The 57,671-nt window shown below is 42.6% G+C and carries 46 protein-coding genes and 3 pseudogenes (1 of these 49 cut by a window edge); 20 read left to right on the forward strand and 29 right to left on the reverse strand.

Features of this window, described 5'->3' with window-relative positions; translation table 11 throughout:
* The 4 genes from ACED60_RS16760 to ACED60_RS16775 all read left to right on the forward strand — a co-directional run.
* A partial coding sequence (locus ACED60_RS16760) for a hypothetical protein (RefSeq protein ID WP_371728028.1) occupies nt 1-562 on the forward strand: 562 nt, incomplete at its 5' end.
* Nucleotides 563-796: 234 nt separating this feature from the next.
* Nucleotides 797-1,111 carry a hypothetical protein gene (locus tag ACED60_RS16765; RefSeq protein WP_371728029.1) on the forward strand — a complete coding sequence of 105 codons (315 nt, stop codon included), beginning with the start codon at nt 797-799 and terminating at the stop codon, nt 1,109-1,111.
* A gap of 35 nt (nt 1,112-1,146) precedes the next feature.
* Nucleotides 1,147-1,995, forward strand: a complete 849-nt coding sequence (locus ACED60_RS16770) for a sulfurtransferase (RefSeq protein ID WP_032499412.1) — start codon at nt 1,147-1,149, stop codon at nt 1,993-1,995.
* Nucleotides 1,996-2,430: 435 nt separating this feature from the next.
* Nucleotides 2,431-4,734: a putative bifunctional diguanylate cyclase/phosphodiesterase gene (locus ACED60_RS16775; protein ID WP_371728030.1), complete on the forward strand. Its 2,304-nt coding sequence runs from the start codon at nt 2,431-2,433 to the stop codon at nt 4,732-4,734.
* A gap of 138 nt (nt 4,735-4,872) precedes the next feature.
* On the opposite strand, the gene ACED60_RS16780 is transcribed toward ACED60_RS16775, so the two are convergent.
* Genes ACED60_RS16780 through ACED60_RS16840 form a run of 13 tightly spaced genes read right to left on the reverse strand, consistent with a single transcriptional unit; the run spans nt 4,873 to nt 16,049 of the window.
* Nucleotides 4,873-5,439, reverse strand: coding sequence for an OmpA family protein (locus ACED60_RS16780; RefSeq protein WP_012600426.1), 567 nt, complete (start codon nt 5,437-5,439; stop codon nt 4,873-4,875).
* A gap of 1 nt (nt 5,440) precedes the next feature.
* Entirely contained in the window at nt 5,441-6,757 is a 1,317-nt protein-coding gene (locus ACED60_RS16785; protein ID WP_371728031.1) for a vWA domain-containing protein, read from the reverse strand.
* A 1-nt stretch (nt 6,758) separates the two neighbouring features.
* Nucleotides 6,759-7,343, reverse strand: coding sequence for a tight adherence pilus pseudopilin TadF (gene tadF / locus ACED60_RS16790; RefSeq protein WP_371728032.1), 585 nt, complete (start codon nt 7,341-7,343; stop codon nt 6,759-6,761).
* A complete protein-coding gene (locus ACED60_RS16795) occupies nt 7,333-7,869 on the reverse strand; it encodes a TadE/TadG family type IV pilus assembly protein (protein WP_009845557.1) in 537 nt (178 codons plus the stop codon). Before ACED60_RS16795 ends, tadF begins: the two co-directional genes overlap by 11 nt.
* Nucleotides 7,866-8,996, reverse strand: coding sequence for a lipopolysaccharide assembly protein LapB (locus ACED60_RS16800; protein ID WP_009845558.1), 1,131 nt, complete (start codon nt 8,994-8,996; stop codon nt 7,866-7,868). The genes ACED60_RS16795 and ACED60_RS16800 overlap by 4 nt, the downstream gene beginning before the upstream one ends.
* On the reverse strand, nt 8,993-9,859 hold the full coding sequence (locus tag ACED60_RS16805; protein WP_371728033.1) for a type II secretion system F family protein: 867 nt from the start codon (nt 9,857-9,859) through the stop codon (nt 8,993-8,995). Before ACED60_RS16805 ends, ACED60_RS16800 begins: the two co-directional genes overlap by 4 nt.
* Nucleotides 9,859-10,773 (reverse strand): type II secretion system F family protein, encoded by a 915-nt coding sequence (locus ACED60_RS16810; protein ID WP_009845560.1) that lies wholly within the window; start codon nt 10,771-10,773, stop codon nt 9,859-9,861. The genes ACED60_RS16805 and ACED60_RS16810 overlap by 1 nt, the downstream gene beginning before the upstream one ends.
* Nucleotides 10,770-12,035, reverse strand: coding sequence for a CpaF family protein (locus ACED60_RS16815; protein WP_009845561.1), 1,266 nt, complete (start codon nt 12,033-12,035; stop codon nt 10,770-10,772). Before ACED60_RS16815 ends, ACED60_RS16810 begins: the two co-directional genes overlap by 4 nt.
* On the reverse strand, nt 12,032-13,225 hold the full coding sequence (locus ACED60_RS16820) for an AAA family ATPase (RefSeq protein ID WP_009845562.1): 1,194 nt from the start codon (nt 13,223-13,225) through the stop codon (nt 12,032-12,034). Before ACED60_RS16820 ends, ACED60_RS16815 begins: the two co-directional genes overlap by 4 nt.
* Nucleotides 13,226-13,227: 2 nt before the next feature.
* Nucleotides 13,228-13,689: a hypothetical protein gene (locus ACED60_RS16825; protein WP_009845563.1), complete on the reverse strand. Its 462-nt coding sequence runs from the start codon at nt 13,687-13,689 to the stop codon at nt 13,228-13,230.
* Nucleotides 13,689-15,014, reverse strand: a complete 1,326-nt coding sequence (locus ACED60_RS16830) for a type II and III secretion system protein family protein (RefSeq protein WP_371728034.1) — start codon at nt 15,012-15,014, stop codon at nt 13,689-13,691. The genes ACED60_RS16825 and ACED60_RS16830 overlap by 1 nt, the downstream gene beginning before the upstream one ends.
* Before the next feature lies 1 nt (nt 15,015).
* Complete coding sequence (locus ACED60_RS16835) at nt 15,016-15,792, reverse strand: pilus assembly protein CpaB (RefSeq protein ID WP_009845565.1); 777 nt, start codon at nt 15,790-15,792, stop codon at nt 15,016-15,018.
* Between the two features lie 50 nt (nt 15,793-15,842).
* Nucleotides 15,843-16,049 (reverse strand): Flp family type IVb pilin, encoded by a 207-nt coding sequence (locus ACED60_RS16840; protein WP_009845566.1) that lies wholly within the window; start codon nt 16,047-16,049, stop codon nt 15,843-15,845.
* A gap of 210 nt (nt 16,050-16,259) precedes the next feature.
* Here ACED60_RS16840 and ACED60_RS16845 point away from each other — a divergent pair, with 210 nt between their 5' ends.
* A complete protein-coding gene (locus ACED60_RS16845) occupies nt 16,260-16,718 on the forward strand; it encodes a prepilin peptidase (RefSeq protein ID WP_371728035.1) in 459 nt (152 codons plus the stop codon).
* Here ACED60_RS16845 and ACED60_RS16850 read toward each other — a convergent pair whose 3' ends face one another.
* The 3 genes from ACED60_RS16850 to ACED60_RS16860 form a co-directional block, all read right to left on the reverse strand.
* The gene (locus tag ACED60_RS16850) at nt 16,719-17,603 is read right to left on the reverse strand and encodes a LysR family transcriptional regulator (RefSeq protein WP_135383741.1); all 885 of its coding nucleotides are present in this window, start codon (nt 17,601-17,603) and stop codon (nt 16,719-16,721) included.
* A 548-nt stretch (nt 17,604-18,151) separates the two neighbouring features.
* Nucleotides 18,152-21,169: a M6 family metalloprotease domain-containing protein gene (locus tag ACED60_RS16855; protein ID WP_371728036.1), complete on the reverse strand. Its 3,018-nt coding sequence runs from the start codon at nt 21,167-21,169 to the stop codon at nt 18,152-18,154.
* Nucleotides 21,170-21,438: 269 nt separating this feature from the next.
* On the reverse strand, nt 21,439-22,431 hold the full coding sequence (locus ACED60_RS16860) for a sugar-binding transcriptional regulator (RefSeq protein ID WP_139685237.1): 993 nt from the start codon (nt 22,429-22,431) through the stop codon (nt 21,439-21,441).
* Between the two features lie 459 nt (nt 22,432-22,890).
* On the opposite strand from ACED60_RS16860, the gene tal reads away from it, so the two are divergent.
* Entirely contained in the window at nt 22,891-23,841 is a 951-nt protein-coding gene (tal, locus tag ACED60_RS16865) for a transaldolase (protein WP_371728037.1), read from the forward strand.
* A gap of 90 nt (nt 23,842-23,931) precedes the next feature.
* Complete coding sequence (gene tkt, locus ACED60_RS16870) at nt 23,932-25,923, forward strand: transketolase (protein WP_371728038.1); 1,992 nt, start codon at nt 23,932-23,934, stop codon at nt 25,921-25,923.
* Nucleotides 25,924-26,108: 185 nt separating this feature from the next.
* On the opposite strand, the gene ACED60_RS16875 is transcribed toward tkt, so the two are convergent.
* Both ACED60_RS16875 and helD read right to left on the reverse strand, forming a co-directional pair.
* Nucleotides 26,109-26,459, reverse strand: a complete 351-nt coding sequence (locus ACED60_RS16875) for a VOC family protein (protein ID WP_108108359.1) — start codon at nt 26,457-26,459, stop codon at nt 26,109-26,111.
* 152 nt (nt 26,460-26,611) lie between these two features.
* On the reverse strand, nt 26,612-28,687 hold the full coding sequence (gene helD / locus ACED60_RS16880; RefSeq protein WP_371728039.1) for a DNA helicase IV: 2,076 nt from the start codon (nt 28,685-28,687) through the stop codon (nt 26,612-26,614).
* 177 nt (nt 28,688-28,864) lie between these two features.
* On the opposite strand from helD, the gene yccS reads away from it, so the two are divergent.
* The 4 genes from yccS to ACED60_RS16900 all read left to right on the forward strand — a co-directional run bounded on the left by yccS (nt 28,865) and on the right by ACED60_RS16900 (nt 34,399).
* The gene (gene yccS / locus ACED60_RS16885) at nt 28,865-31,051 is read left to right on the forward strand and encodes a YccS family putative transporter (RefSeq protein WP_009845575.1); all 2,187 of its coding nucleotides are present in this window, start codon (nt 28,865-28,867) and stop codon (nt 31,049-31,051) included.
* A gap of 635 nt (nt 31,052-31,686) precedes the next feature.
* Complete coding sequence (locus ACED60_RS16890) at nt 31,687-32,007, forward strand: hypothetical protein (RefSeq protein WP_009845577.1); 321 nt, start codon at nt 31,687-31,689, stop codon at nt 32,005-32,007.
* Between the two features lie 167 nt (nt 32,008-32,174).
* Nucleotides 32,175-33,434, forward strand: a complete 1,260-nt coding sequence (locus ACED60_RS16895; protein WP_371701624.1) for a hydroxymethylglutaryl-CoA reductase — start codon at nt 32,175-32,177, stop codon at nt 33,432-33,434.
* Nucleotides 33,435-33,487: 53 nt separating this feature from the next.
* Nucleotides 33,488-34,399, forward strand: coding sequence for a LysR family transcriptional regulator (locus ACED60_RS16900; protein ID WP_371728040.1), 912 nt, complete (start codon nt 33,488-33,490; stop codon nt 34,397-34,399).
* Nucleotides 34,400-34,464: 65 nt separating this feature from the next.
* Here the strand turns inward: ACED60_RS16900 and ACED60_RS16905 are convergent, their stop codons facing one another.
* The 3 genes from ACED60_RS16905 to ACED60_RS16915 all read right to left on the reverse strand — a co-directional run bounded on the left by ACED60_RS16905 (nt 34,465) and on the right by ACED60_RS16915 (nt 38,003).
* Nucleotides 34,465-35,379, reverse strand: a complete 915-nt coding sequence (locus ACED60_RS16905; protein ID WP_017101722.1) for a YjjW family glycine radical enzyme activase — start codon at nt 35,377-35,379, stop codon at nt 34,465-34,467.
* Nucleotides 35,380-35,428: 49 nt separating this feature from the next.
* Nucleotides 35,429-36,994, reverse strand: coding sequence for a YjjI family glycine radical enzyme (locus ACED60_RS16910; protein ID WP_371728041.1), 1,566 nt, complete (start codon nt 36,992-36,994; stop codon nt 35,429-35,431).
* Nucleotides 36,995-37,403: 409 nt separating this feature from the next.
* The gene (locus ACED60_RS16915; RefSeq protein WP_009845582.1) at nt 37,404-38,003 is read right to left on the reverse strand and encodes a class I SAM-dependent methyltransferase; all 600 of its coding nucleotides are present in this window, start codon (nt 38,001-38,003) and stop codon (nt 37,404-37,406) included.
* Between the two features lie 161 nt (nt 38,004-38,164).
* Between ACED60_RS16915 and ACED60_RS16920 the strand changes: the two genes are divergently transcribed.
* Nucleotides 38,165-39,043 (forward strand): LysR family transcriptional regulator, encoded by an 879-nt coding sequence (locus ACED60_RS16920; RefSeq protein WP_009845583.1) that lies wholly within the window; start codon nt 38,165-38,167, stop codon nt 39,041-39,043.
* A 61-nt stretch (nt 39,044-39,104) separates the two neighbouring features.
* Here the strand turns inward: ACED60_RS16920 and ACED60_RS16925 are convergent, their stop codons facing one another.
* Complete coding sequence (locus ACED60_RS16925) at nt 39,105-39,455, reverse strand: hypothetical protein (RefSeq protein ID WP_009845584.1); 351 nt, start codon at nt 39,453-39,455, stop codon at nt 39,105-39,107.
* 367 nt (nt 39,456-39,822) lie between these two features.
* Here ACED60_RS16925 and ACED60_RS16930 point away from each other — a divergent pair, with 367 nt between their 5' ends.
* Nucleotides 39,823-40,719, forward strand: a complete 897-nt coding sequence (locus tag ACED60_RS16930) for a cation diffusion facilitator family transporter (RefSeq protein WP_065105429.1) — start codon at nt 39,823-39,825, stop codon at nt 40,717-40,719.
* Between the two features lie 25 nt (nt 40,720-40,744).
* Here the strand turns inward: ACED60_RS16930 and yddG are convergent, their stop codons facing one another.
* On the reverse strand, nt 40,745-41,671 hold the full coding sequence (gene yddG / locus ACED60_RS16935; RefSeq protein WP_102541649.1) for an aromatic amino acid DMT transporter YddG: 927 nt from the start codon (nt 41,669-41,671) through the stop codon (nt 40,745-40,747).
* A 179-nt stretch (nt 41,672-41,850) separates the two neighbouring features.
* Nucleotides 41,851-42,525 carry a pyrimidine 5'-nucleotidase gene (yjjG, locus tag ACED60_RS16940; RefSeq protein ID WP_017103719.1) on the reverse strand — a complete coding sequence of 225 codons (675 nt, stop codon included), beginning with the start codon at nt 42,523-42,525 and terminating at the stop codon, nt 41,851-41,853.
* Between the two features lie 213 nt (nt 42,526-42,738).
* On the opposite strand from yjjG, the gene ACED60_RS16945 reads away from it, so the two are divergent.
* From ACED60_RS16945 to ACED60_RS16955, 3 genes are all read left to right on the forward strand, one after another.
* The gene (locus ACED60_RS16945; protein ID WP_371695299.1) at nt 42,739-42,924 is read left to right on the forward strand and encodes a hypothetical protein; all 186 of its coding nucleotides are present in this window, start codon (nt 42,739-42,741) and stop codon (nt 42,922-42,924) included.
* A gap of 238 nt (nt 42,925-43,162) precedes the next feature.
* Nucleotides 43,163-44,311: an L-threonine dehydrogenase gene (gene yiaY / locus ACED60_RS16950; RefSeq protein WP_012600397.1), complete on the forward strand. Its 1,149-nt coding sequence runs from the start codon at nt 43,163-43,165 to the stop codon at nt 44,309-44,311.
* A 237-nt stretch (nt 44,312-44,548) separates the two neighbouring features.
* Nucleotides 44,549-45,472: a hypothetical protein gene (locus ACED60_RS16955; RefSeq protein ID WP_371728042.1), complete on the forward strand. Its 924-nt coding sequence runs from the start codon at nt 44,549-44,551 to the stop codon at nt 45,470-45,472.
* Nucleotides 45,473-45,595: 123 nt separating this feature from the next.
* On the opposite strand, the gene ACED60_RS16960 is transcribed toward ACED60_RS16955, so the two are convergent.
* Nucleotides 45,596-46,030, reverse strand: coding sequence for a YccF domain-containing protein (locus tag ACED60_RS16960; protein WP_017075771.1), 435 nt, complete (start codon nt 46,028-46,030; stop codon nt 45,596-45,598).
* A gap of 247 nt (nt 46,031-46,277) precedes the next feature.
* Here ACED60_RS16960 and ACED60_RS16965 point away from each other — a divergent pair, with 247 nt between their 5' ends.
* A complete protein-coding gene (locus ACED60_RS16965) occupies nt 46,278-46,403 on the forward strand; it encodes a hypothetical protein (RefSeq protein ID WP_017060906.1) in 126 nt (41 codons plus the stop codon).
* Between the two features lie 124 nt (nt 46,404-46,527).
* On the opposite strand, the gene ACED60_RS16970 is transcribed toward ACED60_RS16965, so the two are convergent.
* Nucleotides 46,528-47,604, reverse strand: coding sequence for a low specificity L-threonine aldolase (locus tag ACED60_RS16970; protein ID WP_371728043.1), 1,077 nt, complete (start codon nt 47,602-47,604; stop codon nt 46,528-46,530).
* A gap of 303 nt (nt 47,605-47,907) precedes the next feature.
* Here ACED60_RS16970 and ACED60_RS16975 point away from each other — a divergent pair, with 303 nt between their 5' ends.
* The 3 genes and pseudogenes from ACED60_RS16975 (at nt 47,908) to ACED60_RS16985 (ending at nt 52,202) form a co-directional block, all read left to right on the forward strand.
* Nucleotides 47,908-48,522 (forward strand): NAD(P)H-dependent oxidoreductase, encoded by a 615-nt coding sequence (locus ACED60_RS16975; RefSeq protein WP_371728044.1) that lies wholly within the window; start codon nt 47,908-47,910, stop codon nt 48,520-48,522.
* A gap of 3 nt (nt 48,523-48,525) precedes the next feature.
* A pseudogene (locus tag ACED60_RS16980) lies at nt 48,526-50,452 on the forward strand (monovalent cation:proton antiporter-2 (CPA2) family protein).
* 526 nt (nt 50,453-50,978) lie between these two features.
* Nucleotides 50,979-52,202, forward strand: coding sequence for a DUF819 domain-containing protein (locus tag ACED60_RS16985; RefSeq protein ID WP_371728045.1), 1,224 nt, complete (start codon nt 50,979-50,981; stop codon nt 52,200-52,202).
* 179 nt (nt 52,203-52,381) lie between these two features.
* On the opposite strand, the pseudogene ACED60_RS16990 reads toward ACED60_RS16985, so the two are convergent.
* The 3 genes and pseudogenes from ACED60_RS16990 to rtxA all read right to left on the reverse strand — a co-directional run.
* A pseudogene (locus tag ACED60_RS16990) lies at nt 52,382-52,516 on the reverse strand (L-threonine 3-dehydrogenase); the annotation flags it as partial.
* Between the two features lie 192 nt (nt 52,517-52,708).
* Nucleotides 52,709-53,147, reverse strand: a pseudogene (locus ACED60_RS16995) (transposase); the annotation flags it as partial.
* Nucleotides 53,148-53,375: 228 nt separating this feature from the next.
* On the reverse strand, nt 53,376-57,671 hold the final stretch of the coding sequence (gene rtxA, locus ACED60_RS17000) for an MARTX multifunctional-autoprocessing repeats-in-toxin holotoxin RtxA (protein WP_371710172.1). Its footprint extends 8,316 nt past the window's final position; 4,296 of the gene's 12,612 nt are visible here — the last part of the coding sequence; its start codon lies beyond the right edge, outside the window; the stop codon is at nt 53,376-53,378.

The raw sequence follows: 57,671 nt of genomic DNA on the forward strand, positions 1-57,671 counted from the left end.
AACACCAGTGACGTCAACACCAGTGACGTCAACACCAGTGACGTCAACACCAGTGACGTCAACACCAGTGGCGTCAACACCAGTGACGTCAACGCCAGCGACGTCAACACCAGTGACGTCAACACCAGTGGCGTCAGCGCCAGTTACATCACCATCAGTGGTCTCATCACCAGTCACCGTCGCTATAAATCCGGCACCGACACCAGTTAATGCGGTTATCTCCAACGGCCTGCAAGCGTACAAAATGGATGAGCTCGTAATACCTGATGGTTTCGATTATAACTCTGTAGATCAATTCGACCTCAATATTGATATCAGCCACATCTCAACCGATCGTTCGTTCGTATCCGTATATAGTCGATTTACCACAAGGACAGACTCAACTTACAAGCCTGATTATTCAAGTAAGGTCATTGGAGGCCCTTTAGACAACGGTACATTTACATCCAACTTTTCGGCGCCGCTAAGCGAAGATATTCTGTTGATTGAGATCTGGTTTTATGATGGTCAAGCGCCGCTGCAACAAGTCGTTGCAAGTGACGGATCACAAATCACTTGGTAAACGTAAAGGAATGAAAAGTGCTGAGTTCACTTAGACAATGGCTAAATTCAGTTGGAGTTAGGCAGCAGTCTCGAAGTTGAAAGTTGAAAGTTGAAAGTCGAATAACAATGCATAAAGGTGAGCAATGAGGCTCACCTTTTTATTTGGGCGCAATTTCAATTTTCAGTACTGGTTATGTTCACTTTATCGAAAGCCTGTCTTATCTTTTAAAGATGACTTTCAAAGGCTTACTTTATGAAACAGTTGAAAATAGGATTCGTTATATTATCGATTGGTATTGGGCTACTTTTATTTCTCACCTATTTCCCGATGACATCTTCTACCGGAGAACGCATTGAAGCCAGAGTCATCTCCAATACGCTCACTCAATCCCTTGACGGACATAGACGCTACCTCACGGTTGAAACTCAAGACAACGAAATATTTCGCGTTTCCATTCCACCAACAACAGACTGCCCTATTGATTCTATTGTTGTGCTTGATACATTAAACAATCAAATAACCAGACAAAGCAGCTATCAGTTCATCCACTGCCGGGCTGCGCCTTAGTCGCCGATATAACAACAAGAATGGATATAAGAAGAATGAATCAGCCACTCATTTCACCAGAACAACTTCAACAACGTTTGCTAGAAGAAGACAACATTGTAATCCTCGACGCCAGTATCGAATTTCAGATCCCAAGTGAGTCAGAAAAGATCAAAGGACAAATGATACCTAGTGCGATTCGTTTCGACTACGACAAAAACTTTTGTAACAAGCACACTCTACTCCCTCACATGTTCCCGACCGAAAAACACTTCAATACACGCGCACAAGAAATTGGTATCAATCAAGACAGTACGATAGTGGTTTACGATAACTCAGGAACTTTTGCCTCGCCTCGCGCATGGTGGATGTTTATGGCAATGGGACATAACAACGTATACATCTTAGATGGCGGTTTACCTGCTTGGATAAAAGCCGGTTACGCGACAGAGACTGACTATCGCACCGAAGTCAAAGCGGGCAATTTTGAAGGCCAAATTCAAGACAACCACTTTGTAAATGCTCAGCAAATCCAAAACTACTCCGATGACAAAAGTGCAAACATTCTGGATGCACGTTCTCAAGCTCGCTTCGATTCAGAAGTTCCAGAACCACGTGAAGGCTTACGTAGTGGCCACATCCCAAACTCAGTTTGCTTGCCGTTCGCACAAGTCTTAAATGCAGGTAAATTGAAACCTCAAGAAGAGTTAGTTGACATTTTCTCGACTCTAAACTTAACCCCCTCTCAACCTATGTTCTTTAGCTGTGGCTCAGGTGTGACGGCTTGCATCATTTTATTAGCCGCTAAACTGGCTGGTTATTCAAGTGATATGGGCGTTTACGATGGCTCATGGACTGAATGGGGCGCAAATGAAAAACTACCTATTGCCGTAACTAAAAAGTAATTCAGCTTCGCTTAATGATACTGTTAGAATATACTGCGCATGCATACGGAGCTTACTAAAGGTTATGGCTGAAGCCCATGACACTTAAGCATCTTATTGCTCAATCAGCTAGGCACTTATTAACTCAAGCGTTTAACACGGTTGTAACTTGAAGACGTAGTCACTTGAAGACACCTAGGTAGTGACAGAGTTAACACTACCTATGTGTAGAGCCATCCGATTGCTAACAAAAACTGTGATTAATCATGGGTTAATTGTCAGCACGTTTATGAGTGTTAATATTTCATTCAAGAATCTCTGTTCTTAGCCGTTACACTATTTAATCATTGATATATTCATCTCTGATGTTTTATGCCTCGTTGTATTAATCACACTGGCGATATAAACGTTGTCACTTGCAGTCTGTTAAAAGTAGTCACCAACAAAAGGCATCTCATGGCTCTATTTAAGAAAAATATCTGGTCGCTGTACGCTATGATCGTGCTGCTTACCCTGATACTTTTCAGCGCCTTTGGCATAACCAAGTGGCAATCAAACAGAGATGACTTTACTAAGCAACAGCATATCCAAGTTGAGATCTTCTCTAGCTCAGTAAACTCTCTATTAACTAGCCAAGAAGCACTGCTTGAAGTGGTTGGGCATCAACTTACTCAGCAGTCCGACTTTACCCGCACGGCTTCGATTCAAATTCGACCAATATTAGATAAACTGCTTGATACTCATCCTGCAATAGCCGCTTTCGGGTTACTAAATCCTCAAGGGGATTACCTATCAATCAGCTCAAACCTACAACTGTCTGATCAATTTAATTTACTGGATCTCCCGTACACCAGAGACTCATTTCTAGAGGCTATATCGAGTAATAAAATGGTTTTAGGGCGCACCTATTTCCATGATTCTCTTAACAGCCTCGTGATCCCATTAAGAAAATCCATTTCTCTCGATGGCAAGAACGTTGATGCAGTCATGACCGCAGGTTTACGCTTAGACAGCACAATATTGTTTGAAAACAATGCGCACGCAGGCAATTACAACACGTTAACTCTACTTAGAACCGACAACTATCGTCAGTTTTTTTCTAGCGATATCGAGTCGCTAGACGCTTATTTAAAACCAGTTGATAACGATCTAATGGATCGCATTACCAAAAGCTTTTCTGAGCAAGTGACTGTCAGCGTCAAAGAAGCGAAAACAGGAAAATACACATATTCTTTCTGTATCGATGATAGCGCTTTCCCATCGCTCGTTAGCGCTAAATACATTCCAGACTACAAGCTTTGGGTTGTCGGCCGTACAGACCTAGAACACGTTGATGGTATATTCGCAAAAGAGTTCGGTACTCTTTTCTTTGTTTTTGTTGTTCTTCAGTTTGGTTTCTATTTTTTAGTAAAATCGATTGCGAAGAACGAGCAACGAACTCGCAGCCAATTGATTTACCAAGCCAATCACGATCCATTAACCTCTCTCCCCAACCGCTCCTATATGCGTAAAAACATTGGCAAGTGGATTGAAGATGAGTCAGACCCATTCTCAATGCTGTTTATCGACATCGATAACTTCAAATGTGTTAATGATACCCATGGACATGACTTCGGAGACAAGGTGCTCAAACAAATTGCATTACGTTTGATGCGGTTCCGCTCCAGAGTCAGCCTATTGGTACGAGAATCCAGTGATGAGTTCTTGTTTTTAACACCCTTGAGTAGTGAATCTGAAATTAAGCGACTATCAGAACGAATTATTGAAGTACTTTCTCAACCTTATGAAGTTGAAAGCGCTCAATTTTTGTTGAGTTGCAGTGTAGGTATTGCGCGCTTCCCAGACCACGGAAGAGATTTAGATAGCCTGTTACGCTCTGCCGATATTTCGATGTACAAAGCGAAACAGCAGCAAAACTCATACAGTATTTTCACGACCGAGATGCAAGACGCCCACCTCTACAAAATGAGAGTAGAACAAAGGCTTCGTATCGCTATCGATAAACAAGCTTTATTTATGGTTTTTCAACCATTGGTTCGTGCCGATGAAAGTACTCACGGTGTAGAAGCGCTTGTGCGTTGGGTAGATGATGAACTGGGTTTTGTCCCGCCAGACGTATTTATTCCTATTGCTGAAAGCACAGGTTTAATGCAAAAACTCGGCACCTTTATTATTGAATCCAGCGTTATGCAGATCGCTCATTTACACCGAACGATAGAACAAAAGATCGGTCTTTCGATCAATATATCCGTACGTCAGTTTTCACATAAGTCGTTCTCAGAACACCTATTCGCTACGCTTGAGAAATATCAGTTCTCACCAAACTGTTTAACGCTCGAGATTACTGAAAGCTTGTTCATTGAAGATGTGGCTATAGTGAAACCACTGTTTGAAGCCCTCAAAGAAAACGATATTAAGATCTCTCTAGATGACTTCGGTACGGGCTACTCGTCATTGAGCATGTTAAAAGCACTCCCTATCGACGAACTTAAGATTGATAAGAGTTTCATTGAAAACATAGCAGTCGATCAACAGTCACTAACAATGGTCCAGAACATCATCGCTATCGGTAAAAACTTCGGTATGGTGGTGTTGGCAGAAGGCGTAGAATCAAACGAACACTTCGCGATTCTAAAAGCATGTGGATGTGACTTGATGCAAGGTTACTACTTCTCTCGTCCTATTCCTTATGATGAGTTATGCAAGTATCTAACACCGGCTCAAATTATGGCTACAGAACTACCAGAACCCACGTTGTAACTGTTTGAGTACTTTACCTGGTTAAACGAATAACGCTATAGATTAAAAAAGGGAACCCAAACGGGTTCCCTTTTCTTTACACACCACTTAACAGAGCGGCCCAAAAAATAAAAATACAGACAACGACAACAAAGCCCATTACGACTTAACTGTTATCACAACTCGTCGGTTACAACCTGTTGCCTTATTGTCTGTGACTTTACAAATTGGTGCACTTTCGCCATACGCATATTCAACAATGCGATTCCCTTGATGAAGATCTTTCTTCAAGTAGCTCGCCACTTGTCCTGCTCGGCGAGATGACAGTGCTTTGTTGTAGCTTTTACTGCCTAAGCTATCTGCATGACCTTCTATATAAATCTTGGATTTATCTCCCACCAAGCTAAGGTACTGCCCTAATACTTGTTTATGATTTTCATCCAATAGGTACACGTTAGTTGGATAATTGAGCACCAAAGATTGCGTCGCTTTATCATAGAAACAGACATCATCTTGAGCTGCGATTTGAATGACTTCACTCTCTCTATTGAGCACCTCATTTTGAGGTTTTTCATCAAGCTTTATTAGCTTTCCAGTCACTTGTGTCGTAACAGTATGAGAAGACACCAACGTTTTCGAAGTGACGTATTCGCCGACATTGCCCAAGCAGTTTGCATAGCTCAATGGAGACAGTAGTATCGTAGACATAATTACTAGGTATCTCATGTTAATCCTTTAGTTTTCCGGTTTCTTCATTAATCAAATTCAGAATGTACTTGTACACATCTTCACCATCTTTTGCGTGGTAGATGTTTTTCTTACCAAAACAATCCCCAAAGCCATCACTTTCATTTACTTTGTAATTAATACCAATGACGCCCATCGTGACTTTGGTTTTTTCAGCTTCAGTCGGCGAGTTACTTTGGAAGCGATTTCGTTTGGCCGATATAGTTGAGCGCAGCTTTTTACACAGCCCTTGGTCCACTAGTTTTTGTAAATAGTTCTTGTCGCCATCCTGACCATCAGATAAAACAATAAACACTTGCTCAGGGTTTAGATTCGTTGCTTTATTAGCTTCTTGGGCGGCAGCAATGATCCCATTCCATGACGACGTTCCTCCACCAGCTTGCAGCTTGGTATTCATTAGTTGAGACCGAAATTCATCATAGTCTTCAGTCAATGGAATATCATAAAACTTATAATACTTAGCAAAATTAACGTTGTGGGTATGGAGACGTTCAACCTCGTATCGACTCATACCCCTCTTTGGCTCGAGTATTTCGTTATACAGTTTGGGTTTGTCAAACATTCGCCTAACCGTTGTTCCTGGCGAGGAACGAGCGTAATTGTAAGCGTATTTTTTTCTCCATGAACCGTAATAGCCATAAGCGTTAACTCTTACAGTTTTATCGGTCTGCTTAACATGAAACGGGTTGTAACCAAGTAAGGCGACTCGACTCTTTTCTTCCGTATTAAATTTTTCGATGTCATCAACAACTCGTTTAATGGTTTCTTTTACAACGTCTAACTTCATTTTTCCGTTCTTCCACGAGTTACCCATAGAACCACTAAAGTCACCGATGAAGTAAACGTCGACAGATTGAGGAAGATACTTTCGCGTGACCGCTCGTCCACTAACCGTAAATTCAGGTTCTAAATCGACATCTTCATACGAAATCCATGATGTATATTTGGCGGTAGCACTAACGACAAAGTCACTAAATGGCGCTAATTCGCCGCTAGCTTGAACACAACCATCTTTATATTCACATTTACGGGTAAATACGGCGACATCCACATCCTCTGAATTGTCTAAAATGTATCTATCAACCAAGTAACGTGCATACTTTACGTTTCTATCTTCATCCTCTTTAGGGCTTGCAATAAGTGCGAGGCTCGCAACCTCTGCAGCTTCTAATAACCGAGAGTGAGCCAACATCTGTTGCGACATTTGCATCGAAAACGCCATAAAAATAACCATCGCTGGTAAGAGACCAACGAACAAAATACCTGCGACACCTCGGTTTTTCTTTATCGATTTCACCTCAAACCCTCGCAAATGAATAAGATGTACTTACAAGGCGAAAGACTTCACCGTTAGTAACACCAAGCACATTAATTGGAGTTTCATAACATAATGAAACCTGATACATGGGTAATCTGCGACCTCTTGATGTGATTGGCAGTATTTCTATCGCTTTTTGCTTCGTTATATCGCTCATCTCAGGAAAGTCACACCCATGAATACTCCCTTTGGTTAGAGTTTTTTGAACCCTTCGGTAATTCACTCTACCTCCAGATAAAGCGGTTTCTTCAAGCCTTATTTCGTCGATGCGTATCCCAAACTTGGTTTTGTCAAAGTTTGGAATCATTCGTTTCATCGAAGCAGAAGCAATCACAAACGCGTTTTGTTCGGTCTTTCTACAGTCACCCGCACATATATCCATGTTGGCATTAAACAATTGTTTTCGTTCAGCAAAGATAGTGGTCAATGAATAAGAAGCTCTATCGAGTTGGCCCTTCTTATTAATAGCTAGCATATGATTGACTACGACAACGAAGATCCCTGAAGCAAAAACTAATACCATCGCCAATTCAACAGCAAATGCGCCTTTTTGTTTAGCTTGCACAACCTGCCCCCTGACCAATTTTGAACGAACATCTTTCATATTCTTGGATAGTGATGACTTCACGTTTAATAGCAATATCTGGAAACCAAATGGATACAATCGGGTCGTAGGTATACTCTAAAGCATAGACAGCTAATGCCATGTCTTCGGGTTCATCTTTCTTATCTGGGCACTCATCTGTAGAAGCGTAAGTATCCGTACATTTGAGAAAGCCTTCGTAGTCACGAAAGTAGTTAACATGAATAACTACACTCCCCTCTTTGACTACATTACTCCATAATGCCCCGCCAGCTTTAGTTAACTCATCATTGATCATTTGGCCGTAGTTGATGGAATTGCTACTGCTTGAGTCACCCGCTTTTTTGGTACGCATTACCGCTGTGGTCAAAGCATGGTCTGTCATGCTCATTGAGAATGTCAAAATACAGATCTCTACCCAGCCAAAGGCAATAGCCAGAAAAATCGGAATCCCCATAGCGACTTCAACCGTCAATGACCCCTTTTGCTTTCGCTTAAACCTTCTCATAGTCGGACATACCTTTTCTTAGTGTAATCAACAACGAATGCTCCCTTGATATCGATACTGTTTAAAAACGCTTTCGCTTCATCTAAGTCATTAAAGTCACCAATGCAGTAACGCTTCCATAAACCATGTGTATACGAATAAACAGAGCCGTAGTTTGTTTTCAAATAGTTCAAAAAGTCAGAGGGGATCGCCGTATACGTCGCCAATACTTGCACACGATAAATGGGTTTTGCCCCGGGCTTAAGTTTTCTTGGGTCAAGTACAGAACCATCGACACTGTGTCTAGATGCTTGAAACTCTGTGGTAGCATCCAATTTACTTACGCGAGACGTCGGGGCTACAAAGCCCCCTGAATTAGCTTGAGAGCCAATAAAGTGTTGTTCCATTTCTATCGTTGACTGTGTCACGGCCTTCTTCCCTTTGCTTTTAGATATTGACCTCATTAATGCAGACAACTGTTTGTGAGCTTGCTCATCGCTATTCGAATGCTTCAAAACCTCTAGCGCGATATCCGGTCGCTGAGATTTAACCGAAGAGAGAATCAAGTTAGAGCTCACTCTCTGATCATTCGGATTCGAAAGGTAAAGGTCATATAAAATGTCTGTTGCACCCAAATAATCAGACTGCATTATTTTGACGACTGCGATATTGTTGCCAGCCTCCCTGTCTGAAGCCCCTTGCTTTCTACTTTCCTCAAAATGTTCGATCGCTTGGGCAAATCGCTTTTGCTGAGCCAATATTTTTCCAGTTAAAAGTTGATACTCATACTCTTTGCCACCTTCATCCCGATACTTACTCAGCTCTTCCAGTGCTTTTTCAAAATTCTTTTTTTGATAATAAAGCCTTGCATTAGTTAAAATGTATTCAGGTTCATCAAGATCATTATCATTGTAAGTGCTGCGATACAGCTCAGCAGACTTGATATCTTTTAGATCTAAATACAAATTAACCAATTTAACTTTATATTCAGGTTCCGATTGTATATTTGCCTTATAAAATTCAATGAGTTTCTGTGAGTCACCCGACCCTAAAAGCAGTTGTTCTTTGGTATCAAGTTGGTTATTAACCGTTGAACAACCGGAGAAGAGAACCAAAACAATAACGGACAATACAAAATTTCTTATCACATCAACGCCCTCATAATACCTGGAGCTGCAATTAAAATAATAATCGGAACCATGATAAAAGCGATAAGTGGAATCGACATCTTCGCCCCCATTTTCCCGATTCGTTCTTCTAAATCCATCATATTAAGCTCGCGAATATCGCTTGCTAAAGTCACTAATACCGGACCAACTGATGAACCAAATTGGAGGCTCTGCACCATGGTCATTACAAAACTTTGTGATTCACTAGTTGGAACAAGCTCATAAAATTCTTCTAATGCCTTTTCAAGGCCCACCAGGCGAGATCGTTCGACAGTTACTCTGACCACATGAGCAAGGTTACTGTCTACTGAGTGAAGTTCTTTCGCCAAGTACTCCAAGCTAGACTCGATAGTCATCCCCGTATGGACGCAAACATTCATTAAGTCGAGTAAAAATGGCAATCGTGAACTTATGTGCTTGATGTTAGATTTACCTCGAGCCGACACATAAGAATCAGGACCAATGATAAATATTAATAAAGCCCCCATTAGATATAACAGCGCGAATACCGTTTTCGTGTCACCACTATAAAAATCAAAGCCAATCAATGCTAAGCAAACACAAAAAGGAACGATTTTTAGTAAGTAATAAACGTCGGCCAGGAAATCACTGTAAAAGCCAGCTGCGACCAATTTTCTTTTTGTTTCATGCTTATTAAAACTAATCCTAGACAATATAGCCTTGAATAAATCTGCTCTTTTCTTCTCTTCTCGTGTCGAACCGATTATTTTTCGAGTCTCTATATCCGCTCTCGTATTATCCCAAAATCGTAAACAATGCGTTGCTAGGACCATCGATATAATGAATATCACACTCCAAATAATAACGGTTTCAAAGTCCATCAATTCACACCCCGCAAAATCAGCCAAATGCAAAAAAAACCAACTAGCTCACTGGCTAATACATAATAAAAAATAGGTTGACCAGCTTCTTCAAACATCACAAAACTGTAGTTTTCAGGACTCGTAAACTTCAAAATAATAAGAAAAATAACCGGTAAGCAGGCAATTATCTTTGCCGAAGCTCGAGCTTCTGAGGTCAAGGCATTTTTCTTTTTCTCCACAGCTCTTGAATCAAACATAAGTCGGTTTATTTTGTTGATCACATCTTTGAGTTGTCCACCTCTAGCCAAATTGATTCTTATCGTTGAAGCAAAGAAAAAGTACTCTAAGTACGGAAACGTATTGCTACTTCGTTCAAGAACGTCATCAGGGTCTTCACCAATAAGTAAACGCTCAGCCATGAATTTGAACTCTTTGCCCACTTCGTTATCAAGCTGCTTACCTACATACTCGAAGGCATGAATGATGCTTTGCCCTGAAGAAATGGCCCCACTCAAAATGTTCAAAGCGTCTGGAAAGTTAGTTTTAAAACGCTCTACTTGCCTTGCTTTTAGATTGTTATAAAAGACAAAGAACAAGAGAGGCTCAACAACAATCAGACAAACTATAAAGTCCTGACGTAAAAAAAACTCATTGAGAGCATAAGTTGCAGATGTCGTCACAGAGATAAACAAGACCAGCTTCAAGGACATATTAGGTTGAAATACCTTGATTACCTTCTTGTACATTTTCCTGATTCTGGCTTTATAGCTCTCTTCAAACTGTTGTGAATCGATAACAGAGCGAACACCTTTAACCCCTTCAAACTCAGCTTCCATCTCAATTAAGCTACTCAATTTTTTGCTTTGACGAGAGCGATGGATAAGGAAGTAAAGTAGCAAAGCGCTCCATGAAGCAATCAGTATTAAGGTCATGTAAATATCTCCTTCACTGCTTGTTCTAAACCAAAGAATTTTGCGCGTTCATAAATCACAGAACGAGTCGATAAACCGGGTGTTCTGAACTCACCTTCCATTTTTCCATCTTTGAAATTTGAAGTCGCTTCGTAACGAAAAATGTCTTCCATCACCACGCTATCCCCTTCCATCCCGATAATTTCAGAAATGTACATCACCTTGCGGCTACCATCGTGGAGGCGCTTAACTTGAACGATAAGGTCTACTGCACTAACGATGGTTCTACGTATTGCGGATATCGGCAGACTGGCTGTTGCCATCATTACCATGCTCTCAGTACGAGCAATGGCATCACGCGGTGTATTGGCGTGCAATGTCGACATAGATCCATCATGCCCTGTATTCATCGCTTGAAGCATTTCAAAGGCTTCACCACCACGACACTCACCAACAATAATTCTGTCCGGGCGCATACGAAGGGCATTAATCACAAGGTCTCGAGCGGTGATTTCTCCTGTTCCTTCAACGCTAGCTTGTCGAGTTTCAAGCCTAACAATATGAGGTTTTTGTAGCTGTAGTTCAGCAGCATCTTCAATAGTAACAATACGTTCAGTTTCGCCAATGAAGCCAGATAATGCGTTCAATAACGTTGTTTTACCTGAACCAGTACCACCGGAGATCAATATGTTGCACTTGCAATGGCTCGCAATGGACAAAAGCTTAGCCATTTCGACAGACATCGCACCAAACTCAGCAAGATTCTCAAGCCTAATTTTTTGCTCTTTGAATTTACGAATCGAGATAGAGGTACCGTCTATCGCTAACGGGGGGATCACAATATTTACACGGCTCCCATCCATTAAACGAGCATCACAAAGGGGTTTTGATTCATCGATACGACGACCCACATTTGATGCGATTCGCTTAGCGATGGTGTTCAGTTGTTTTTCGTTAACAAATTGAATGGGTGATTGTTCAACCTTGCCATTGATTTCTATGAAGATATCCGAAGGACCGTTGATCATGATATCCGATATATCATCGTTATCGACTAAAGCTTGCAGGGGCCCAAGGCCTTTCAACTCATCGAGTAACGCTTTGACTAAGTCGACACGTTTCAATGAGCTGACTTGCAGCTGCTTCTTATCGATCAATATATTAACCGAGTCTTTGAGTTGTTCTTCTAGCTCTTGATTACTAATTTCAACAAGCGTAGCGGCATCTAGAGCATCAAAGATCTCATCTCGAAGCTGGATGTAAATTTCTTTTAATTGATTCATTTTCTAAACAAACTGAAACGTGATTTAGTTTTAATTTTCTTGCCTGTCAACGTGGCAACCATAGTTAGAACGGCAGTGGCAGACTTAGATTTAAGCAACTCATTAATACCTTGCTGTACCACGATTTTTTCTAGCGACGGCTCGTACATGAAATCAATACTATCTTTGGCTTTGATTCTCTCTTTCGCACTCGCGAGTGTCATCATGAAGTCTTTCGCTGGCCGATTAAGGTTGAAGATGATTTGGTGTTCAGATTTCCCGATCTTCTTCTTCAAAGAGTTATAAGAACGCAGTGAAGAAACCGAAGGTTCGCAGACAATAAAGATGCGATGGTACTTATCTGATAACTCCTGATCATGCATCTCTTCATAGCAAGATAAGGGCGCCGAATCTATGATAAAGTTATATTGATCAATGAGTTGATTGGAAAGGTTGTACAATGTAGATGCGTGATCAGTAAGGCAAGCAACATTTTTCTCTAGTACCAAGTAATCAAGCTTATCTTTCACACCATGTACATAGGTCTTAGCTATCGCACTGTCGATATCGATCTGATTCAAATCTATACTGTTGTGCTTGGCTTTCAAGCCTTTTACACCTATATAAATGTCACTATTTAGTGCTCCTGAATCATGATCCACCAAGAGTGTCTTTAGATTTGCTTGCTCTGCTAAGGAGTGTGCTAAAACAGAACTTACGCAAGATACTCCAATGCCACCTTTGGTACCCAAAACTAATATACGTTTGGCTACACGCGTTTTTTTAACGGTGCTTTCACCTTCTTGCGTCGTTTTAATTGCCGCAAGTAATGAATCAAGTTCAGGATCCCAAAGAACATAACTAGCACCTAATGCATGCACTTGGTTACGCAGCTTTATCGAATCAACATCACAGAGAACAAGCAAAGATATATTCACATCCAAACGAACCGAAATCTCGGAAACTTGCTCTATAACGTTGGAGGCACTACGAAGATCCAACACAACGTGGTTAAGCTTAATGTTTGACTGATTCCAAACGCCATCTAAATCAATATCGGTGACTTCAAGTGGTTTAGGGAAACCTTCAATAGCGTACAAATCATTAATAGATTCAGTTAGGGTATTATCATCAGACACAATGAGATCGGTAGCCTCAACCGTCGACTTCACTTTCGACGACGAATTACGAAACAAGATATCCAAGTCCATTACTATTTCGCCTTCTTAATTGGGTTAACCAAGCTGATGTTTCGGTTATGTTCAACACTACAACCAAATTGATAATCTTCCCTTTTCGAGAACACCATCACTCCACATTCGCTGCTTTTAATTCGGACATATCGACCTATGATTAAGATGTTTTTTTCTTGGTCATGATCGGCAAGTTCGATTTTATATCTGTCTTTTGCGATAGATTCCGACTTAAATCGATCTCGTAATTTGGCAACAAACTCACTCGCATCCGGTTTATATTTAACGTAGAACGTCGCCTTAGGTTCTCTCGCATTGAGCTCACGAATAAAGGCCACCGAGCGAGAGATTGAATCTTCACTACTCGCCATATCAAATTCAAAGCGCTCCTCCAGTTGCTCAATCACACTAGAGTTTGGGGTATCAACATGAGAACAAGCAGAAGCAATAAGAGCGATTAAAGTAATAACGATCCATCTCATTAGTTGAATCCTCCTTGGTTTATCGTGTTTTCAAGCTCTGGTTCGTCAAGTTCCGAAAGATCAATTCTAAGGAGTCTTTCGAGATCACTTGTGCGTCTAAAGCTTGGCAATTTGACCTGCTCTTGCTCAACCGGATCAACCAAGTTTACAGTCGCAACAATGATCAATTCAGTCTTGGAACGGTTGGTGGAAGAGTGGCTAAACAACGCACCTAGAATTGGAATATCTCCCAAGATTGGAATCTTGGTTAACGATTCACGCTCTTCCGATGTCAATAGCCCCGCCAAAACAAAACTTTGCCCATCTTTCAAGTGAACCGTTGTTTGAGCTCGTCGAGTTCGTAAAGAAGGCACAGAAATTAAGCCTGTCGTGGTTTTGTTTGATTCATCAATCGAGCTAACCTCTGGGATCAAGGTTAGGCGAATATTCTCTGTGTCAGTTACCTTTGCAACCATGGCCAACTTAACGCCGTATTCTTTATAAGAAATGGTAATCCCGTCTTCATCTCTGATAGCAATTGGTATCTCGCCACCGGCTAGGAAACTAGCCTGCTCACCTGAAATAACAGAAAGGTTGGGCTCGGCCAATACACGCCCGATTTTGTCATCACCACTAGCGGAAATAACTGAAACGATATCTTGAGCCGTAAAATCAAGTAGCTTATTTACAAAAGTACCCGGATCACCACTATCGCTATAAGTAACACCTAATTCTGTCAAAAATGAGCTAGATACTTCCGCGACCGTTAGCTTGACATTGATCTGCTCAGTAGTGAGTACTTTCAAGTTATTAATGACTTGATCGTAGTTGTACTTTGCCGTGTACTCTAGCTCGTCTAAGGCTTCACCGTCCGCACCCTTTAGTTCATAAGCTGCGCGGCGACGATCTTTCTTCAACATTTCACCAACAAGTCGATTGATTTTTTGTTTAATCTCTTCACTACCGACAATGCCATCTAATACAACTTGGTCACCTACATTGGAAACCACAACGTTTTCATCAGGGAATCTAGCAATGAGTGTTTGCTTCAATAGTCTTAAACTTTGGTTGACTACCAATTCTGCGTTATAAATTTCGTTTCCACCGCGATCATAAACAATCACAGAGGTCGTTCCTTGGCCAACGCCATAAACTACAACCTTATTTTCATCGATAATTTTGTAGTCTGCTATTTCTTGATTCGCGACAAACACCGTCGATATCTGTCTCTTCAAATTAATGGTTTTCGCAGCGCCTTGATCCAAGTTCATTAATTCTGATGCGAGCAATGGACATGAAAGAATCCCGCACAATAGCAAGGCTATATTTTTCTTCTTTAAAGTCATGTTATTCCTTACCACGTAATTCTCTGACACCAAACTGAGTTTCTAAAAGGTCACTACTGCGGATAGATAAATAGCGATTTTCTATTTCAGATGGAATAATATTCACATCACCAATTTTTTGAGCCATTTCTAGCTTCAAAACACTCCGCATATTCAATGCAATGACTAAACTGTATTTTTTATCCTCTGCATCTTCGGAGTCACTATCTTCACTGCCTTTTATTACCTGCAAAACACGCGCCCCACTGATAATTACTCGGCTAACGAGATCGCCAATATCACCATATCCATTCTCAACCAGGTTTGATTTTGAAGACGTTGTTGAAACAAAACTCACTTTATCGCCAGGAGTAAGAGTTGCCGTTTGTACGACTCCAATACCTGTTACTTCATAAAAATAAGGTAATTCACCATCATTTAGTGACAAGTACATATAATCTCGGTCTCCCGGATTGGAGATCATATCTTGTGTTAAATAAGTACCTTTACTGATGTCATCTTTAAAAAGAGCACCAGGTTTAACAACTAAATCGTCTTCTAACGTATAGTAGTAACCATCTAAATCAGATATGTGAACAAACTTCTGTTCATAATACTTGGGGATTAAAGGTTGAGAACGTCTAATTTCTTTTTGAGTAACTAAAATGCTGACTTTAGGTTCTTCTTTTTCGTGAACCTCAAGTGGCTCTTCGTCAGTTGAAATATAGTTAATATTAATATATACCAGCGTTGAAAAAATAGATAAAGCAACAAAAAGAAGAATGATTATTCTGTTCATATCAAGCCCAAAATAGGGGCACAAGCCCCTTATAGATTATTATATTTCAATTACTTACTAGCTGCGTCTAAATCAGCTTTTACAGCGCCAAGTGCTGCGTCTATTCCTCCTGATATAGTATCATTCTGGAACGCAGTTAATATGATTCCTGACATTACAACGGCAATAATTGCATATTCAACTGCAGTCACACCACGAACATCATCTTCGAACTTCATTTTAAGTTCAGCCATTTTTGCTAAAGTTTTGTAGTACATAATAATCCTATAAAAAGTATGTTGACCATTGGTCTAATTGAAATTGCGAGGAAAATTTACCTGATACAAAAACATACATCAAATTAATAGTTATTATGGACACATAACACAAATTTATTGGGTATTGAGATAATGTATATTTATAAAGCCATAAATAATATAAACTCGACATCTGTTGAAATAAAAACTTATTGAGTATACCCTCTAACTATGAATATAGATTTATTAGTTAACATTGTATTAATATCAACAAATTTTTTAATACTGTCGTTTGTGTGCTTCTTTGATGGTTGGCATAGAAAAATCCCAAACAACCTAAACAAAATTGCTTTGATATTTAGTAATATTGTCGCGTTAAATAACGGTTACTTGATGTCATCACTACCCATTGCGATTTTATGTTTCGTGGTGTTTTTTATACTTTGGTATCTAAAAGTGATAGGAGCTGGAGATGTGAAGTTACTCTGTGCCTTAATCATTGGCATACAGCCGAATCTAGTTACAATCACATTGATTTGTATAGGTTTTTTAGGAGGGCTTTTGGTTACCGCTATGTACATAGTAGGAAAGGTAAGAGGATTACCTAGCTTTACAAAAGGCATTCCTTACGGAATACCTATTGCTTTGAGCTGTTTCTTTTTTAGCACTATATCCATTTTAGCAAACTGACTACATAATATTGTGCTCTAACATAGGGCTAGAAATATCACTAATTTGAAACAATTGTTGAATCTTATCTTTAATACCTAACGTCTCTAACTCTTGTGAAATTTCATCACTACACCAAACGTACGTGTTTACTTTTTGACGTAATGGTATTGTCTTGCATTTATTGTGACGTATCGACCATTCAGGAAATATTAAAATAGTTCCATTCGTTTCCAGTTCATTTTTAAGGAATTGGCATGAACTTGTCTTCACCCAACTCGTCACATGATTTGAGTCAATGTTATAATCGTTGAGTATCTCTTGTACATAAGATTTGGGAAGAGAACTACAAAAAACAACTCTCTGCGGATAACACTCATGCGGATCAAGTGAATTAGAATGTGCGATAACATAGTTAACGGTATTCAGTTGATAGGATTTTCCATTCTCTTGTGAAATTCTATCCATTGTAAAAATCAAATCGTAACGAGAAGAATCCAATAAAGAGGACTTTGTGAAACTATTTATGGACAAGTCTATATTGTTCAACATTCGAAATTCATTGATTACACGCTCAACCATATCGAAGCAAAAAGATTCAGAAATCGCTATATTGAATTGGTCTCTTAATTCAACCTTTTCCAAATCTTCAAACAATCTTTCGTACATAGACATTGTTTGGTCTGCATAATCAAGTAATACTTTTCCGTGTTTGGTGAGTAAAAATCCCTCTTTCCTATCAAAAATACTCGCCCCGATTGTACTTTCGATCTTTTTAATATGCTGAGATACAGCGGGTTGTGTCATAAATAAAGACTCAGCGGCTGCTGTAAAACTTTTGTGTTTAGCAACGTGCGAAAATGTTCTTAAATATTTGACGTCGATAGACCTGTTGACGTTTTTCATGGTGCAAACTACCCCGATGTTGCGTTATTTTATTAATTATTCTTATTAAAAATCAGCGTCAAAGTAACAATAGTGTCATTCAGATACAAAAAAACATTATTTATATACTCATAAATAATGTTTATATGCACCTATATAAATAAACACACCCACCACAACCAACAACTGATTCACAAATCCTTATGTGCTTTTACAAACAACATATTTTGTGTGTCATTCACATACCAAAGCCCTTACACAACACCTTTCCAGTGCAAATGACAATCAACACAATTATAACCAAAACCTATGCACTCTCCACCTTTTCGTTGACGAAAATCGTTGAAATTAATGTAAATATTCCTACTGCATAGGATTAAAGCTCAAAAAACACTCAAAGTAACCATTATCTATTTTTGTGATCAGCGTTACACCAAAATGCAACTAAACACCTATTGATGTAACCTAAGGGAAAGAAGTGCGACAGAACATTCTTTTTTCGATTATCTCATGTATGTGCAGAAAAATAAAAAGAGCCAATAAATATAGCTCTTTTATTTCAATTTATTCTATCGTTGCTTTCGTAGTCGAAGGAGCATGCACAATATAAAGAGGATTGGTAGTGAGGAGCTTCCTCCTGACGAATCATCTTGACTTAATGACACAGATGATGCGTTTGAAACACTCGGTAAAACTTCTATATCAAACGACCCAACCCACTCATCACCATCGGCCGATAAAACCTTATATCTAATAGTGTCATATAAAGCCAGCTTACGTTGAGCAGGAGCATTATAAATGATCTTACTATCTACAATGTTTGCAATACCACTGCGTGGAAATTCTAAAATAGATAATCGGTAAACATCTCCGTTAATAATAGGAACTAAATCGATTGTATCGCCATATTTTACTTGCAGCGATTTGGTGCCCAATAATAAAGCTTCCGTTCTTTGCACATCCAGAACTACAGACTGCTTTGCATTACCTCCTGACGAGTCCTGTACCAAAATCGTAAATCGGTATCGCTCTCCTTTCGAAGCATCACTAGGTACTGTCACTTGTAGGGCTTTGGAGCGTGATCCACTTAATTTCAGGCTTGGACCTTGAATTTGAGACCACATAATTTGATGCTCAGAAGAATCGACGTCGGTAATATCGGTTACCGTAAAAGTAACAGTTTCACCAGGCTTAGACGTCACCTCGAGCCTATCTATTGTTAACCTTGGCGCGTCATTCACAGGCTTAATATCAACTTCCACACGAGCAAAATCCGTCTCATACCCTAGCTTATCTACCAAACGGTATGTGAAGCTGTCACGGCCAAACTGGTCAACCTTTGGGAAGTAGGTTCCATCTTTTATCACGCCCTTCATTGGCTTCTGAGCGATTTCAAAAGAGTAATTATTTGGCTTCGGTAAATTGATATCATTAGCCAATAAATTAAGCATAAAAGGGGTATCTTCCTCGGTCGATATCATGTCATCGACAGCAATTGGCCTCGCATCTATTGGCAACTCAAAAAGCGCTGCAAAAGGGAAATTCTGACCGAAACCACGACTCAACCCTCGAGTTTTGTAATCAGAAATAGATCCTGAAAATTGACTTTTCCTTTGTCCATCCCCTAAATACGCATCTAAAAACTGAGTTGAGTATTCAGGGGTACCATTCTCAATCTCTAAGACAATTAACTTTGTGCCTAGCCCAAGCTTAATTTTCTCGTCGAAAATGATTTGTCCGCCGCCCTGCCTCGCGATGCCTCTGTGTAACAATCGAGCTGCTTGCTCGTCAATAACTGCATTGCCGAATCTTGATTGATATGGATATTCCACCAAACGATAAAACATCGGCATCGCGACGCTCGTTGCTTTCGCGTAAAAGTGAATTCCTCCAATACTTTGGTTTCCCTTGACCACATCAATGGGGAAACCTAGAACATTAATATTCGCGTCATAACGTGGGTATGTTCTCCCAAAAGAGGTTACCCAAGATGATTTGTTGTTGGTGTTAGGTACCAACAAAGAGAAACTCGCTTTGGTATCATCGCTAACAATATTGGTTATTGAGATATCCGTCTTTCGCCCCGCCGTAATCGCTGTTAAGGAAGGTTCTGAATCATCGGAGAGATTGGTAACCGATTCTCTACCTGGGAAGACATCGCCAGAGTCTCCAGAAGAGAATCCATTTTCTAATAACCCCTCTCCATCGGCTTGGAATACCTGTACTTGCATCGGACCAGAACTATTGAATTGGTTATCTATATTCACGGCTGTGATTAATAACCCCTCACCACGGAGCGCTTGGTCATAATCGTTTTTGCGTCTATTTTCCACATAAGCACGAGGCCCAAACTGTTTAAGGTAAGGGTCAAGGTGGATAACGCTTTCACCCTTGATTGTACCAACTTCAATACTCCCGTTATTGGAGAGAACTTTCGGCTTTAAAAAACCAGATGCCTCTTTACTCCAAGCCAACATGTTGACCGGAGTTTCGCCAGCATACTGATCCGTCGGTTTTCTCCCCCAACTGCCCCCTCCCATTAACCCCCAATGACCAATAGAACCATCATGCTGATAAGAATATAAATCTGGAAGTCCTAACATCAGATGTCCAAGCTCATGTGCTATCACCCCCATTGTTGACTGATGGTCACCTTGATAATCGGCGAACAAGCAATAAGCACTAATGCGTTTTCCATCGATCTCGACAGTGCTATGAGCATACTTATGAGGCCAAATTGTCGGGGTTTTTCGTGTACCACTAGATTTGTCATTCCCAGCAAAGACAAACATGACTGACAGCTCTTGAGCTGAGATGCTATTATCGTTGTTCGAATCATATTGAGAAAGGTCGAAGTCAACATCTAGCGCTTCATATGCCTTTGTGAACACATTATTAAGCTTAGTTTGGCAGTTTTTCTCAGACTTTGAATGGCAGTTAGGATGATCTATATCCAGCGTGATATTAATAACACCATCATTTTTTGTTCCTTCATTTTCTTTGGCAGGAACAACTTTATAATTCCCATAACTATTTTTTAGAAAATAATCTTGAACACTTTGTTGGTTTTCACCAAATATCGTCGACTGAAAATCATTTTCAATCTGTTCGTCTAAAAAACTGACCTGTATTACCAATAAGGCCTGCTCAGTGATCCTTTTTTTCGAAGGACTGTTTAGGTGTGAGCGTTGAGTATTCATTGGGGTAAATCTTTTGTGGTTCGCAGCGGGTGAGTCAAAAGATTCATTGATATGTATTGGATCAATCTTTAGGTTTTTTATGTTTGATTCAACGGGTATTTCAGTATCACTCGAAGCCAACACCCCAGTTGAAACAACACTCCCCCCTCCTTTTTCACTTGTTTCATATTTAGCAAAGTACCACTGATTATCAACACCCTGAACGTATAGGTGACCATCATGGTCTTGGTACCAAAACATATATTGAGACCCCATTAAGCGCAGTTCTTTTGTACTGCCATCAATAAAGGTCATTGTGTGCCAAGTTGGCGCAGGTAAAGTAGTCGCTTGTACAGAGCAAACAGCAATGAGTGCTGTAATAAATGTACAAATTAATTTTGTCCTCATTAGGATAATCTCGTTATTTGAATTTCTCTGAAAGAGATAATTAATTTATTAAATAAAACGAGACTTTATCAATGAGGCATTATATTAACCAATTAACTTTATAACTAAACCTATAAATATTATTTATAGGCCAAAGTATAAGAATTAATTATGATCGTATAAATTTATAAAAATAAAAGATAGATAATGGATAATTCTATCTTTTATTATTGGACAGTTTAATTAATCCACGAACTTATTAAAATAATAGATATTTACAAAAGAGTTAACTATGGAGACGCATGTTTCAACTGCTCATCCAAGTTAAGTACCGTCAAAGCATTACTTACGCTGGTTGCAATCACGTCTACTACGCCGGTTCTTAATGCACCTAACAGAGCTAATGGCTTACTGTTCTCGGCAGCGATGGCGATTACTTCAGCGATAGGACGGAACTCTTCCAAACCTAAGCCGATGACTCGGTCACTCATTACTGTGTTTGCCGCTTTACCATGCACGTCGAAAAAGTCATAACCCGCAAAGTCACCCACCACGCCTTGTAGTAAACGAGATTGAACGACCTCTCCCGCCGTAAACCAACCTAGGTCGACCATATAGCTGTTTTCACTCATGTCACCAATACCCACTAATGCAACATCTGCCTTACGAGCTAGATCGAGTGTTTGCTTAACAGTACTGTTTTCCATGAACGCGGATTTTTGTGCTTTGTTCTCTGCATAAGCAGGCGCATACAAGGTTTCAGAAGATCCACCGTATTTCTTGGCGAGTTGTCTACATATATGGTCGGCATTAAACATACCGCCTCTTGGGTGAATGCCGCCGATACCACATACGAATTTACAGTCACGTGGGGTAATTACGCCAGTATGGTGAGCAACCGACGATACGTTTCGACCTTGGCCAACCGTGACTACCATGCCGTTTTTTAGGGTGCTCGTTAAGTAGTTCGACACCAAGCCCGCAACCTGTAACCGCTGCTTCTCTTCATTCGGTTGGTCTAATGCAACCAGTGCACGCTTAACACCAAATCGTTCGATCAAACGTTGTTCGATCTTCGCGCTGAATACTGGGTGGTATTTCACGGTGATCTCGACAATCCCTTCATCGCGGGCTTGTTTGAGCATTCGACCAACCTTTGCACGAGAGATAGAGAATTTTTTAGAGATCTCTTCTTGAGTCGCACCATCTTGATAGTAGGCAACGGCGACTTCGGTTAGGAGATCAGTGTTTTCTTCGGAAACATCTTGGATATTGTTACTCATATACCACTCAACCAATATTTAACAATTATTTTACCTGCTGCACTTCCTAATACAGGAGAGCTCAGTAAGTGATACACAAGCTTACACCCCGAACATATGTAACATCAAGGAGCATTTGCTCAGCATCATAACCATAGTTTTGGTGTTGATTAATTCACCTCACTTTGTTCGTTAAACGTTTGCTTGCATACCCCATGATTACTAGAGCGAAATATATTTGACTGAAGTCACCATACAGCACTATTTACCGTTGACTTTGGGGCTAGATCGGATAAATATGGCTACATCATTTACTCATCGAGCGAACAAATGTTCTGTGCAAATGTTCGTTCGGAGAAAAATTTAAATTAATGTAAGTTAGGCTCACTGGTACAACCATGAGGAACTTCATTAGTTCGCTTGCAAATGCCCACACCTCTCCCATTAAAGGGGTGTTCTGCGATACATAGGATGATCAAAATGAGCAATAAATTAGAGCAACTTCGTAAACTAACAACTGTTGTAGCTGACACTGGCGATATCGAAGCTATCAGCAAGTACACTCCGGAAGATGCAACAACTAACCCATCTCTAATTCTTAAAGCCGCTCAAATTGCTGAGTACGCACCTCTAATCGATGCTTCTATCGAATACGCTAAAGCGCAAAGCACTGATAAAGCACAACAAGTTCAAGACACTTGTGACATGCTTAACGTGAACATCGGTAAAGAAATCCTTAACGTTGTACCTGGCCGTATCTCTACTGAAGTAGATGCTCGTCTTTCTTACGACATGGAAGGCAGCGTTGCTAAAGCTCGTCAACTTATCAAAATGTACAACGACGCTGGCATCACTAACGACCGCATCCTTATCAAGTTGGCTTCGACTTGGGAAGGCATCCGCGCTGCTGAAATCCTAGAGAAAGAAGGCATCAACTGTAACCTAACGCTTCTATTCTCTTTCGCTCAAGCTCGTGCTTGTGCTGAAGCGGGTGTGTTCCTTATCTCTCCTTTCGTTGGTCGCATCATGGACTGGTACAAAGCGAAAGAAGGTCGTGATTTCGAAGCTTCAGAAGATCCAGGCGTAATCTCTGTTTCAGACATCTACAACTACTACAAAGAGCACGGTTACAAGACTGTTGTTATGGGCGCAAGCTTCCGTAACATCGGCGAGATCCTTGAACTTGCTGGCTGTGACCGTCTAACTATCGCCCCTCAACTTCTGGCTGACCTAGAAGCAGCTGAAGGCGAAGTAGTAGAGAAGCTAATCGACTCTAACGGTACTAAAGAGCGTCCTGCTGCAATGACTCACGCTGAGTTCCTATGGGATCACAACCAAGACCCAATGGCTGTAGAGAAGCTAGCTGAAGGCATCCGCAACTTCGCCGTAGACCAAGGCAAACTAGAAGACATGATCGCAGCTAAGCTGTAATCACTACCGAATAAATAAGAGGAACGAATTTCGTTCCTCTTTTACATCTATCCACGAATTTTTAATTTCGAATCAATTTTGGAAGCAATTATGAACCGCAAACATCTAGCTAACGCGATCCGTGCTCTAAGCATGGACGGCGTACAACAAGCAAACTCTGGTCACCCTGGCGCACCTATGGGCATGGCTGACATCGCTGAAGTACTTTGGCGCTCTCACCTAAACCACAACCCGTCAAACCCAGAGTGGGCTGACCGCGACCGTTTTATCCTGTCTAACGGCCACGGCTCAATGCTGATTTACTCTCTGCTTCACCTAGCAGGTTACGAGCTTTCAATTGAAGACCTTAAGAACTTCCGTCAACTGCACTCTAAGACTCCGGGTCACCCAGAATACGGTTACGCACCTGGTATCGAGACGACTACAGGTCCTCTAGGTCAAGGCATCACCAATGCTGTTGGTATGGCGATGGCTGAGAAAGCACTTGCGGCACAGTTCAACAAAGAAGGCCACGACATCGTAGACCACTACACTTATGCATTCATGGGTGATGGCTGTCTGATGGAAGGTATTTCTCACGAAGCATGTTCTCTAGCGGGTACGCTAGGTCTTGGTAAGTTGGTTGCTTTCTGGGATGACAACGGCATCTCTATCGATGGCGAAGTGGAAGGTTGGTTCTCTGACGATACTCCTAAGCGTTTTGAAGCTTACGGCTGGCACGTAATCCCAGCAGTTGATGGTCACGATGCTGACGCTATCAACGCGGCTATCGAAGCAGCTAAAGCGGATCCTCGTCCGACTCTAATCTGTACTAAAACTGTAATCGGCTTTGGTTCTCCAAACAAAGCAGGTACGCACGACTGTCACGGTGCACCATTAGGCGCTGATGAAATCGCAGCAACTCGTAAGCAACTAGGTTGGGAGCACGGTCCTTTTGAAATTCCGTCGGAAGTTTACTCAGAGTGGGATGCGAAAGAAGCAGGCGCAGCTAAGGAAGCAGCGTGGAACGAGAAACTTGCAGCTTATGAAGCAGCATACCCTGAGCTGGCAGCTGAATTCAAACGCCGCGTAAACGGTGATCTTCCTGCTGAATGGGAAGAGAAAGCATCGGCAATCATCGCTGATCTTCAAGCTAACCCAGCAAACATCGCATCACGTAAAGCATCTCAAAATGCACTAGAAGCGTTCGGTGCTATGCTACCTGAATTCATGGGCGGCTCTGCTGACCTTGCGCCTTCTAACCTGACTATGTGGTCTGGTTCTAAGTCGCTTGAAGCAAATGACTTCTCTGGTAACTACATCCACTACGGTGTACGTGAATTCGGTATGACGGCTATCATGAACGGTATCGCTCTGCACGGTGGTTTCGTACCATACGGCGCAACGTTCCTAATGTTCATGGAATACGCTCGTAACGCTATGCGTATGGCTGCTCTGATGAAAACTCAGAACATCCAAGTTTACACGCACGATTCTATCGGCCTAGGTGAAGATGGTCCTACTCACCAACCAGTTGAGCAGATCGCGTCTCTACGTCTAACTCCAAACATGAGCACATGGCGCCCATGTGACCAAGTTGAGTCTGCTGTTGCTTGGAAACTGGCAATCGAACGCAAAGATGGCCCTTCTGCACTAATCTTCTCTCGTCAAAACCTTGCACAACAAGATCGTGACGCTGAGCAAGTAGCAAACATCGCTAAGGGTGGTTACATCCTGAAAGATTGTGAAGGCAAACCAGAGCTTATCCTTATTGCAACGGGTTCTGAAGTTGAGCTAGCAGTTAGCGCTGCTGCTGAACTAACAGCTGAAGGCAAGAAAGTACGCGTAGTCTCTATGCCTGCTACTGACGCATTCGACAAGCAAGACGCAGAATACCGCGAGTCTGTACTTCCATCTGACGTTACAGCACGTATCGCAGTAGAAGCTGGTATCGCTGACTTCTGGTACAAATACGTTGGCTTCGGTGGCAAGATCATCGGCATGACAACGTTCGGCGAATCTGCACCAGCAGGCGAGCTATTCAAGATGTTCGGTTTCACTACTGAAAACGTAGTAAACACAGCAAAACAGATTCTTGCTTAGTCTTGATTAAATTGCCTCGCCCTTAATTGGGTTGATGCATTATTAGTTCTACAATACCAAACGTATACAGTGAAACTAAAAGGCCTGACTTCGATAGTCAGGCCTTGATTACCGCTTAACAGAAATGTCCAACGTTACAGGATCATTTCACATAGTGGCTTTTTGTTTACCAGAATCTTAACTCTCTACTTATCGCTCCATACTGCCATTTCATTACCACTTGGCTCTCTAAAATGGAAGCGTCGCCCGCCGGGAAAGCTGAATATCTCACGATTTACCTCGCCACCAGCATCAAGCACGTCACGCTCGGTTTGCTCAAGATCTTCGCTATAGAACACCATCAGCGCTGCGCCACTTTCAGCATTCGACGCCAGATCCGCTAAATAGAACCCACCCATTAAGCCTTTACCTTCAAAAGCAGAATACTCAGGACCATAGTCTTCGAAGGTCCAACCAAACACTTGGCTGAAAAACGCCTTAGTTGCGGCGATGTCTCGCGCAGCAAATTCAATGTAGTTAATAGAGCCGTGTTCCATAGCTGATTCCTTCTGCTTTATGCCTTTTTCCTAATGATAATATCTTACGCCCTAATTAGAATAGCTAGCACGCTAATGATAATAGCTTACGCCCTAATGAGCATAGAGAGCGTGCTTGAAGATCTAGTCTTAGACAATTACGCCAAGTGACATCACTTTTTACGAACGACAGGGTAATCAGAGCCATGCAGTTCTTGTACAAAACCAGAACCGTCGCCACTGTGCGTGATCCATACTTTCTCTTTCGCTCGCGTCATTGCCACATAAAATAAACGACGCTCTTCCGCATAAGGGAACGCATCTGATGATTCGGTCAATGCGCCATCAATATGCAGTTGTTTTTTCTTGGTCGGGAACTGTCCTTCGTCAACACAAAGAATAATGACAAAGTCTGCCTCTTTACCTTTACTGCCGTGGCAAGTCATGAACTTGATATCAATGGAGGTAAAGATCTTCTTCCAGTCTTCCAACAACTCTGGCTTGTGGTAATGATTACGTCCAAGTAGCAGCACAGACTTGTTGGTTTTGCCTTTTGATTGACGGTTCAACTGGTCGAGGATTTTCTCAACTTCTTTGCTTGGCGCACTGTACACCGCCTTCTGCTTCTGTTGTTTGAAGCTATTCAGTTCTTTCGGAAGCTGAATCGGGTTTTCCTGCACAAAACGATTGGCAACTGCACCTAACTGATTGTTAAAGCGGTAAGTCGTATCTAGGTGATGAATGGTCGAGCTTTCAAAACGATCCTTAAAGCCCGTCGTCAAATCAACATCTGCGCCCGCAAACTGGTAAATCGACTGCCAATCATCACCTACCGCAAAAATAGAAGCTTGGTGTTGCGCTTTCGACTGATTACACAGCGCCTCAACCAAGGCAAGGCGATCTGGCGAGATGTCTTGATACTCATCGATCATGATGAACTTCCAAGGCGAGATAAACTTGCCCTTTTCGACATACTGTGTCGCTCGGCTAATCATGATTGAGAAGTCGATGTGATTCTGTTCTTTCAGTTCTTTTTGCCATGCTGTCACGCATGGCCAACACAGTGAAAGCTCGCTGTTGAGACGCGTGTAGTCTCTGTGATCAATCAACTGCTGTTGCACTTCCTTCTTCGATAAACCCGATGCATTCAACTGCTCAAGCTGCTTTTCAAGCCAACCAATCAACTTGAGGTTTGAAACATGGCTACCAAGTTCGTCATCACCGGTTAAATAAGCGATTGGCCATTTAGACAGGTGCTTTTGCCAGCGTTTGAAGTTAGTCGGCGTCATCCAGTGCTTTTTCAACCAATCAATACACCATGCTTGGCGTTGATTGTCATCGAGCGCTAACGGAGAGATAACCACACGTTCAGGTTCAACCTGATTAAGGATCTTTAAACCCAACTGGTGGAAAGTACTCACTTGCACCTTCTCTGCTGATAAACCAATTTTGCTGTTAAGGCGCTGTTTCATCTCTTCCGCGGCTTCGCGACCAAAGGCGAGCAATAACAGCTCTTCAGCTTGAGCTTGGTGGCTTTGCAATAAATACGCGACGCGAGCGGTGAGAACACTGGTTTTACCTGAGCCTGCGCCCGCTAAAATAAGGTTGTGATCATCATTCATCAAGACCGCATATTGTTGCGATAAGTTCAGGGGTGACGACTCACATTGAGCAAACAATACTTCCCAATTTTGTCTTTCTGTCTCTAACCACTGTTGATTCCTCTCGGCTTGCTGAATTTCCGTTTCAGACAACCATGGCTGCATTCGAGCAATGCGGTTTGGCATGCGCTGTGCCGCTTCCTCTAGAGTCATCGTCATATTTTCCAGACCTGCGTTGACCATGTCGACCCAAGTCTTCACTTTAGAATGCGGTAGGAAAGCAGGAAGTTGCTCAAGACGTGTCAATTCATCTTCCCATTGAGGAACGTGCTCTGCCAACTGTTCACATTGTCTGTCATGCCACTTCTGATAAGCAGCAACCGATGCGCGCGCAAATTGACGACATTGTTCCCATGGAAGGCCTTGGACTAACCAGCTTCGCTGTTTGCCATCTTGTTGATTAGCAAAAAACTGCAACGATCCCCAAAACAATCCGCGCTTTATCGCGATCTTGCCACTCCAAATAGTGAAAGGGATACGTTCTTCACTGCCTACTGAAGATAACAGCAGGCGTGGACCATCAAGCTCAACTTGATGATATTCATTTTGAATAAAAAACTGTGCAGTCTTATTAGCGCTTAGCTGCATTGGAGCGTGCTCTTTAATTGGGAATATTGAATTTATATCATGATGCAGTGAGAATTAATAATGTCTCACTGCTTATCGACGCTTTCATGACCACCTAGGGGCAATTATGGATAAGTATCAAATTCTTGTGCTTGATTTCTGTTAGGATTATGGTTTTAGTGTGTCAAGTGAGCGACTGTGGACTTCTCAGCAAAACTACGCCTTTATTGGGCGAATAAAACCATAAATTACAGCGTATTAATTCTCATCACTCTGCTCGGTGTTGTAGTACCTGCTTGGTATTATGGTCAAAACACACTGATCACACCATTAATTTTAGGGGTTATTGCTGCGGCTCTTGCTGAAAGTGATGATAGCTTTACCGGACGTTTGAAAGCACTCACGCTAACCTTTATCTGTTTTGCCGTTGCAGCCTTCTCTATTGAGATTCTCTTCGATACGCCTTGGCTGTTCGCGATAGGGCTTTTCGTTTCAACCTTCTCTTTTATTATACTTGGGGCAATTGGCCCTAAATATGCCAGTATCGCATTTGGATCATTACTTGTGGCTATCTACGCCATGCTTGGGGCTCACGAGAGCACTAACCTTTGGTTTCAACCTCTACTATTGTTAACGGGCGCAGCTTGGTACTACTTCATGTCGATGATTTGGCAGATCGTATGGCCGATGCAACCAGTGCAGCAAAACCTAGCAACAGTATTCGATCAAATCGGCAATTACATCGGCTCTAAAGCAGAGCTCTTCTATCCAGTTTCAGATTTGATTCCCCAACCACATCGCATTATTGAAGCCAAACTCAATGCTAGCACTGTTAACGCGCTCAACATGTGCAAAGCAACGCTACTCAACCGCTCTAAGCGCGGACACATTGACGGACCGAGTGACCGATTCCTTAATACTTACTTCATCGCACAGGATATTCATGAACGCGTAAGCTCCAGCCACTACCGTTATCAAGAACTGGCAAAACACTTTGAGCGATCAGACGTTTTATTTCGATTTAAGTATCTGCTCGAAGCCCAAGCTAAAGCTTGTAAAGAAGTGGCAAGCTCACTGAAGGTTGGCGCTGAATACCAACATGGCGAAAAATCTGTTCTGGCACTGGATGAACTGATGTCTTCACTTAATCATCTGCATCAACAGAACAACCCAGAATGGAAATCACTGCTCAACCAGTTGGATTACTTATTTAATAACCTAGCTACCGTCGAAAAACAGCTATCAAATATAAGTAACCCAGATGCAGAAAAACTAGAAGAAGGCGTACTGGACGATACCAACCCTCATACTTTGACGGCGATGTGGCATAAGATCAAAGCCAACTTGAACACCGACTCAATGCTATTTCGTCATGCAATTCGTATGGCGATCACTTTGACGATCGGTTACGGAATTATCCAAGGTTTTGAGATTGAAAGAGGTTATTGGATTTTGCTAACAACACTGTTTGTGTGCCAACCAAACTACAGTGCAACGCGACAAAAGCTGACGGCTCGTGTCATTGGCACCGTCGCAGGCTTGTTGATTGGAGTACCGTTGTTGACCTTTTTCCCATCTCAAGAGAGTCAGCTGGTATTCATTGTGGTCAGTGGCGTGATGTTCTTCGCTTTCCGTATCAATAACTACGGTTTCGCGACCGCCTTTATCACACTGCTTGTGCTCTTTTGCTTCAATCAATTAGGGGAAGGCTACGCAGTTGTATTGCCAAGACTAGCAGATACCTTCATTGGCAGCGCGCTCGCTGTTTTAGCGGTTAGCTATATTTTACCGGACTGGCAATCAAAACGACTTCACAAGGTGATGGCAGATGCACTTGATTCCAATAAAGATTATCTCGCTCAGATCATTGGCCAATACCGTGTAGGCAAAAAAGACAGCCTTAGCTATCGTATTGCACGCCGCAGTGCACATAACAATGATGCAAATCTGACTGCCGCTGTTAGTAGCATGCTGGTTGAGCCGGGTAAGTATCGTACATCTGAAGATGAGAGCTTCCGATTCCTAACACTCAATCATGCACTACTCAGCTATATCTCTGCTCTGGGAGCTCATAGAACACGTATCGATGACGAAGCAACACACAAACTGGTACTGGACGCACACAGAGTAATACACGAGCATCTCGACGCTCTCAACGACCAGCTGTTTTGTCATCAAGAACAATGCGAAGTAAAAAACGCTTACGATCCTGAACTTGATAAGCGTTTAAGTGAATGGAGAGAAGAGGATGAGAGCTCTGTTAGAATGGTTCTACAACAGCTACATTTGATTTATCGAATGCTTCCAGAACTGCATACCTTAGCCACAAAATTTGCAGTTAAAGTTAAGATTGAAAAGCCGCTTGAAAAAGAAGTTTCAAGATGAAAAACAAAACAACAGTAAAAACAAAAAGATAACGAAACTGCTCATTTTTTGAACACTCCGTATGTTTGTACATTGCTCTACCAAAAGGCTCATCTAGGTAGAGCAACCACTTGCCTACCCTTTATCTACAAGGGCCGTTCAAATCTTACACGCATGTAAACTTGCTGACTTTGATTGACTCATCCATAACTTTGCCTAACATTCCTCGGACAAAAAACAACCAAAGGGATCTATAGTTGTCTTAGTTTTAGGAAACTTCAAACTTCATTTAATATTCACTTAATCTTGTTTGATTTATTGAATCAGTAAGCTATGCTCTATTGAGCATATGGATTTGAACTAAGGTCTCATTATGAATACACAGCAATTTGAAGCATTTAAGCAGAAAATACAGCTCCTTAACCCGCAGCAATTGAAAGCACTTTAAGGTGAAATAGACGAAAACCTTGAAACAGATCAACCTTCTCTTTTGACAGATGAAGAGTTAAACGTACTGAATGAGTTGTTCAATTAATAGACTAATGTCACTATTTTAGCTTAAATCCACCTGATCTTAGTAATTTGTAGCCGTTCTCAATTGCACTCAAAATATCGTCCGCCTAGACTCATTTCATACGTCAATAAAAGGTTCTGCTATGTCGATATCTGGTATTCAATCTGGTTACGCCATCATTCAGCAGTCAACCAACATGGCTGAAGAAGCCGCTATCGAGCTTAACCAAAACTCCAAACACTCTCCAAAAACCAACGACACTTTCCAAACTAGCGATTTGAGCTTCAATCAAATAGAACCTGAACAACCCATTTCGTTTAAAGAGAAAGAGCCTGAACCAGCTTCTTCCTCTACTGAAGCGTTATTAAAGCTGACACAGAGCGCAAATTACAACCGTGTTGGTGCGAGTGTGGTTGATCGTCAAAACGAAGCCATTGGTAGCCTTCTCGATATCCATATCTGATTCGAGCTACTATTTATCGATTCGATGGTTACCCTCTTTTTGACTAACAAATGGCTCTAAATCCATACAAACTGTAACTCATTATATCAGGCACTTGTTTCTGGTTTATTACTCGGTAGAATCAGCGCAAATCAATTTTGCTGCACAAACTTTACTTCATACTATTTATGCCAAAACTAAATCTGCATCGCCGTGACTATGTTTCTATTTTAGGAGGCGACATCTCCGCAGACGAATTAGAAAAGAAGCTCCAGCCTCATTTTGATAAGCCAGTGAATAAACTGACTCCGAGCCCTTACCTGACTGAAAAAAACCTTACACGTCGCTGGGCGGCTCTCGATAATGCAGACTCGCAGCAAGAACTGCTCGACCCTCATACTCAAAGCCAGATTCAGGCTTATGAGAAAAACATAGAGCACTTTATTGGCACGGTAAAAGTCCCTGTTGGTATATCTGGCCCTTTAAGAGTCAATGGCCTGTTTGCTAAAGGTGACTACCTAGTCCCACTTGCAACCACTGAAGCGGCGCTTGTCGCGTCGTATAACCGTGGTTCAAAGCTGATCACAGCTTGTGGTGGTGCAAGTGCAATGTTGCTCAATGAAGGCGTAACACGCACTCCTGGTTTCGCATTCCAAGGATTAGTTGAAGCAGGACAGTTTGTGGCATGGGCAGTGACCCAGTATGACCAATTTAAAACCTTAGCTGAATCAACAACGTCGCACGGCAAACTTACCGACATCAATATCAACATCGAAGGTAACCATGTTTACTTGGTGTTTGAATTTCTAACCGGAGACGCTTCTGGTCAGAATATGGTAACTATCGCGACCAACGCGGTATTTGAGTACATCATTGAACATACACCAGTGAAACCCGATCACGCCTTCCTTGATGGCAACTTATCGGGCGACAAAAAGGCCAACACCCAGACCTTGCGAAGTGTCCGTGGTAAAAAGGTCACAGCCGAGGTCAACATCTCTGCTGAGCTTGTCGCTAAGTACCTCCACACCACACCAGAGAAGATGGTGCAGTTCGGACAAATGACCACAGTTGGTGGCGCTCTAAGCGGTACGATTGGTATCAATGCTCATTATGCCAATGCACTTGCTGCGCTCTACATTGCTTGCGGCCAAGACGCGGCGTGTGTTGCTGAGTCTGCGATTGGTATGACTCGTATGGAGCTCAACAAAGAAGGTGGTTTGTACGCAAGCGTAACGCTTCCTAACTTGATGTTAGGAACAGTCGGTGGCGGTACTGGCCTACCAAGCCAAAAAGCGTGTCTCGATTTACTAGGGCTACACGGCAATGGTAAATCACAAGCCTTAGCCGAAGTATGTGCTGCTTTATGTTTGGCAGGTGAACTATCGATTGTAGGCGCATTCTGTGCGGGTCACTTTTCGCGAGCTCATCACAAGTTAGCGCGCTAGTTACTGTTGTAAAATCTTAAACCGACCGTTGTCACGTATTGAGTGAGTTATGTATGGATTACTTACATTTATCGCGAGTGAGCCTTAAACACCTCACTGCGCTTCATATTATGCTGAACACCCACAGCGTCGCTCAAACGTCAGAGCAACTCTTTGTCAGCCCTTCGAGTGTCAGTAAAACTCTGTCTCAGCTACGTGACATCCTTAACGACGAGCTTTTCTATCGGGACGGCACTAAGCTTATCCCGACTCCCTTTGCCCTAAAAATAGCGCCCACTGTTCACGCGATTCTTTCCAGCATGAACGGGTTACTTCACCAAAAGAGTTTTACTCCTCAAGAGTATCAAGGCAGCTTTTCACTTTCGATGCGTGAAAGTACCTTCGAAGTGTTTGCCTCGAAGATCAGCAAAATCACCACTGAACTTGCACCAAAAGCCAAACTTAATATCTATTCGAAACAGGAGCTTGGATTCGATGCTTTGCTCAGTGGTAAGGTCAACTTGATCCTGTTGCCACACGATATCTCACAACCCCCAACGGATAATAAAGAGCTGGTGTGGGAAACGATTCTTCCTGATGAAATGGTTTGTTTGATGGGCGCTCACCACCCTCTCGCTCAGCAAGAACTAACAGTTGAAGGCTATTTAGACTACAAACACATTGGGATCTTAGATAACGAACTGTCTAAGCCTTACTTTGAGCAAAACTTAGTGCAATGTCATAAGCCTAGAGATATGGCGATATCGGTAGCGGACTTTGGCGCGGCGGCGGTGTTATGTCACCACACACCTTTCTTGTTCACTTGCTCAAAACAATGGGCTGAGCATGCCAAACAAGCACAAGGTTTGGTAAGTAAGCCGCTTCCTTTTGATTACGGAAAAGTAGCGTATAGTTTGGTATGGAACAAGCCAAACATGAATGATCAGGCGATCAAATGGTTGTGTGACTTGTTTTTAGAAGCCTAGACCTTTGTTAGAAGCAGATTGAACTAACTAGACTGGTTTTATAAAGACTGAAATTTGATAAGAGACTAAGTATATACCTCAGGGGTTTGCATTGCTCTTTGAACAATTGAGTAGAGCTTATCGTGAAAGCTCTGCATTTGTTGTTCGGTGCATTTAGGCCACTCTAAAGCTTCGCCAATTACCCCATGATGTTGAAACGCATTTAACCGAATTCGAACATCACTTGGCAAACCCTTCAAGTAATACCCGACCTGCTCTACCTCGATATCTAGGTCACTTTTATTAGGAATATGCAGTAACCGAACTTCATGTAATTTGCCTTTATCAGCTAAGTAGTTAATGGTTTCAAACACTCGATGGTTCCCTCTACCCACTAACCATTGATGCGTTTCAGATTGCCATGATTTTAGGTCGATCATCGCACCATCAAGGTAAGGTAATACCTTATCCCAACCTTGCTGTGTCAACGAGCCATTACTATCAATAAAACACGTTAAGTGTGCCAATTGCGGATCGCTTTTGATCGCCTGAAATAGCTCGACGATAAACGGCAATTGCATGGTCGCCTCGCCACCCGAAACGGTAATACCGCTCAGGAAGAATTGATTGTGCCTAACCAGTTCAAGCACATCTGATACCGTCATCGTGGTGATTTTGGGGCTAGACTTATGATCACAGATATCGACGCACTGATCGCAGTTGGTACACGCTAACGGATCCCACTTCACTTTGCCTTCAATAAGACTCAGAGCACTGCTCGGGCAGCCACTCACGCAGTCTCCACAATGGTTACAGTGGTTGATGGTGTGTGGATTATGACAAGTGATGCAATCGAAATTACACCCCTGCAGGAACAGCACCAAGCGATTTCCTGGTCCATCAACACAAGAAAAGGTCAGCACACGGCTGACCTTCGCTTGTTTTTCTGTCTTATTATTTTTAACCCTAGCCATTTGAGTTGTTAGATCAGAAATTTTCATAATTCACATTGTTCGTATTCGAGAAACACATAACATGCGTACGTTAAAGCTATTCGTATGTCGGCGACATCTCTAAGCTCGCTACGCGTGGTTTACGCTCTAGTATGCCCGTATTTTTTGCAGCTTCAGCACCAAGGAAAGTGGTATTGGTGCGTGAACCTTGCTCGTCATATTTGGCAATGTCAGACAGCTTAATCATATAACCTGTCACACGAACCAAATCGTTCGATGCTACGTTAGCGGTGAACTCACGGTAACCCGCTTGAATCGCCCCTTTACACAGGTTGAACATCGCTTCTGGATTGGACTTCACCGTTTCGTCGATGGTCAGAATGTCGCTGATACCCGACGTGTAGAACTTGTGGTGACCAGCCGTCGCACGTACGTAAGACACTGGATCCGGTTCTGTTCCATAAGGGATGCGTACACCCGGCGTCACATCTTCATCGAGGCTGATACCACCTTGAGCGTGTAACAGAGCCTTACCTTCCAGCCCATATTTCACTTCCGAGTTTTCAACAATCTCAGCCAGCTTTTCAGAAATACGATGGCCTAACTGATTTGCTTGTTCATCGTGACCATAGCGCCCTGCTTTGCCTTCTTTTTCCAGTAAGATGTTAACCGCCTCAGCCATGCCATAAATACCAAACATTGGCGCAAAGCGATCTTCTTCAATTAAGCCTTCTTTGGTTAAGAAGCCTTCGAAGAAGTTAGACTCTTCATGTAAGAAGCGACTACGTGCATTCATCAATTCGATCATGATGCTGCTGTAGTTAGGTAGTACTTGCTGTAAGAAGTCTACGCTGTCTTCAGATTTCAGAGCCACTTGCTTGAGGTTCATACGTACTAGCGTGTTTGAACCACCCGCCAGAGGCAAAGAGTTGTAGCAACTCACGATGCCAAAACGCTTATCTCCGTACGCAGCGGCGTGTGCAGGATAATTGGCAATGTGCGGCTTGCTGCATTCACAGATATTGCTCGCAGCATGACGAAGCAGGTCATCAGATGTGACTGCAGGGTCGTACATAAAGGTTAAGTTAGGTGCGATCTGCTTGAGTTCAGCATCCACACGTAAAATAGTGCGACATACAATGTTGTCACTAGGGCCAATATTAACGTGCATGAAGGCATCTGGCAGCGTGCGATCCAGCATGATCCAGAACAGCTTCAGCTTTTGGTATACCTGCTCATCCGTCAAACCGCCAACAAAAGGCATCAACACATCGTCCAACTGGCCTAAGTAAACCGGAATTGAAGTCACTGATGGAACGTGATGATAAAGGATGGTGAGCATGTTCAATGCTTCGTCGAAATTAGTAGCCGCGCTAAGCTCTAAATACTTGGAGCCTTGATGTAAGTATTTAGAATAATCAGGAAGCACATAGCGCGGCTTAAATGGGGCGTGACCTTCAAACATGTCACACAGCACACCTTGTTGTAAGGCTTGCTCTACTTCATTGCTTACCGGCATATACGGCAGACTGGCTTCAGCTTCTAAGGCAAGATAGCTCGACTTCTGTTTTGGGGACAGGTTGGCATCTGAAATGATATTGCTAAAGCGTTGTTGTTGTTCTGAAAGTGTTGAAGAAGTAGATGACGCAGATTGGTGGCTCATGATTAAACCCTTAATATTCTTATGGGCTTATTTTATATCTCACACTTACATTTCCACTAATGAAATGTATGCAAGCCTACATTTCCAAAATGGAAAACACCATTTGTAACTTAGTAATTTATGAATAGATAGCTTGTAAATTTTGTGAATAGACAGTTTTTAAATTGGCCATTTGCCAATTAACGATGGTTGTTTATCGATGATTGTCGTTGGGGAAGGGAAAGAATGAGCAGAAGAGATTAGGCCGCTTAATTGAACCGTTTAGTTTAAAACGCAAGTGCGTATAAATAGAAAACCCACATAACGGATCCAAAGATCGTTGATGTGGGTTTAGTCAATTAAGCGTGAGTGCGGTTATCTGGAGTTATCTATACGTCAACTCCAGATACGTCAACTACAGACAAGTAACCTATAGATGAGGAACCACTTGTTTACGGCCTACACCCATCAGAACCTTCAAAGTACCTTGTGGGGTGTCGATTGAAAACGGTGTTGAGACTTCAACAATCGAAAAACCTGCTGCGCTCAATACATTCTGGGAGCGCTGTTCGCTGACCCCAAAATCTTCGCTGTCGTTTTCTAAGTACCAATCCCAGTGTACAAAAACCCCATCGTTTTCTAACAGAGTATAAATAAGGCTGACCGTATCTTGTAGGTTCGGAATAAAGCCACATACCGAAGAGGCTACCACTAAGTCAAACTGATTTCTGAATGCTGGGTGTTGGGCTGCAAGTCCGCGCGATAAGATATCAACGACAGGCTCTACATTAGACAGCTCTTTTTTATCTAACTCTTCAATCATCCCTTCTGAGATATCGAGAGCGATAATCTCTTTTGCAAAAGGAGATATTTTCTGGCTGAGTAATCCTGTACCACAACCAAAATCAAGGACACGGGTTCCGTTCAAATCAACGAGCTGTGTTAACTGGTCAAATGCGGACTGTGCGAATACAGCTGTAGCGGGGTCGTTATCCCAATCAGGTGCGTACTCGTCCCATTGTTTCGCCATCATGGCCTCCATCTTTACTTCTTGTAGGTTCGGAACGCCCCCAGAATAAACCAAATTAGTCAATTCGTCATAGAGTTATCATGCAAAGATGGACTATTTCTAAGATAGTCAGCACAATATTCAGATAATATGCACCGCCACCCGCTCAATATGGAAATGAAATGAACCTTTCTCAAGTCCAAGCCTTTTGTTCTGTTGCTGATTTAGGATCCGTCTCTGAAGCTGCGCGACAGCTTGAATGTAACCGAACCAAACTGAGCATGTCGATCAAAGCCTTGGAAAAAGAGTTAGATGTCGAACTGTTTGTTCGAAGCGGTAACCATGTCGAGCTGTCTGAGGCAGGTAAGGCCATATATAAAGACTGTGAAGGCATGTTGGTAACGGCAGCACGCATTAAGCAAACCTGCTTACATGTTTCGGGTGAATTCAACGCAGAGATTTGGATCGCACGCGACGATTCCCTACCCGATGAAATGTGGCAAAGTTTATCGCACGCCCTAAACAACAAATACCCTTCCACTTCTTTCAACTTCGTTCTCGCTTCTAGTGGCGACTTGGCTAATCTTGTCGAAACTCAGCAAGTTGATTTTGCGTTTGGTGTCGATTACGAGCGTGTCGACGACCCAAGAATTATCTACAACCCACTCGGCAAGATCCGAATGATGTCGGTATGTAAGAAAGGGCATGATTTAAGTGCGATGCGAAGAGTGTCGGATGAAGTACTAAGAAATTCGATGCAAGCGACCATGGTTTATCTCAATGAAAAAGATAACCCTGAGCTTGAGCCCTTCTCTCGCCGATACATTGGTTTTTCTAGCTTCGATTTTATGTTGGATACGATTCTACGAGAAGATGCATGGGGCGTAATGCCTGAGCCATTGATACGCCATTTATTGCGTGAACAGGAACTGGCGGTGATCAAGCACACTTATGGCCTGACTCAAGAAGACTACTGTATGTTTACCGCGGCAGGTATGGCAGAACACCCAGGTATGAATTGGTTAGCGGATCAGATCAGCGATTACTTGTTTGATTTCTAAAGTGTCAGATAATGTTCTATCTCGACACTTAAAATCGTCTAACAAATAGAAAGCCCTATCTTTAGAAGACCATCACGTGATCCACTAAATAACGTCCGTCTTCTTCAACTAACACCATTTCTGCCACAAATTCGCCTTTCGCAATGGTATACGCTTGCTTCCAAACAAAGGCGATGGAATCGGAGCGTCTGAATAGCGCCACAGGCTCACGTTCAGCAAAAAAGCCATTACTGTGCTGATAATGATGACACACCTTTTCCAGATACTCAGGCGTCACAATATCCTTCATGCGCTGCGTAAAGTCTCGGCAGTGTTGAGCATGGTCAACCTTGGTTGAACCGTCCATCAAATTGTCCATGATCGGGTTAGCAATCGCCCACAACTCGCTATCGTTGAGATCATCAAATTTCATCTTCATCCATTCCTTTTCAAGTTCAACTCGGCTCTATGTTCAAGGTTCAGGTTCAAACCCAAGTTTAAGGTATAAAGTTTCAATGCGATTTCTGTAACCTTAACAACCTGCTCCTTTACACTGCGAGCCTATGAGACCTTCACAACCTATGTGTTTTACTAATCATAAACCATTTAGCGCCAGTTTCACATTTCCTGAAAAACAGTCATCGTCAACTTTACTGACACCAAAATCTACCACTAAGTAATTGAATAGTAACAACTTGGATGTAAAACGGGTTACCGACATATAAACGTCATCAGATAAAGTTTGTAAAGCTAGCTCAATATTAGAACAATGACGTTATCAAAAACATCTGGAAAATATTATGTGTGACAGGAAAAGCCAAAACGAAAATCGAGTACTATTGTTCTCAGCCCTTTTAGCATCAGGCTTCGCGATTGGCGGATTGGTGTTGGGTCTTCTCGTTGGCTCTCTAGTCATAGTATTTGACGGTGTCTATTCTCTTATCAGTTTACTGTTAACTTTATTGTCACTAGCTGCTTCGAAATACATTAATCGCCCATCAGACAGGGAGTTCCCGTTCGGTCGAGCAATCATTGAGCCAATCGTAATCGCCATTAAAGCGATTGTGATTCTGCTTGTGGTCGGTTATTCACTTTATTCTGCGATTGGTGCTCTGATGACAGGTGGTCGTGAAGTTGATGCTTCTATCGCAACTCTGTTTGGTATTTTCAACGTATTGGGTTGTGGTTACGCTTGGTGGTACATCGCTAACAAGAGCAAACGTATTTCTTCAGGTTTGATTCAAGCTGAGTCTAAACAGTGGCAAATGGATACGCTGTTGAGTGTGGCAGTTACGGCAGGTTTCGTTGTTGCTTGGTTGGTGGCTTACTCTCCGTTTGCTGAATACGCGGTATATGCCGATCCAATGATGATGTTGCTGATGTCTTTCTACTTTATCAAAGTGCCGTTCGACATGTTACGTGAAGCAATGCGTGAACTGCTAATGATGTCGGCAACCAAAGATATTTGTGACGCGGTAGATAAGAATGTTGTCGCTGTGGACAAAGATGCAGACCAAGATTTGGAGTTAATGGGCGTGACTAAAGTTGGTCCTGAATTAAGAATCAACGTTGATATTCATACCAACGACCAACAAGCGATTGCGGTCGATGATATTGAACGTACGCGCCGCCAACTTAAGCGACGCCTATCGAAGATGCCATATGAGCTTCAATTGAATCTCAATATCGCGAGCTAAGAGCATTCTCTCTTAAGTTCAACACTCAAGACTGAACCTCTTCAGAAGCCGACGCCTTAACCGTCGGCTTTTTGTCTCTGGTTACCCACCAGCAAGCCAGTGAACCGATCGTCACCATACAAACGCCCTGCCAAAAACTCATGCTCAATGACAAGCCTAGAATCATAGAAGACAGTAAGGTCGCGAAAATAGGCGTGAAATAAGACATAGTGGCGAGGAAGACCATATTGCCACCCAATATCGCCGTATTCCAAAGCGCGTAACCAGCCCCCATACAAGCCCCAGCAAGTACTAAGTCAATCGCAGCACTTGAAGTCATCACCATGCCAGTTTCGTCACTCAATGCATATTTGATCCACAGAGTGACCGCAGTAGCGATAAAGAAAAGCACAATCGCATTCTGCCCTTTGGCAACACGTTGGGTGTAATTGCAATACACCGCCCAAATAATCGCGCCGAAAAACGCCATCGAATAGGTTTTAGGGTTCGTCGCAATATTGGCCGCGATTTGATCGACAGAAAGCCCCTGATCGCCGCTGATACTCCAAGCCACGCCAAAAAACGCTAAGACGATACTTGGATAAACCAACCAGTTTATCTTTTTGTCACTCAACAGCACCGCAAACAACACCGTTAGTGCAGGCCATAGGTAGTTGATAACGGCCATTTCTAAGGCTTGATGTCGGCTATTTGCCATTCCTAAAGCCAGAGCCAAGAAGATTTCGTAGCAAACGAATAAGGCACCACCGATCATCAAATACGATTTAGAGAAGCGCGACAGCTTAGGTAACCCCATAACACAGACTAACAACAGTGAGCTCACTGTATAAAGACTGGCAGCACCACCAATTGGGCCCAGTTGTTCTGACACACTACGAGACAATGCAATTAAGCAGCTCCATAGTAAAATGGCAGCAATGCCGTAGCAGCTATGGCGATGAGATTTCAGCACGCCTCTTCCTTCTCTTTATTGTAATTAGGTAATCAAAGCGAGCTTAAGCAAAGGTAGGCTTAAACACCACTATCGATAAGTTGCAGTGAGTAAAAATAAGTAGCCGAGCACATAACTGTACTCGGCTATCAATCATTTACTCAAAATTCTAAAAGCAGTTAGCAATTAGCAATTAGCAATTATGCCAACAAAAGTGCTTGCAGGTCAGCCAGAGACTTGACCTGATAATGAGGGTTAATTCCTGCTGGCGTCGCTTTCTCTTGGCGGTTCAACCAACAGGTCTCAATACCAAAATCCAAGCCACCTAAAATATCAGAGTGTGGGTTGTCCCCGACCATCAATACTCTTTGCTTTGATGGCAATCCAATCAGCTTGTGCGCATGCTCAAAAATTTCCGCGTCTGGTTTAGCGACACCGACTTCCTCAGAAATGATCACATGGTCAAAGTAGTCTGTCATTCCTGTTCGTTCCAAACGGATTGACTGCAGCTCTGTGAAACCATTGGTGATGATGCCCATGTTCACTTTGCCTTTTAACGACTCCATCAACTCTTTTGCACCAGGAAGCAGAGAACAGATGTCTGCCATTGCGGCTAAAAACGCACTGTTTAGTGCTGCCGTGGTTGTCTCTAACTTTGTTGCCCAGCTTTCAAAACGCGCGTGCTTCAGTTGTGCAGCCGTAATACGGCCATCTTGGTAATCGACCCATAACGGCAAATTAACCTCTTGATACACTGAATAATCCTGTTCGCTAAAGTCCACGCCAAAACGGGAGAACATCAGCTTCATTCCTTGAAAAGCATCAAAGTGGAACAAGGTTTCATCTGCATCAAAGAATATCCAATCGTACTTCATTTTATGTCCTATTATTCGCGCGGTTGAGCAGTGCTTGTATTTATTTTCTCGTTGCCTCAAAGGCCAGATGTGCATTCTACTATCAATTTTGTGAGCCTGAATATAGTTCTAAGAATTTATAGAAAACAAGCAACAAGTCATGATGTATCGCAAATTTTGCCACATATTAAACCAATACCATACAAGAAATACACTTAAGTACCGGGAGGTACCATGAAGCACTTCTTACCGTCATCCGTCATGCTCACCCCATTCCTTGTTAAGTATTATGATGAACAACCAGAAGACACCTCTGACGCCTTAGATGCCGATGAGTCTCAGCAACCTCAAATTGAAGCTAACGATGACTCACGCAAACCATCGACACAAACTGAACTTGAACCGACGTTGAGTGAATAGCCTTTACTTTCATGGTCATGGAACGTAATTCTGTTATTAAATCAATCAATAGTTCGCTTTCCATTACTGACAATAAACACATAAGAAAACCATAAAAACGATTGCTATATGAGCCCTATCACAACACATAATCACAAAGTGGTAGTTCGGAATCAAAGTTGTTCCAGATCAATGGTCGACCAGTTGATTGCCGACAACATGTAGGAAATTAAAAAATCATAATTAACGGAGTTTTCCAATGTCTACTGCATTTTACATCCCTACAATCAACTTCATGGGTACTGGCTGTTTGAAAGATGCTGCTGATAGCATTCAGTCTCAAGGCTTCAAAAAAGGTCTGATCGTAACGGATAAGATCCTTAACCAAATTGGCGTGGTTAAACAGGTACAAGACCTACTTAGCCAACGTGGCGTAGACGCAGTTGTATTCGACGGTACTCAACCAAACCCAACCATCACTAACGTGAACGATGGTCTTGAGTTACTAACTGACAACGATTGTGATTTCGTTGTTTCACTAGGTGGCGGTTCGCCACATGACTGTGCAAAAGGTATCGCTCTGGTTGCCTCTAATGGCGGCAAAATTGCAGATTACGAAGGCGTAGACCAGTCTGAAAAGCCAATGATGCCTCTAATTGCTATCAACACAACAGCAGGTACAGCTTCTGAAATGACGCGTTTCTGCATCATTACTGACGAAGCTCGTCACATTAAGATGGCTATCGTTGATAAGCACACAACACCGCTTATCTCAGTAAACGATCCTGAGTTGATGCTTGCTAAACCTGCATCACTAACGGCAGCAACAGGCATGGATGCGTTGACACACGCAATCGAAGCTTACGTTTCAATCGCAGCAACGCCAATCACAGACGCAGTTGCGATTAAAGCAATCGAACTTGTGCAAGCACATCTAAGGACAGCAGTAGCGCACGGTGAAGACATTGAAGCTCGCGAGCAAATGGCTTACGCACAGTTCATGGCGGGGATGGCATTCAACAACGCTTCTCTTGGCTATGTTCATGCAATGGCGCACCAACTGGGTGGTTTCTACGACCTTCCACACGGTGTATGCAACGCTATCTTGCTACCACACGTTCAACGTTACAACGCTCAAGTTTGTCCAGATCGTCTACGTGATGTTGCAAAAGCGATGGGTGTGAATGTTGAAGGTATGACAGCAGAGCAAGGCGCAGAAGCAGCTATCAACGCGATTGTTCAACTAGCAAATGACGTGAACATCCCAACAGGTATTGCTCAACTGGGTGCTAAATTGGAAGACATCCCGACTCTGTCTGACAACGCACTAAAAGACGCTTGTGGTTTCACTAACCCTAAACAAGCGACTCACGAAGAAATCTCAGCGATCTTCGAAGCGGCAATGTAATCTAGCGACAAGTTATTCGAGCTAAAAACACCCGGCTCTTGCTAAAAACAAATAGCTAACACAAACGGGCTCACCTTCTGAGCCCGTTTTCTTTTATCTGCCTACCCCTTTCAATTCTTTGCCTTCACACAAACCAAGAGCGACGAATCACTAGCTGCTCACCACTAAAAAGTCGCATTGTTGCGATCGCTTGGTTATAGTCAAACTATTGATATATAGAATGACAAACAGGTTCCATTGAGTCGTTGGATAGTTAGCACCTCATTATTAGCTTCACTCGTTGTCCACTCCGCTCAAGCAGAGGAACAAAATGAGTGCCACAGTCAGCTGCTAGAAGACGCCCCTGTCGAAAAAGCCTACCACTACCTAAACAGTAAATTTTGCCAACCCGCATTATGGTTTGACAGTTTTTTTGTCGATGACCGCATTACCGAAGATGCTCGAGCGGGCACTTCTGTCCGTTGGTACAACGATTTTATTTACTCAGGAGGTGGTGACGTCGACTACTCAACCAAGCTCAACGCACGTTTACATCTTCCCTTTGCGAGTAAGCGCCTAAAATTAATCTACGAATCTGTCAGCGATGAAGAGTTCTTTGATTTCTTTCCACAAGATTCAGAGGAATTAGAGAGCGCACTCGGCCTTCGTTACGATGCTTATGCGAAGGGTTACAGTAGCTTCAATATTAAAGCGACACTGCGTCCGCGTATTGAAGCTCGTTATCGCTTTACCTACCCTCTCACTACCGATGCCGTATTCAGGCTGACCCAACGTGTGTATCAAGAAAAGCAAGAAACTGGCGAGATCACCGATATCGATTTTGATCTTTCTTTGAGTGATGACTTCTTAGCGCGATGGTCGAACTTTGCAGGTTATAACGACGACCTTAAAGGCTGGGAGTACGGTACGGGGCTGACTTTGTATCACTACCTTTCTCAAGACCAAGCTCTGCAATACAGCGCGACGATTACAGCAACCAGCGAGCCGTATAACCACTACGAATATTCACAAGTGTCGATAACCTACCGAGAAAACGTTTGGAAAGAGTGGCTGTTCTACGAATTGATTCCGCGCTATCAATGGAAACGAAAGCCCTATGAGGAACATACCGAAGAAGCCAACATCACCCTTAGGCTTGAAGTCTTGTTCAACAATGTCTAGTCGAACAATATCTAGTGAGTGAGTGTTTGTGACATGCGGGCATCGTGAGATAAAAACATGGATACAAAAAAGCACATCATGTGATGTGCTTTTTCAGTTCTATATAAGGCTTAAGCTGTAGTCTTAACCCTTGTAGTTTCTTACTCGTGCCGCTTCTGCTTCACGCTTGTCGACCACGGTTTTACCGATTGGCGCCAATGAGATAACCGCGAGCTTAAGGTGCTGAATCGCAAACGGAATACCGATAATAGTAATGAAACACGCTACTGCTGACATGATGTGACCAATCGCCAACCAGATTCCAGCAAATAAGAACCAAATGATGTTACCAATCATACCAAGTGGGCTGGTCCCGATGTCAGTTTCATTGGTCAATTCATCACGTGAAATCGCTTCTTGACCAAATGGGAAGAATGAGAAGTTACCCATTACAAAACACGCTCTACCCCATGGAATACCAACGATGGTGAGGAATGCGAGCAGTCCGAAGAACCACCATGCCAACCCCATAAATACGCCACCAAACAGAAACCAAATGATGTTTCCTATTGTTCTCATGTTGTCTTCTCCAAACCTTTGAATACTGTTTATTTCATATGCCGAGTAAGGCAATACTTGTTCTAATAGGTTCATTATTATTGAGTCTTTATGAACCGCTTATGAATCGCCTACATTTCCTGTGATTGATACACACCACGAAACGCCAAATCCGCATAGGGATCATCGATTTTATTTGATACCATGTTCGTAGATTTTTAGTATCACAAAGCTAAACAGCTACAACAACTAATTTAAGGCCGAACTTATGAACAACACTGAGCAACCTAAAAAGAAAATGAAAAACTGGGTGCCAATCGTCTTCTTCGGACTTCTCAGCACAGTGCCTGTATTCATGTTTTTAGTCGACGTGTACATCAACCAATACATGTAACAAGACCCCGCCATCCTATCGGCGTAAAAATGAATACAGGAAACATGTCCTGTATTCATCTCAGTTAAATCACTTCTACTGTAATTAATTCAACTCTTCTGCGATCAAATCAACTCTTCGTTAATTAAATCAGCTCTTCGTTAATAAAGTCTAGAATGTCGATCAGCTCATGATCTGGCAAGTTTAGTAAGTTATCACCCACATACCATTCAATCTTACATTGGGTAGGCAGTTCGCTGATCGCTGGGTTTCCTATCCAAACCTTGTGCTTCTTAGCTATATTGTCGCGCAGGATAATGCCATCCTCAAAACTCACCGGTAAATAGAGGTGAAGCATGTTTACTTGGGGTTGCTGCGGGTTCACTTTGAACTGCGGGTAATCTTGTAAGATTTGATAGATTTGCTTGGTACGCTCATACAATGCTGGCATCAACTCGATCCGTTGATCAAACTGCATTGCTGCCGAAACCACGTAAGGCGTGCGATGATAAACATTTCCGCCCTGACGCTTCATCCATGCTGAAGCTTTTGCTACGAAAGCCTTATCACCTAGTAGGAGTGACCCCCCAAGACCATTTAATCCTTTATAGAGCGAAACATAAGCTGTATCGAACCCCTTCGCGATCTCGCTATATGGCTTTTGATAATACGCGCCGCACTCCCACAAACGAGCACCATCCATATGCAGATGAATCGATTGTTCTTTGCAGTACTGCTTTATCGCTTCAAGCTCTTCCCACTCAGGCAGTTGACCACCAATCTCTCGCATCGGTAGTTCATACAATGCCGCGGCAATCTCATCAGGCCAAGCCTTTAAGTCGTCGACATTCCAAGTGCGAAATACATTACCAACCGGAAGTACATTGAAACGGTTCTGGAGCTGATACCCTTGGCGTTCATGGCGCATAATATGACTGGATTCGTGCATCGCCACCAAAGGATTTCTTTTTTCTTGGCAAGCAATCTCTAACGCTGTCGGTTGGTTCATTGTGCCAGTAATCACAAATACGGCGGCCTCATAGCCGAGCAAATCAGCCACTTTGTTTTCAAAACTCTCAATAAACTCGCCATCACCATAGGTGTCGTGCGCCACATCATGTGTTTCGCACCATTCAGCCATTTGCGCGAAGGTTTGGGCTGGTGTTGGATCGAAGTGACCAGAAAGCAGCAAATTACATTGTTGACGCAAGTCCGTGCTCATACCTTTTCCTTTATTCATTGTCGTTCTATGTAGGGTGATTGAATTATTTACGTTAGCCTTCAACGGTGACATAAAGTGCACCTCTTCGCTTTTATTATTAGCGAATAATTAGTTTTACGCAGTCATCGGCTGCGTGTGCCGGAAATACTCAAATTGACGGGTGTTTTATATAATTAAGTCTCTAAAAACACGCGCATCTAACTAGATAAGTATGGGCTAATTCGTTGTTGTTCAACCATTCTTCTATTATTGTATATCTATAATTCCAATAAATATTATTCGTTAATGGACAAAGAGGGCTATATGTCGAAAAATCGAGTCTTGGTGCTATTCGCCCACCCTTCTCAGCATCGCTCTGAAGCGAGCAAACCCTTATTTGAGCAAGCCAAGCGTATTGAAGGCGTCACCTGTGTCGACCTTTATGCTGAATACCCGACCTTCAAGATCAATATCGATCGTGAGCAGAAACGCCTGTTGGACCATGACATCATCATTTTTCAATTCCCACTATATTGGTACTCAACACCCGCGATTCTTAAAGAGTGGCAAGACCTCGTCCTAGAATACGGATTTGCTTACGGCACCGACGGCAATGAACTGCAAGGCAAAAGCTTGTTATGCAGTATCACCGCTGGCGGCAAAAAAGAGGCTTATCAAACTGACGGTTATAACCACTTCACCATCCGTGAACTGCTTCACCCAATCGAACAAACGGCATCTTTGTGCGGCATGAACTACTTGGCTCCATTGGCTTTGTTTGGTTCACGTACTGCGTTAGAAGAAGGCCGAATTCAAGATCACGTAAATAGCTACAAATCGCTTTTAGAGGCTTTTGTTGCGGGCGAAGTCGACCTCAAAAAGGCAAGCAAGGCTGAAAAGCTAAACCATTACGTCGATGAAATGATGAACAGAGGTTAGATCATGACAGGATATTTTCTACAAGCATTTATCTATTTGCTCGCGGCGGTCATCGCAGTCCCCATAGCCAAAAGGCTTGGCCTCGGTTCTGTGCTTGGCTACCTGATTGCCGGTGTGGTGATTGGTCCAATTATTGGATTAGTTGGCGAAGAGACCACGACCATTCAACACTTTGCCGAATTCGGTGTGGTGATGATGTTGTTCTTAGTCGGGCTGGAACTTGAGCCTAAGATGCTTTGGGCAATGAGAAACCGTCTTATGGGACTGGGTGGCCTGCAAGTTGGTGGCACTACCGCCGATTGTAATGGGAATTGCTCTGTTCTTTGGACAACCTTGGACCATCGCGCTGACTATCGGTTTGATCTTCGCACTGTCATCTACCGCGATTGTTCTCCAAACCTTTAATGAGAAAGGGCTCTCCAAGACAGAAGGCGGCAAGAATGCTTTCTCGGTCTTACTGTTCCAAGATATCGCCGTCATTCCGATGTTGGCGTTTATCCCTCTATTGGCGTTGCCAGAATTAATCGAAGCTGCACAAAGCGCGGTCGCTTCGGCTTCTGATCACCATGAAGAGTTGAGTCTTGTTGCTGGCCTACCCGGCTGGGCTTATGGCCTTGTGATCACAGCATCTATTGCGATTGTAGTAGTCGGCGGACACTTCTTGAGTCGTCCACTGTTCCGCTTCGTGGCAAGCTCAGGCTTGCGTGAAATCTTTACTGCAACCGCACTGATGTTGGTTATTGGTATTGCTGCACTAATGAGCCTTGTTGGCTTATCTCCTGCGCTTGGTACCTTCCTTGCCGGTGTGGTATTGGCGAACAGTGAATTCCGCCACGAGCTTGAGTCTAATATCGACCCGTTTAAAGGGCTGCTACTTGGCTTGTTCTTTATTACCGTCGGTGCGGGCATCAACTTTGATGTTCTATTCAACGACTTTGGTTTGATCATTGGCCTCACTCTTGGCGTTATGCTACTTAAAGCCTTAGTGTTATTTACATTGGCGTTAATCTTCAAAATTAGAAACAGTGACCGTTGGCTGTTTACATTGAGCTTGGCGCAAGCCGGTGAATTTGGTTTTGTACTACTTAGCTTCTCGGCTCAAAACCACGTATTGCCAGCTGATATAGTTCAAACTCTGTCGCTGGTTGTTGCCCTTTCAATGTTCCTAACTCCAGGCTTATTCATTCTATTTGATAAAGTGATACTTCCTCGTTACGAGCAAAAGTCTAACGACCGAGAAGCCGATACTATCGAAGAGAAAGGTACGGTGATCATTGCTGGTATTGGCCGATTCGGTCAAATCGTTAACCGCTTACTGGTGTCGAATGATGTCAATACTGTGGTTCTGGATCACCAAGCCAACCAAGTCGACTTGTTACGCTCTATCAATATCAAATCTTACTTTGGTGATGCGACTCGTCATGACTTATTGCATACCGCAGGAATCGAAGAAGCGGCAATGCTTGTCGTCGCTATCGATAACCAAGACTCAAGCGTTGAATTAGTAAAATACGTTAAACACACCTACCCTAAAGTGAAAATTTTAGCGCGTGCGTTCGACCGTGGTCACAGTTACCGCCTACGAGAAGCTGGTGCAGACTCTGTAGTCTCAGAAACGTACCACTCGGCACTCGAAATGGGCGCAGAAGCTCTACGTTTTTTAGGGCACCATCCATTCTTCGTTGAACAGCAAAAATCAACGTATCAACGTGTTGAAAGCCGTAAGTCTGAAAAACTATACCAAGCTTGGTCTGAAGCAGAAGAGAACCCACGTTACGACAACAACTACCGACAAATCTTCATTCACCTTGAAGAAGCAATGAAAGAAGACATGAAAAAAGACCGTTCAGACAAGCACTCTCGCTCAGAACGAGGTTGGACACCGCCACCGAAAGGCTATGCAGATGGCTTTGAGGAAGAACAAACCTAAGCAGAGCTCAAATTCGAGGTTAACAACCACTCAAAAAGCGGCTTTCGGGTCGCTTTTTCATTCTCTAAATACGAATAGCACGACCGATGAAGCCAAAACACGGAACCTAAATCAGATGAACCACGACATTTATGTGATCCAGTTATAATTTTCAATCTCAAGCTACCCGTCAAAAATGAATTCACTTTTTACATTTATAAAACATTACCTCTCCACATAAACCATACCGTCAATGTGGGTATATATGCATTCTTTTAAGCCCTTCAGTCGTCGTTCTAATTCGTAGCGACCATCCTCTAACGTTTGAGTTACATTGCATATATCTAAACACGCCTCACAAGTCGCCACTAAAGCATTCACATCGCCAATAATTAACGCTCCGCACTCACAAATTCAAACCATAAAAATTAACACAAACGTTTCAAAGTATGTCTATCGTTACAATTTGTAACGAATACCAGTTGTCGGTATAGTCCTGCACTTCAAAAAGTGAGGCGGTTGCGCTCACCTTAAAGGAGATATAATAATGATTACTAATGATGCAGTAATAATGGGCATGTTAGCTGTTATTCTTGGCGGTGTTTTTATCACGGAAAGTAGCCAAAATAGCGCACTGAAAAAATTCTACTCGTTCGTTCCGGGTCTATTGCTCTGTTACTTTGTTCCTTCTCTATTGAATAGTTTAGGCATCATCGATGCGTCAAACTCAAAGCTATACTTCGTTGCAAGTCGCTACCTATTACCGAGTGCACTCGTTCTTCTGATCATCTCAGCAGACCTTCGTAAAATATTTGGCCTTGGTTCTAAAGCCGTCATCATGTTCCTAACCGGTACTGTCGGCATTATCATTGGCGGGCCTTTAGCGATTCTAATTATCGACCAAGTTAACCCTGACCTTGTATCTGGCGATGTATGGCGCGGCCTTACAACAGTGGCTGGCTCTTGGATTGGCGGCGGTGCAAATCAAGCAGCAATGAAAGAAGTGTTCGAGGTTGATGACCAATTATTCTCTGCAATGATTACGGTTGATGTTATCTGTGCGAACATTTGGATGGCCGTGTTACTTATCATGGCAGGTCGCCAAAAGAAGATTGATGCATGGTTAAAAGCAGACACATCATCTATCGAAGAGCTAAAAGAGACGGTTTCTAAATACCAAGAAGAGAACGCTCGCCCAACAACCACAACAGATCTAATGAAGATCACGGGAATTGCATTCGGTCTTACCGGTCTAGCTCACTTATTCAGTGACCTAATCGCACCTTGGATCTCGACCAACGCTCCAGAACTCGCGAAATACAGCCTTACATCAGGCTTCTTCTGGTTAATCGTAATGGTGACAACGTTCGCGCTCATCGCTTCATGCTTCAAATCTACACGCAGCCTTGAGCACAGCGGCGCGTCTAAAGTTGGTTCAGCGTTCATCTACATCCTAGTTGCAACCATCGGTATGCAAATGGATGTGACGGCTATCTTAGACAATCCAGGCTACTTCTTCATTGGTATCACATGGCTAACTATCCATGCCATTCTAATGATTGTGATGGCGAAGCTTATCCGTGCACCACTGTTCTTCATGGCTGTCGGTAGCCAAGCTAACGTTGGCGGCGCAGCATCGGCTCCTATCGTAGCAGCTGCATTCTACCCAGCTCTGGCGCCAGTAGGTATCCTAATGGCGGTACTTGGTTACGCACTAGGTACATACGGCGCTTACATCTGTGGTCTCATCATGCAGGCTGCTGCGGGTTAATAAGCCTCGAAATAAAAACGATATGGGCGACAGGACCTTTGATCATGTCGCTCTTTGTTATGTGCTTTTCTTGTCACAAGCGTTTCTAAAAGTGCAAACACATATCAAGGCGGGATAGACACAAAAAAGGCGACAGTAAAAACTGTCGCCTTTCTAATATCTTGTTACTCAGTTAAAGCTTATTCCCAATCAAGGATCACTTTACCTGACATACCAGAGCGCATCATGTCAAAGCCTTTTTGGAAGTCATCAACCTTAAAGTGGTGAGTGATAATTGGTGTTAGATCTAGGCCTGATTGAATCAAAGAAGCCATTGTCTACAACGAGAAGATAAGTAAATTTAAAACAAACACTTACAAAAAAATAAAATTACTAATGGCGACAAACTGGCGACAAATTTTTCTCTCCAAGATAAAAATAAGGTCAACAATAAGCCTATTTCCCGTCTTACTTCCAATCCAGCTTCTTTGACCAATCAAAAGACAATAAAAAACAATATATAATTAAAATAACTTTACGCTGCCCTCCGTCCCGTGTTTTTTGACTTTCCATTCACCTTCGTAGTAAACCTTAAGGCCAGTAGCATCAATGACTTGGTCCTGACTTGCTCCTCTCGTTTTAGTACTAAATGAGACCTCAACTTACTTTGTTCCACGACTGAGGCAGGTCTAATGCGGACAACTTAACGGAAAATTGGCTAGCCTAAATATTGAATAGATAAATCATTGTAAAGCCCCCAGTGGCATAGAGAAGACTCGCTTCACCATGAGCGGCAGTGTTAAACGCTAAATAACTAAACCGATGTGGTCTACCACGCCAGTTTTGCATGCTTTGGGCCACCCGCTTATGGATTCCTCATCAATCCAAAAAGTCAGAGAACCACGTTTAATGAGTGCTCGGGTTGTATTGCTTCCATTTGGTTGTTTTGTAACGAGGCTTAGACATGAGGCTACGAGGAAAAGTGAGTGTTGCTGAACAGAGTGTAGGTTGTAGATTTAGTTCCCTCGAATTACGCAACAAAGCCCAACGTATGCCTTAACCACCTAACAATCAGACACTTTAAAAATGCTTTCCAGATGAAGTTAAATCAATCATTGTATGAGAATTAAAATAAAAAAGCCGGCTTCAAAAAGAAGACGGCTTAGATTAATGTTTGAAATTATAGTTTATTAGCTATGCAAAAGCGTTTTTCCCTCTAGAAACATCGGACCATGCCTTAGTGATAGCAACTCGAGACTTACTATCAAGGTTATCCATAAAGCCATTGTCGCCACCCTGAGGCGCAAAACCACTCATAGCTTGAACCAATGCGTCAATCGAGGTGGCAGATAACGCGGTATAATCTCGTTCACCTTTCGCATCCTTATCTCTCATATCAACAACAACTTGTGCACGATTACCATTGAAGTAATCAGCGAAAGTGACAGAACCAATATGTTCAAACTTCGCTTGGTTAGTATCGCTTTCAGGATCACGTAATATAGAAAGTTTTAAATCATAACCACTACGCTCAAACCACAGTTTATTCCAATCAATGCCATTGAACACAATCTTATCTTCACTACGGATGTCTTCAACAAGGTTGTCGATAACATCACCGCTCACGACAAAACTGTCGACACCAGTCCCACCTTTGAATGTATTTTGGTATCCACCAAGTACCATCAAATCATGTCCTTCACCGCCATTGAACTGACTGAACTTTGACATGGCCGCTGCAATCAAGTGATCGTCCCCTTCCTCGCCGTTCAACACTGCGTGATAACCCAACAGCTTGACCACATCGTTACCAGTGTCAGCATTGATACGATTATAGTTCCCAAAGACATTGGCAAAGTCGTTCCCCGAACCTAACTCTACTTGGTTGTTATTACCGATCGTAACTGAGTAATCTTGCTCATCACCTGTATCCACGCGGTTATAATTACCAGAAGTCACAACATAATCTCGCCCTGTTCCGGTATCAATTTGTCCACCTTCCCCAAAGACAAATGCTTGATCATTACCAGCACCAAGGAAAACATGGTTAATTCGTCCAGCGACCACAGCAGTATCATTACCTTCACCACCAAACATCATATTTTCACGCCCCATAAGAACGCCCATATCATTACCTTCACCGCCGGTAAAAATATTGGATGTACCAGTTGCGTAATACACATCGTCACCTCGACCGCCCCAGAAGTTGTTGTTATCCCCTAGATAAGCCCCTAAATCTTTGCCGTCGCCACCCCAGTTGAAGTTATAGTTTCCTAGAGAAACATGGACATCACCATCCCCTTTTAAATGACCACTCTTACTTAAGAAATCGAATGTTTTTTCTTTCATATTCAGTAGATCTTTCGTTAGGTTCCCTTTCAGGTTTTCTACCAACGATTTCATCTCTTTTTGCTTATCTTGGCTAAAGATAGTCGTAAACAAGTTAGGTAGACTGAACGAATTAAAACCAAATGCACGATCTTTTTTCGGGGTTTTTTCAGGCGTTGTAGCCTCATCGCGACTTTTTTGAACACCATTTACGTTGGTCCCATTAACGGAAACTGATGCTTTATCCTCTTTCTCTTCTGGCGTTTTTTCTTTCAAACCATGAGTTTCTGCGAACGACTTAAGGCCATCTGCGCCCATATCAATTCCCGATTTCAAATCGTCTAACAGCTTAGTAGGATCGACGAAAGCTTGAAGTTGATCACCACTAAACTCACCAATCACTTCCAGCATATCTTTGAGGATTGCAACCCCGTCTACCGGCTTACCATTACGAGCAAGAATTTGCCCAGATGCGGTGTAATCCACACCGAAGATGTCCCCAAGTGTCGTATCCGCACCCACACCAGACAACTGGCCAAGTAGTTTATTCTTTAACTGTCGGGGTAAATCTTTAGGGTTATATGTGAAGGTTGTTTTCGCTTGACCTGTTGCAGAGAACTGCTGTGTCATTAAGCCAAACAAAGAACCTAGATTGGTATCAAGGATAGACTGGATATTGTCACCAAACATAAAATTCCAATTGCCCGACGTGACCTGAATATCCGCACCTTGGCCACCAACAGCGAAGTTAAATGCTAACTTCTCATTCGCTTGACGAAACTTATCTGCGCGACTTAGTTTGTTTGCACTGGTGTCATTACCACCTAACCATTTGTTGAACTTCTTGTTCAGAACAGCTTCAGTGTCATTCTTCAAACCTCGGCTACTACGTCCATTTTGCGAATCCAAACTCACAAGAGTGTCATAGTCAACACTGCTACTTTGATCTAAACCAGACATATCTTTAACGAACTTCTTCGCGCCTGACAATGTCCACTGTTGATTTTGAGCAGAAACCCAATCTTTGCCTTTGCCCGAATTTGCTATACCTTGCAGAACTCCAGAAATACGAGCGGCCCCATCAAACGGGTTAACAAGTGGTGGGGTTGGGATCGATTTATCCAGCATCACAATCAAATCATTGCTTCGTCCTAAGTTGAAGCTCACGTTGCGATTTCCGATAAACATCTGCGCACCTTCCAGAGCCTGATAGCCACCGATATCGAAGCTGTGTTTGCTCTGACCATTACCGATATGAACCATCACATTGTTATCACCAAATGCCAATGACTTAAAGCCACCAGTGCCCACTTTAATGCTAACGTTAGATGTGCCCAAATTCACCGCGGTAAACTCGCCATCGCCCACATTCACTTGGATGTTCCCAGAGTAGCTGAGCTGATTGCTGTTTCCTGAAGTTGAGGAGGTTCCTTGATTTATTTTTCTTTTTTCTGGTGCCTCAAAAACATTGTTGTTTTCACCAATAGCCCCACGGACAGACTCGTCCGTCTTGCTCATACCAACGTGAGAAAGATTAATGTTTCCTTCAGCAATGCCATTTCGAATACGCTCTTCTTTCGTCGTCACTTCACCTTGAGCATCCAAACTAAATGTAACTTTGTGTTGTGTCGCTTTTTGTACCCAGTCGCCATTAGCATCACGAGTGTGTTTACGACCAGTTGAGTCAACCGCAACCTCTGAGCTCCGGACTGAAACATCGCTACGAATTCCATTTATATCCATCGCTTTAATAAGCTGCTTACCAAAGCCTTTCTGTTTGTCATCACTAATTAAAGAACAGCCCACGACGCTAATATGATTAGGTTGAGTGGTGATGCTTCCTGATCCACTGAAGGCTTGATTCAATTTAGCAAGCTTGACTGCTAATTCATCAGCACTATAACCACTCATGCGCATATTATTGTTTTCTGAATCACCACGGCCATGACCAACTAATTGCCATCTAACCTTTCCATCAAGCTTCGAGGGGTCACCAAACACCACTCGATAGTTTCCGTCTGAATCAAGTTGAACTACCACACTCTTATCAGGATGTTTACCTGCTAAGTTCCCCGCAGCTTTAGCCACCACAGGGTCGTTCTCCATTTGAACAATAACTTGTCCATCAAATCGAGTTTCCCCGCCACCCGTTTGAGGTAGAACTTCAACACGCTTCCAACTATCAACATGTTTATTATTAACATGACCGTCCTCTCCACTTAAGGAGCTAGTGAAAACAATCTTTGGTTTATTCACGACATCTTCGTAAACAGCACGTAGACTCACATCATCCTTCTCAATCTTGAATTGGTTCGTTTCACTCACTTTAAGTGCCGGTAAACCTAAACGATGGGTAATGCCAGGAACAAACCCTTCAATGCCTTTGTGAGATTGCAAATGTGCTCTCCCATAGATAGCAACAAATTTTTCACCCGCTGGCAATTTTTGCAACGTGTCTACCGCTATATTATTTGCAGCTCCAGCCCGATACATCAACCCATGCTCTGTCCCTTGAATGTTAGGGCGAGCCGTAATATTCGCATCAAGAGCAACAATGCGCATACCATTTGAACGTGCATTTTCAAACAAAGTAACGTCTATATGCTTAGTTTTGAGCATTGCACTTAATTCATTGGACATCACACCAGTAGCCAGATAATTGTCAATCAGTGGCTGCGCAAGATCCGAACGCAGGTGCTCTAGACCAATGACAGTGATACCTTGCTTCTTGAGTACATCCATTTGCTCATTAACAAAGCGCAAACCATTAACATCGCTGCCATGTACTTCGCCAATTAAAAGACCTTTACGGTCATTTAGAAGTAGAGAAAGCTGCTCTTCGACATTCTTCTTTTCGGCAAGTTTCTTACTTAGGTCTTCGTATCCAATACCAGAATATTGGCGATCCCAGCTCTCAACATCTGTCTCATGACTACTGTGGTAAATACCTTTAATTTGATCCATTCGACCGGCTTCAACTTGAGAAACATAGTTTCTGTCTGCGAATTTCTTTAGCAAGATCATTTCAGCTGAATCGCCGGAGCTCCGATTCGACGACTTAGCTGCTTCTTTCAAGAAATAGAAAGCCATCTGAACAGACTCAACCCCGGTCAAGTCTTGAAGCTCTTGGTAACTGTAACCCAAGTGGACAGTTTTCGTCGC

It is taken from the genome of Vibrio sp. 1F279 (assembly GCF_041439815.1).
Lineage (GTDB): Bacteria > Pseudomonadota > Gammaproteobacteria > Enterobacterales > Vibrionaceae > Vibrio > Vibrio tasmaniensis_A.

Excerpts from the sequence above, each read along its gene's own strand:
- ACED60_RS16765 (WP_371728029.1), top strand. The coding sequence starts at position 797 with ATGAAACAGTTGAAAATAGGATTCGTTATATTATCGATTGGTATTGGG.
- ACED60_RS16770 (WP_032499412.1), top strand. The coding sequence starts at position 1,147 with ATGAATCAGCCACTCATTTCACCAGAACAACTTCAACAACGTTTGCTA.
- ACED60_RS16775 (WP_371728030.1), top strand. The coding sequence starts at position 2,431 with ATGGCTCTATTTAAGAAAAATATCTGGTCGCTGTACGCTATGATCGTG.
- ACED60_RS16780 (WP_012600426.1), bottom strand. The coding sequence starts at position 5,439 with ATGAGATACCTAGTAATTATGTCTACGATACTACTGTCTCCATTGAGC.
- ACED60_RS16795 (WP_009845557.1), bottom strand. The coding sequence starts at position 7,869 with ATGAGAAGGTTTAAGCGAAAGCAAAAGGGGTCATTGACGGTTGAAGTC.
- ACED60_RS16805 (WP_371728033.1), bottom strand. The coding sequence starts at position 9,859 with ATGGACTTTGAAACCGTTATTATTTGGAGTGTGATATTCATTATATCG.
- ACED60_RS16810 (WP_009845560.1), bottom strand. The coding sequence starts at position 10,773 with ATGACCTTAATACTGATTGCTTCATGGAGCGCTTTGCTACTTTACTTC.
- ACED60_RS16815 (WP_009845561.1), bottom strand. The coding sequence starts at position 12,035 with ATGAATCAATTAAAAGAAATTTACATCCAGCTTCGAGATGAGATCTTT.
- ACED60_RS16820 (WP_009845562.1), bottom strand. The coding sequence starts at position 13,225 with ATGGACTTGGATATCTTGTTTCGTAATTCGTCGTCGAAAGTGAAGTCG.
- ACED60_RS16825 (WP_009845563.1), bottom strand. The coding sequence starts at position 13,689 with ATGAGATGGATCGTTATTACTTTAATCGCTCTTATTGCTTCTGCTTGT.
- ACED60_RS16830 (WP_371728034.1), bottom strand. The coding sequence starts at position 15,014 with ATGACTTTAAAGAAGAAAAATATAGCCTTGCTATTGTGCGGGATTCTT.
- ACED60_RS16835 (WP_009845565.1), bottom strand. The coding sequence starts at position 15,792 with ATGAACAGAATAATCATTCTTCTTTTTGTTGCTTTATCTATTTTTTCA.
- ACED60_RS16840 (WP_009845566.1), bottom strand. The coding sequence starts at position 16,049 with ATGTACTACAAAACTTTAGCAAAAATGGCTGAACTTAAAATGAAGTTC.
- ACED60_RS16845 (WP_371728035.1), top strand. The coding sequence starts at position 16,260 with ATGAATATAGATTTATTAGTTAACATTGTATTAATATCAACAAATTTT.
- ACED60_RS16850 (WP_135383741.1), bottom strand. The coding sequence starts at position 17,603 with ATGAAAAACGTCAACAGGTCTATCGACGTCAAATATTTAAGAACATTT.
- ACED60_RS16855 (WP_371728036.1), bottom strand. The coding sequence starts at position 21,169 with ATGAGGACAAAATTAATTTGTACATTTATTACAGCACTCATTGCTGTT.
- ACED60_RS16860 (WP_139685237.1), bottom strand. The coding sequence starts at position 22,431 with ATGAGTAACAATATCCAAGATGTTTCCGAAGAAAACACTGATCTCCTA.
- tal (WP_371728037.1), top strand. The coding sequence starts at position 22,891 with ATGAGCAATAAATTAGAGCAACTTCGTAAACTAACAACTGTTGTAGCT.
- tkt (WP_371728038.1), top strand. The coding sequence starts at position 23,932 with ATGAACCGCAAACATCTAGCTAACGCGATCCGTGCTCTAAGCATGGAC.
- ACED60_RS16875 (WP_108108359.1), bottom strand. The coding sequence starts at position 26,459 with ATGGAACACGGCTCTATTAACTACATTGAATTTGCTGCGCGAGACATC.
- helD (WP_371728039.1), bottom strand. The coding sequence starts at position 28,687 with ATGCAGCTAAGCGCTAATAAGACTGCACAGTTTTTTATTCAAAATGAA.
- ACED60_RS16890 (WP_009845577.1), top strand. The coding sequence starts at position 31,687 with ATGTCGATATCTGGTATTCAATCTGGTTACGCCATCATTCAGCAGTCA.
- ACED60_RS16895 (WP_371701624.1), top strand. The coding sequence starts at position 32,175 with ATGCCAAAACTAAATCTGCATCGCCGTGACTATGTTTCTATTTTAGGA.
- ACED60_RS16900 (WP_371728040.1), top strand. The coding sequence starts at position 33,488 with ATGGATTACTTACATTTATCGCGAGTGAGCCTTAAACACCTCACTGCG.
- ACED60_RS16905 (WP_017101722.1), bottom strand. The coding sequence starts at position 35,379 with ATGAAAATTTCTGATCTAACAACTCAAATGGCTAGGGTTAAAAATAAT.
- ACED60_RS16910 (WP_371728041.1), bottom strand. The coding sequence starts at position 36,994 with ATGAGCCACCAATCTGCGTCATCTACTTCTTCAACACTTTCAGAACAA.
- ACED60_RS16915 (WP_009845582.1), bottom strand. The coding sequence starts at position 38,003 with ATGGCGAAACAATGGGACGAGTACGCACCTGATTGGGATAACGACCCC.
- ACED60_RS16920 (WP_009845583.1), top strand. The coding sequence starts at position 38,165 with ATGAACCTTTCTCAAGTCCAAGCCTTTTGTTCTGTTGCTGATTTAGGA.
- ACED60_RS16925 (WP_009845584.1), bottom strand. The coding sequence starts at position 39,455 with ATGAAATTTGATGATCTCAACGATAGCGAGTTGTGGGCGATTGCTAAC.
- ACED60_RS16930 (WP_065105429.1), top strand. The coding sequence starts at position 39,823 with ATGTGTGACAGGAAAAGCCAAAACGAAAATCGAGTACTATTGTTCTCA.
- yjjG (WP_017103719.1), bottom strand. The coding sequence starts at position 42,525 with ATGAAGTACGATTGGATATTCTTTGATGCAGATGAAACCTTGTTCCAC.
- ACED60_RS16945 (WP_371695299.1), top strand. The coding sequence starts at position 42,739 with ATGAAGCACTTCTTACCGTCATCCGTCATGCTCACCCCATTCCTTGTT.
- yiaY (WP_012600397.1), top strand. The coding sequence starts at position 43,163 with ATGTCTACTGCATTTTACATCCCTACAATCAACTTCATGGGTACTGGC.
- ACED60_RS16960 (WP_017075771.1), bottom strand. The coding sequence starts at position 46,030 with ATGAGAACAATAGGAAACATCATTTGGTTTCTGTTTGGTGGCGTATTT.
- ACED60_RS16965 (WP_017060906.1), top strand. The coding sequence starts at position 46,278 with ATGAACAACACTGAGCAACCTAAAAAGAAAATGAAAAACTGGGTGCCA.
- ACED60_RS16970 (WP_371728043.1), bottom strand. The coding sequence starts at position 47,604 with ATGAGCACGGACTTGCGTCAACAATGTAATTTGCTGCTTTCTGGTCAC.
- ACED60_RS16975 (WP_371728044.1), top strand. The coding sequence starts at position 47,908 with ATGTCGAAAAATCGAGTCTTGGTGCTATTCGCCCACCCTTCTCAGCAT.
- ACED60_RS16985 (WP_371728045.1), top strand. The coding sequence starts at position 50,979 with ATGATTACTAATGATGCAGTAATAATGGGCATGTTAGCTGTTATTCTT.